We start from the raw sequence: 57,175 nt of genomic DNA, 5'->3' as shown, positions 1-57,175 counted from the left end.
TAGCTTGTCCGGGTAAAACTCCCATTCGCCGTCCAACGGAACGATGCCTTTGTCTGCAAACCGACATGCGGTCAAATCCAGCAGCCCGTTCTCCACCCTTGGCGTCTGCTTCCCGTCCGGCGAGAACCAAACGAGAAACATGCCGTATGTTGCGGCCAATATGACCAGCGTGACCAGTGCCGCTGCAATCGTTTTTCTCATCGTCCGCTCATCCCTGGTGTCTCATTTGTTGATACAATCTTACCGTCTCCTCTTCCATCGCGACACCCAACTCATCGCGAATGAACTGCTCCAACTGCCAATAAACACGCAGCGCCTCATTGCGGTTGCCCGCTTCCAGATGCAATTTGATGAGCTCGCGGCCATCCGTCTCCGACTCCGGTGCAATCGCCAAAATGCGCTGCAAGCTGCCCGCCGCGAGTACCGCATTGCCGCCCATTCAAAAGAGCCTGTACATGCGGCGAAGTGCACGGATGTATTGGCTACATTTCTGATTTCCTCGACACAAATGGTCCTACTCCTTGCTTTCGTCGGTTTCGCCTTCGTTCCCTGCAAATCGTTTCCGTCCCAACAATAGCGGTAAAATGGGGCACGTCTCCTGCTTGGTAACACCCTCGCGTCACCCCATTCTTGCCGAGTTGCTTACTCCGCAATCGCTTTCTTATGCCGCATGCACCAAGCCACGACCATCTCGCGTAATTTTTTTTGACGGTAGAGCAGCATTTCTACTACCATTTCTTTTTCGAGTTTTGGCAATACGTTTTCCGGTACTGTCTCCACAATGTCTCGTATCATGTGTTCAGGAATTTTCTCGATTTTATCCACATGCGGCAAAAGCTGGCGAAAGGTGCGGATATAGGCGCGCAAGCCTCTTGGATAGTGGAAATTGTATTTGCTTACATTCAGCCAGTAATCCGCGCTCCAATGGATTTTTCTCCACGTAACTCCCCCTAAAACCGCGCTGCCGTGGTCGATCAAATAAAAATCATAGTGCTTCCCTTTGGGGAAAACAATCAGATTTCCCCCGTGCCGATCAATGTTACAAATCCATATATCAAAAACAAATGTAAGTAACAGTTGTTCGGGATTGTGCAAATGTTTAACGGGCGAACCGCCTGTTTTTTTGGTTAGCTGGAACCAGTTGAAATGGGCGGCCATCGGCTTAGCAATGGAGACGATCCCTTGCTTTCCCTCAACAACCGTTAGTTCTACAGTCGCTACGTTTAGCTCCAGGAGCTTGGCTAGATGATAAGCAATCAGCTCGTTTGCAATCACATTGCCCCACTTCGCGTTTTTCTTGCAAGGAAATTTGAAGTATCCTCGTTGAATTTTGCCGTTCACAGATCGCCAGACGGACCAGACTGTGCCGAATCTGCGCGAAAATCTGCGGTGAGTCCTCCACTTGTTTGTGCTCATCCCTCCACCCCCTTGTACAATTTATGTAGGACAGGCAAGGCGAGGAACGGCATATATAATGACTGGCCGAACTCATTTATTTGTCAGTTTCTCGGTGTTTCGGATGAACTCTCATTTGTCGAGGAAGTCACGCTCCTGCTGCCTGTGCGCTAGTCTCCCCATCTGCTTCGCTCGTCATTTTAGGACAATCATTCATTATCCGTTTTCTCGTTATGGTATTTGTCACAATCCCAATTCCACAATCCTTGCCGTCCGTTCACCGGCACCGGAGCGATCGGCTTTACGTCAACCATCTGCCAGGCAAACCTCCCTCGTTCAAACCAACCGAAGCTGAGTTCATTGCCTTTTATCGGTATCGCCGCATCATCTGCGTCACGCCAGGCGGCAACTTCGCCTGTTCCGGGGGCGATACTGATTTGCAGGCAATCTTCAAGCTTTGCGGTCGCAACCACCGCGCCTGTCGGCAAATTATCTGCCGAGTAGCCATGTTTGGAAAGGACCGACCATATTGGCTCTCTGTAGCACGCCTCCTTGTCCACCTTTTTGGCCGCGTGAATCGCGAGAGGGCCGCGGTATTTCGTGGCCCACCCCCGGGTTTCAAAGCGTTTCTCGCCAAGAGCGATCAATGTTGCCCAAGGCTGGTGGATCGTGATTGTCTTCATGCCGTTTCCTCCTGTGAAATCCTCGAATCTTTCTACCGAAGTCCCTTCTTAATGTAAGGACAATTTGTCGCGACATTAAGGAGGAGATTATTCATGCTGAAAAAGGGTTATTGTTGCGTTCCATTCAAATTTATTTATCAGTATAAAACAAACAAACCGCCCTGTGGACGGTCTACATTATATGGCACTTTAGCAAATTGAAATTGGATAAATCGACTCACGAAGGATAACAGATCGCTCCAAAGATCGGAATCGAAAATGTGTTTACGCAGCAACGTAGTCTCGTTGAAGGTAAGGTGAATGGCTGTATCAACATACTAGCGATCTAGACTTGTTCGAATGAGATAAGATTAGCCCCCTTTTATGAAAAGAGGGCACTCATCCAGTCACACAAACCTATGCTCCATTCACTGCGACATTGAGATAACCAAGTCTAGCATCCTCTCCGTATCCATGCCGCTATCGTTTTACAAGCACCCAGACGATTTCGCAATCTTCGCTCCCGTCGTTGTATGCCCAGTGGGCCTCGCCAGCAGGAATAAGAGACGCATCATTTGCTGACATCCGATATTCACCTTCTTCCGTACCGGCAAGAATCGTTCCTTTTACGACGATTGAATACTCGTCCTGCGCATGACTCCCCGAACCGCTTAAAGGAATACGCGCACCAGGCGGAACGACGACGACACCGAAAGTAGCTTTTCCGCTCTCTACCTGGTCTTCGGTAAACAATATTTTCAGGGTTACACCTGGGCGATCTTCCGGCTGAATCGCATTGGCATTTACAATGAGCATTGCTGTTCCCCCTGTTCAAAAGACTGACGCAGCGGTGTCACCCCTTCTACACGATACGTTGCCTTGTCCAGCTCTACTCCGTACAAGTCTCTTGCTTGTTCTACGGAAATATAGCCATTTTTGGCATCCAGGACGACCTTCTCTACCGGACGTTCCAGCGGATTGCCGTATCCTCCGCCTGTTGCGGTAACAAGGCGCACGACATCTCCTTTATTAAGCGGAAAGCGTGCATATTTGCCAAATGGACCAACCACTTCGCCATTGGCTTTGACGATCTCAAATTCATTGCGGGAGCCGTCATGCCCCCCGTTAAAGCCCCATGGCAAATATTTGTGACGGCCAAAGGTTGCCGTGATCGTCTGACCATCAGACATCGCGCGGTACGAGCGGATAGCTCCTGAACCGCCGCGATATTTACCGGCACCAGCCCCATCCGTACGCAGGCTGTACTCCTCAACCATGATGCCATAACGTGTCTCGGCTACTTCGACCGGCACGTTGTACGTTTCCCCATCGCCGATGCAAAACTGTCCGGCCATCCCGTCCAGTCCGTCTCCTGCGCCCCATCCTCCGACTGAAGGCTCAACCACAAGGAACGGTTCGTTCGTATCCGGATGGATGCCGGATAGCACCACCCCGCACACCGAAAGCAGATGCCCCGCATTCAACCGATGGGGAACGACCGGTGCCAGTGCCTTCCAGACGAGATCCGCTCCATACATCATGGTTTCCCAGTAGGTTGATACGGCTGCCGGGCGTTCCGCTGAGAAAATGGAACGGTCATCGATAAGAATGTGGAGCGGGCGGAAAACGCCATCGTTTACATCCTGAGACGGGTTGGTCACCGCAAGGAAAATGACGCGAACGGCGGAAACCAAGGCGGTATAGGAGCAATTGACTGGACCCAGCACTTGCGGATGACTACCGCGGAAATCGCAAATAAACTCGTCATCGGTAATCGTGACCTTCACCTGTACCTTGAACGGACCGTTTCCAACTCCGTCATCATCAATAAAATCTACGGCTTCATACGTGCCCTTAGGCAGCTTGGCAATTTCTTTTACCGCCAACTGTTCGCCATGTCTTAACAAATGGTCAATGGCATCCTTCACTACCGCTTTTCCATGCTTATCGCACAATTCGCGAAAGCGCTTCTCCCCTGTTCGCAATGCTGCTACCTGCGCCCACATATCACCAAGCGAGAGATCGGGAAAGCGGACATTTGCTGCAATGATATCAACCAACGGCTGATTCAGCTTGCCTGCTTCAAATAGTTTGACGCAAGGAAATTGCAAACCTTCCTGAAAAATCTCCGTGGAGTCGGTCGTCCAGGAACCCGGGTCTTTTCCGCCTACTTCGGTCCAGTGGGCTTTGTTGGCCGAAAAGGCAATCAGCTCGCCCTCGTAAAAGATTGGCAGCACAAGACCTACATCAGACAAGTGGGAACCTCCTCCACCGTAAGGATCATTTATGATGATGATATCCCCCGGCTTTAGCTCCCCATGCTCGGAAAACTTTTTCAAAGTTTCCTTCACCATAAAGGTCAGCATCCCGATAAATCCGGTCACACCGTTGCCTTGCGTCAGAAGTTGACCTTTTGCATCTGTCAAGCCGCTGGCGAAGTCGAGCACCTCGTAAATAATCGGACTCATCGACGTGCGCGCCAATGTATGAAACATTTCTTCCCCAATGGCGATCAGGGAATCTTTCACAATCTCAAGCGTAAACTGGTCATGTTTCAACGTTGTCTCACTCATCTGACTACACCCCCGTAGTAATGATTAGATTGCCATATTCATCAACAATGAGATGCTGTCCAGGATAAATGACCGTTGAAGAAGAAGGTTCCTCGACAATTGCCGGACCCTTCACCGCGCTTCCGGCATTCAGCAGCTCGCGGTCGTAGACTGTCGTGTCAATCCATCCATACTCTTCGAACAGAACCGGACGCACTTCTTTGCGCGCTTCCTCGCTATTGTCCCCTTGTCTTCCCAGACTGGCTATCCGTGGTTTTTGCACCATGCCGAACGCCGTTAGATGGAGGTTTACAATCTCCGTCGGTGCATGCTCCAGTTTGAACGTGTAATGCTGCTCGTGCAGGTCATGGAAGCGATAAATCACTTCCTCAATCGCTTTTGCATCCATCAGTCCATTTGGCACGGGAACCTTGACAGCATGCTCCTGTCCGACGTAACGGATGTCCGCATAGCGCACGAACAGTACTTGATCCGCTGCAATTCCTTCGCGCTCGTATTGGTCGGTCGCTTCTTTTTCCAGTTGGCTCCATTCGCGATTCAGTTCTTCCTGATTCAGCCCGTTCATTCGGCGAATATACGTCTGGATGTAGTCGTGCCGCAAGTCAGTCATCAGCATGCCCCATGCGGAGAAGACCGAAGCCGCAATCGGGATGATGACTTTTTTCACACCCAATTCCTTGGCCAATGCCAGCGCATGCATCGGTCCTCCCCCTCCGAATGCAACCAGGGAAAACTCCCGCGGGTCGTAACCCTTGCGAATGGAAATGAGCTTCAGCGCATTCAGCATGTTGGAGTTGGCAATGCGGATAATTCCCAGTGCCGCCTCTTCCACGGAGATGCCGAAGTGCTTTGCGATCTTTTCGTCGATCGCTTGCTTGACCGCTTCCATATTTACCTCGTTTTGAAAATTGGCAGGCGATAACCGCCCTGTAACCAAATTGGCATCGGTTGTAGTCGGACTTTCACCGCCACGCCCATAGGCGACCGGCCCTGGCAGCGCCCCGGCCGACTGTGGCCCCACCTTTAATGAGCCGGCACCGTCGATCCAGGCAATAGAACCTCCGCCATTCCCGATCTCCACGATATCAACCACTGGTACTTTAATCGGATATCCGGCATTTCGTTCATCTTTCTCAATCCGGTATTCGGTCGTAACCTTTACTTCCCCTTTGTCAATCAGGGAGCATTTGGCCGTCGTCCCTCCGATATCAAAAGCAATGATGTTTTCTTCCCCAAGAATTTGCCCTAAGATGGCTGAGCCAAAAATCCCGGCTACTGGCCCCGACTCGACCATGTTGATCGGCGTTTCTTTTGACTGCTCAAAAGTAGTCGTGCCAGAGTTGGACTGCATGATATATTTGTTGCCGTCAAGCCCGATGTCGTGAAGATGGTTACTCAACTTGTCGATGTAGGACTTGGCAATCGGCTTGACATAAGAGTTCAGCACTGCCGTACTGGTCCGCTCGTACTCGCGCCATTCCTTGGTCACCTCATGCGAAGCCGTCACGGCTACCTCCGGCCAAATTTCCCTGATCGCTTCCACCGCCAGCTTTTCATGAATGGGGTTGGCGTAGGCATGCAGGAATGAGACCGCAATAGCCTCGACTCCCTCCGCTCGCAGTTGCTCGACAGTGGCCTTCACCTCTTCCACCGCCAATTCGGTCATGACTTCCCCCTTATAGTTGATCCGCTCGCTGACCTCCTTCCTCAGAAAGCGCGCAACAAACGGAGTCGGCTTCTGATAACGAACATTGAACAAATCGGGACGGTTGCCTCGGGCGATTTCCAACACATCGCGGAACCCTTTTGTCGTGATTAACCCGGTCTTTACTCCCTTGCGCTCCGTCAATGCGTTGATAATTACCGTCGTTCCGTGGATAAAGGTCGCGATTTCCAAAGGATCAATCCCAGCCTTTTGAATCACTTGGATAACCCCTTGCTCAAAATGGGGCGGTGTTGTATCGCTTTTAGCGGTACCGATTTTACCGTGCTCATCTAGGTACACCAGGTCAGTAAACGTTCCTCCAATATCTGTAGCTACACGCATAGGAACCACCCTTCTAGGAGTAATGGAATGTTACAGCATTAATGCAAAATCTCGCCTTCCGTTTCCTTCAGGAAAAGCGAAGCCACAAATGTAACGACAAGAAAAGCGGAGATAAAGGAAACCGTAGTCAAAAAGCTGCTGTTGATCGCCAGCATGGCTCCGATTACACTTGGTGCAATCGCGTTGGCTACACGCTGGCCGGTCATCCCTACAGAATAGCTGACACCGCGGACCTCTGTCGGATACAGCTCAGCCATCCATGTATCCCATACTCCCCACGCCCCCAAGCTGAAGAACGAAAGGGCAAAATTCCAGATGTACATTTCCTGCAAAGTATTTGCGTTGGCAAATCCAAACCCGCTGATCGCTGCAAAAAAGACGAACAGCGCCATTACTTTTTTGCGCCCATATTTGCCCGTCAAATACGAGGAAACCATGTAACCGGGAAACATGAAGAGGGCGGATATAGCCATAAAGCCCATTCCTTCCGGCGCACTCAATCCTTTTTTCGCCAAAAGTGCCGGCATCCAGGAGGACAGTCCCCAATATCCCCAGGAAAAACTAAAGTTGATGACGAGCTGCAAAATTGTCGAACGCCGGAATTGCCCGCTAAAAATCTCCAGGAAAGAACCTGTTTTCACATTCTCCACAGCAAGCTCGACGCTGTTGATCTCTTTTTGCATCGTGCCTTTGGAAAGTTTGTCAATAACCTCCTTCGCCTCCGAATGGCGCCCTTTTCCGGCCAACCAGTACGGCGACTCAGGTACAAACGCAGCGATTGCCAGAAACCACAAACCGGCAAGCGAACTGACGCCAATAATCCAGCGCCAGCCCAGCTCCATAAAGAGGTAGGTCGTGCCAATGGCAAGCAAATAGCCTACTGGCCATCCAGAAGCCAGATACACCGCAGCCTTCCCACGCACCTTCATGGGGAGCAGCTCCTCGAAGTAGGGGAACGTTGCCACCAAAACCCCAGAGAGCGCCACACCGGACAAGAAGCGGGTCCACCACAGCATTTCGTAGGTGAGTGAGAATGCACTAATAAGCGAAATGATTCCATAGAGGCCAAAACTGATAATCATTGATTGCTTGCGGCCGATTTTATCAACGAGCTTTCCCCATAGCAGGCATCCCGGGATCATCCCGAGATAAATGGAGCCGATAAGCGATCCGATTTGAGTGCCGTCCAGTTGAAACTCGCCGCCAATTGAAGCGCTTGCCAGAATGACAATCATCATTTCCCACGATTCAATCACAAAGGAGAAAAAAAGCACCAATCCCGCTTGCCAATGCTGACTGGTAACCGGCATGTTTTCAAACAGCGCCCCAACGGGTACTGATCGCTTTTGCAGTACCTCCACTCCGCTTTCTGCTCTCATAAATGGCCCCCCTTATCTCTTCTCACAGCCGCTAACTTTGTTTTTAAAACAGCTTCCAGCAGGCCACTTCATCGTCAGGCGGCGACTGGTAGCCATCCAGCTTGCTGTGGCTCCAACCGAATTTTTGGTTGAGCTCTATCAAAAATTCGGCGTATTTAAAAGGTGCAAGGCTTGCGTCAATAACCGGAACCCCCAGCTCCTCCTGAATTTCCCGATAAAAGCCAAATTCAATCGTGCATCCCAGCACAAGCACATTGGCTCCATCCTTCTCGACAGCCTCTCGCGCCGCCTCACGCATCCGCTGCATCGTCACCTGATGATCTTTCTGAAAATCGTGCACGCCCATATCGAGTGACTTAAAAGAAGCCAATTTGTCGGCAAAGCCATATTTATGGACGTTCTCTCTCATCTCGGGTATCCACTTGCGCCGCCCGACAATGATCGAGATACTCTCGCCCAATGTCGCCGCAATATGCAAGCTGGCTTCTGCCGGAGCCGTGACGACCATTTTTTTCGAAATCTCTCGGGCCGCCCTCAAGACAGGATCGTAGAAGCAGCCGATAATTGCCGCATCGTAGCCGTCTTCTTCGGCTTTTTTAATCACGCGGAGGATTTCCGGCATCAGCATCACTTCGTAGCAGTTGTACTCCAGATGAGTCGGTCCAGGACCCGGGGTCAAGGAAACCACATCCACAATCGTCCCCGCCTGCTTGATCCTGTCAAACTCGCTCTTGAAAATGGTGTTGAACAAATCAGTAGTGACCGGATTGATCCACAAAATTCTTTTCTCCATGCGAATGCCCCCTCATCGGTTTTGGTTTTTCCCAATCTTGTGTGTCCATCATGCAGCCCCCACAGCCCCCTCTCCTGCATAGCTTTCAATCATACTGCTTGTTTCTGTTCACATTATTTCACACAAAAATAATAATCTTAATATTTAAAACAAACAAAAAAACAGCCCGTATCTTTGTCTATCACAGACAAACCGAGCTGCTTCGCGCTTCTATTATGGCAATAGCTTCCTGGCCTTCAGCGCCAGATGGAAATTCAATCTTTCCTCAGGCTTTTTAAAAGGATCAAACCCGAGAATCTCCTTCACTTTTTCAATCCGGTATTTGACCGTATTGGGATGTACGAACAACCGCTTTGCGACATCTGTAAAGATTTCCTTTTCATCCAGATACGCTTCTACCGTCTTTACCAGATCCGTTTGATTTTTGGCATCATATTGATAGAGCTGATCGAGAAGCCCCGCTGTAAACTGGTCTAACAACTTGCCGGATATTTCCCCCAGAATCCCGAATACCCCCAGCTCATTCACTGCTGTAATACTGCCCGTCCCAAACATTTTGCAGCCGAGCTCAAGGGCTTGCAGCGCTTCCCTGTAGCTTTGGTCCAAGTTCAACGGCGACGGATAAAAACCGCCGATTCCGGCAGATACGCGGGCTTTGCCGCTTCCCGCTTCGATAGCCTCTTTTAACAGGACCGCAAGATTTTTCGCTTCCTGTTGCGAATGTTGCTTGTCAAATTGTCTGTCAAAATGAATGAAAATGACCAACATGTCCCCCTTTACCACAAAATTGCATTTGGGAGCATGCTGATTGATCGTTGACCGGACCGCCGCGTGAATGCGGCTTTCCAGTTTCCCCATCTCTTTTTCAAGCCCATCGCTGAAGTCAAAACGCATGACCAGCACCATATGTTTTTTCACCAGGTTAAGTCCGACCGCTCTCGCCCTCTCGTACAAATCCTCTTCTCTAACATATTTCCCTTCGAACATTTCCGTCAAAAAGTCACTTCGCATGCGTCTTTTCGCCTCGGTAATCGCCCGCTGCTTGGCAATCTCCAAGGCGACCGCAGTAGAAGCGTGCGAGATGGCAATAAAATCAAGCTCTTGTAAGAAAGCCCCCATCTCTAAGGTAAAAATGTACCCCAGAGGATCGCTTATCACTCCGGCAGGCATAACGATCAGCCGTACAGACCGCCCCTCTATCTCAAACAAGCTGGAGTGAAACACCATCTCCAGCGCAGAATCGTGGGTCCAGTTTCCAGCTTTATCAAACTGAATCCGCTCCGACATTTCTGTCATAAGCAAACACTTTTTTAAAAATAAATGTTCTTCCGCTTCTTTTGACCCTAAAGCCAAAATTTCGAACATATCGTCGGTAATCATGACTGGCTGCTTGATTAATCCGGTCAGCGTCTTGGCAATCGCATTCACATCGCCGCCATGCAGTATGACACGGGTCATCTCCCGGTTAATCTCTTCCGATTGTTTCAACAACTGTGATTGCCGATTCAGGATCGTCCCTAACACGGCAGAAAAAACCGTAGCATAAGGCATCGCAGGAGGCAACAAAATGACAGGAAGGCCGGAAATATTCGCTGCCTCCACGATCGCCTTCTGCATGATCTTGTCAGCAATCATCGGATGAATCCCCAGAGCTGCTGCCCCGTTTTCAGCAAGCTTTTTAATCGTATTCACTTGCGCCTCCAGATCATCTTTCAAGCTGTGAAAGGTGGTCAGCACAAGCTCGCCTCCCAAAACCAAATGCTCCACTTCGGTTATGGGCATTTCCAAAACATTTACCTGATTGATGATCCTGTCCAAACCATCGAAACCGGCGATAACACGTAAACTTTGCAGCGCGTCCAACCGCAGCATCTGCTGCACCGTAATCCCCATTTTCGATCCTCCTCTCGGCCTAACCTTCCTAGAAGTAGATAAGACACGTTTCCTGATTCGTTGATTAGACGAGCTTTACAAGATCATACTGGTTCGTAAGAGAGAGTTGCGGATATTATTGTTTTTTCTAGCTCGTTCATTTTTGTTTGGCTTCGTTCATGTATTTGTAAGTCTGGTCGGGAAAGTCTTAATTGCGAATAGTCGCATTTATTATACCATTTTGTATTTGGATTGACTTTTGGTAGTGGGAGTCCCTTGTGCAGTCTAGACATTTCGCTTGGGTTTCTGGATGATTTTTGGGCGTAAAAGATGCGCAGTTTGGTAGCTAGTAAGGGTGGGGGATGTTTTATAGAGAGGAGAAAGGAAAAAACGACTATTCCTTGATCATTAAGAGAATAGTCGCTCCTATTTATCGTTCCCTTACGGAGTTATCACCCGTCCAGTAATCGCATCAACAAATTGATCTCCCCGCCCCATCCTATCTTCGCCTACTCTCCCGACCGAACTGATTATTATGTTCATCAGGTAAAGAAGCACATTTTCTTAATTTGTCCAGTCACCGCCGTATTTTCGTAAATACGCTTCACTGTGGAGGTGACAACATGAGTTCGAAAAAGGATGAGAGAAGTAAAAAGTACGAAATCCAAGTTGTACATTCTACTCCGAACACAGGTTTACGCAAGGAAGAAATCGAGCAGTGCTACCAGGACTTGCAGGATTTGAACGACGCTGCTTCGGCGTTTTTTCGAATCCCTGTGTTCTTTAGCCATCAAAATTTGTTTACGCTCGGTCCTCCACAGCCGCCGTTTACTGTCCAACAACAATTCGTAATTCGCATGTTCAAAGAAATCAAGAAAGAACTCCTCTTCCCGCGCACTTTGCCCAACACAGAACAATATCCGAATACTACACTGGAAAACATCCGTACGATGATTAACTCGAGTTATGGAATGGCTTCTGTCCTTCTACGACCAACGAGGGCAACACAGCAGGGAGAACCGTACTCGCCTTTTTTGCAAATTGAACCTGCAATGGCTTATCAATACGGTTTACCATTGCTACTTGTGATTGAGGACGGGTTTCCGGCAGGCGGCATTTGGGGAGGGGCTGGTCAGCTCGCTCCATTTACTCCCATCGTTTGGTTGTTTCTGGTTCTGTATTGGTAGATGATTTTTTTAAAAGTCCCCAGTGGAAATCCGCTCTGAAAAACTGGGCCGGACAAGTTAGAAGCGGGTTCTTTATACAGACAGGACCCGCATTTCAGTATCGTCATGATGACTGAAAATTGAGTCAGTTCATGCATAGCGAGACTTCGCTGTCAACGCAAAAAAGCCACCTCTGTAGGTGGCTTTTTTTATGTAGGTGGAGGCGGGGGGATTCGAACCCCCGTCTCGAATTTTTTAACTTGTGTTAGACTACATTCACAAGTGTCAAGAAGCCTTATTTCATCGGGCTTTAAAGCTTTCCATTTTTTATCTTGTCCCATTCTGTTTTATGATTTTTTAGGTTAGATTAGAGCTTTTGGCTACAGTTGGCTACAAAAAACAGAGGGGATATTTGGGCAAAATACGCAAAAAATTATTTCGTTTTACCTACTCCCAAAATCCAATTAGCTTTTTAAAAGAGTAGGACAAAACCATGATTCTTCAAATGAATAGACGAAAGCATCTTAAAATGATACATTAAATATGCGATTGTGTGTTCGTGAGATCGAAAAACTTAATTGCCCGAAGTAAAAAAGCTACTTGCTCAGATATTGAAGTAACCAAGAATGTTTTCTCTTTTTTTCAATAAATCATTTTACGGATTAATAATATCTAATATCCTTCACCTTAATAGACACTGGTCTAATGGGATTTGAATAGAAAAAAACTGCACCAAGGAGGCTACCATGACTATAAAACTTCAAGAACGTGGAAGAGGAAAATTCAAGCCTGCACCAGACTATCACATCAATGATGTTCAAAAAATACTATTTGAAAAAATCGCAGAAGAAATGCAAACGATAGTAGATGAACCTGATACTTACTCAAATGAAGATCTATACTACGAAACCAACAAGTTTAATATCGTTTCCTTGTTTTGTGGTGCAGGAGGTTTAGATTTGGGTGTAGAGTTAGCAGGTATTGACTGTGTTTGTGGTCAAGAACAGACTAATGAAGCTCTTCAAGACAAAGAATCGTTCAATTCTATCAGAAAAAAAGGATTGTTTCATCATGTTTATTCAAATGACTTTTTTAAGGAAGCTTTAGAAACATACAAAAAAAACTTCCCTTCCAATGTGTTTACACATTACAGCGACATAAGACAAGTAAAACAATTTCCTAAAGCAGACGTGGTTCTTGGAGGATTCCCATGTCCAGGATTTTCAGAAGCAGGTCCAAGATTAGTAGATGATCCAAGAAACTTTTTATACATCCATTATATTCGTTGCCTAATGCAGGTTAAACCGATGTTCTTTATTGCCGAGAACGTAAAAGGAATGTTAACTCTTGGAAAAGGGGAGGTATTCCGTCAGATTAAACAAGATTTTGAAGCCGCAGGCTATCGAGTCTACCATAAACTTGTTAACGCAAGAGATTTTGGTGTTCCACAGCTTCGTGAAAGGGTATTTTTAGTAGGTGTTCGAGAGGATATTGAATTTGAATACCATTTTCCTGAACCTACTCATGGTGAGGGTCTCCTATTAAAACCTTATGTAACTTTAAAAGATGCAATTGGAGACCTGGAAAATGATCCTGGCGACTACTTTACGGGTTCCTATTCCACTATTTTTATGAGTCGAAATCGAAAAAAGAATTGGGATGAACAGAGCTTTACCATTCAAGCAAGTGGAAGGCAAGCACCTATTCATCCAGGTGGTTTACCAATGGAAAAAGTAGATACAAATAAGTGGATTTTCCCTGACGGAGAAGAAAATAATCGTAGATTATCCGTAAAAGAAATCGTTCGTATTCAAACTTTTCCTGATTGGTATGAATTTAGTGCAGGTGAAAATACCCGCATGTCAAAAAATGGTCTATTAGACAAAAAATATAAACAAATTGGAAATGCAGTGCCTGTAGAATTAGCAAGAGCCATCGCAAGACCAATTGCTGATTGGCTTAATCAAAACAAATAGAAAGGAGACCATCTAATGCAACAATTTCTACCTTCTACCAATGTGCTAATCGCACTAAAAAACATTTTACAACGCAATCAAAATACTCTTCCTACTGTTATCAATCACTCTAATCATAACAGAGTAAACAGTGCAGGTGATCTCTTAGAATACTATGTTAAAGATGCTTTTTGTGATGCAAGTGCAAATTTTCAAAATACCAATGACAAACTAAAACATTATCAACAAAAATTTAGCTATCTCGGAAATTCAAACAATCCTCCTGATTTTGTTGTCAAACATGGAGTAGCTGTTGAAGTTAAAAAAATTGAGGGTAAAAACCCTAATGGAATTGCCTTAAATAGCTCCTTCCCGAAAGACTATTTACATCATGACGATATTAGAATTAAAAAGGAATGTCGTGAATGTGAAGATGATTTTGGTGGTTGGATAAAAAAAGATATGATATATGCAGTTGGAAATGTCGAAGACGACCGACTTCACAGTCTATGGTTTGTTTATGGAGATTGTTACTGTGCTGATAAATCAACATACGATAGAATTGCTACGACAATAAAAGATGGAGTATCCTCTATTCCAGGAGTTGAATTTGGAGAGACTAAGGAATTAGGTCGTGTTAATCGTGTCGATCCGTTGGGCATCACTTACCTTAGAATAAGAGGAATGTGGGGTATCGAACACCCTTCAGCGGTATATAGATCCCTAATAAATCCTGTTGAATCTAAAACAAATATTTATGTTCTAATGAAAAAAGCAACACATGAAAAAATGAACAACAAACCCGATTTAAATTTGTTCATTAACAATGGAACTTTAAAAATTAAAGAAGTGCAGATACCAAATCCAAATAATCCAGCAAAAAACTTAGATGCCATTTTATATTCAGCGGTTTTATAAATGAGATTGTTTATTTTACATTGAGAAATACTATGAGGGTTTTCATAAACCCTCATAGTATTTCTGTTTTTGGTTGATTTAAATCATACATTATAGATCACTTGAAATCCATCTTTCGGAAGATCAAGAATACCTAATCTCAGCTATAATGCTTTAGATATTTGTATATTGCATATTCATATGGTTGGTTTGTGTTGCCCCTTCGCTTCGCCGATTTGTCTTTTGCTTTTCGGCTTCTTCGCTAAGTAGTTGCTTCTTTCTCTCAGTTTTTTTGCAACTTCTTTCGAGTTTTGCTGTTTGCTCACTTAAAGTTGCATTGGCGAAGCCTTAAACATTCTTTGGATCCCGTTGAACACGGCTCGCTCCCCCCCCTTGCGAAATTTTGGAAATATAATCCAATAACTTCACAAAGGGAGAGTTATATCTAACGGTTGGAAGAAGGTAACATTCCCCTTCACCCATGCTGTATCCGTGTCGAATTTAACCCCAAACCATTTCTGGTTTCGTTGCTTTAAGCCTCTCGACTTACTTGCCCAGGTCCTCGTATTACCAAGCTGATCACCACGATCAATCACAACGCCCCCCTATCTCTTTCGAGAACGGGGACAGGTCAACGCCGATAAGAAAGTTTGTCTTTCTATCTGGGAGATAAACGCCACCATCTAACGGCCAGTAACATTCGCTGGTTAGGCGAACAGGTTGTTTTTATGTGATCCTCCTCAACACAGATGTTTTTTCTTTTTTCGTCCGAAATCTCTTAAACGGACTATTGAATTTTGAAAGGCTATTAATGATGGCATATCTAAGCACATCCCTTTTACATTAAATTGAAAAAGAAAAGACAGATCACCGTTGAAGATGAAACTGTCTTTTTCCTTTGAAATTAGAGAATATTCTCATCCAGTAAAGTTGTACTAAACAGCACGCCTGTTTTATTGATACTTTCTTATATACACATCCATGCGTTGATATTCCAATGTTCGAAAAAATTATATGCTTTTTTTCAGTCTACCCGTCAAGGCGTTCATTTTAGCCTTGACGGGTAGGTTTTTCCCACACTATTTTATTGTTCTGCAATTCCTTTGCAGGACCTGCCCCACGGCGAGTGAAGGGGGCAGGGGGCTTGCTCCCTGCGTTTCCCCTTTGGGGACGGAAGGGGGCTTTTTTTGTAACTGCCTAAATCACTGCCTAAGCAAGTTTGCATGTTTTATACCATCAAGAAACTGATTATAAACATCATAATGCGTAAAATAAACTTCGATCTGTTCCTGCATTATTACATCGATACACCAATCATTAAGTGCTGTCGATAGACGAGTGCCTTTAATCTCTTTGGTTACAAAATCTCGAACAAACGCATTTGAGGCGTTTTTAACTCTAATCGATGCAACTTCATCCAAACAAACTACACCGATCTTCAATCTGAATTCGTTTTTCATATATCGATTCAGCATATGAAAAATACACGCAATATCAGCGGCAATACGGTGTGCATCTTGTTTATTGTGTATATCGAACATAAGGACAGTTATAACTGGTCGATTATGGATAATTTTGACCTGAGCAATGTGATAATGGCAATTTAGCATCGAATCAACTGAAAAGCATTCAATCCTTTTGTTTTTAGGAGAAACGAACAAATTATCATGCACCGAAACATTGTTATACGCTTTTATTGCCTCATTTAGCGATGATTCTAAGGAAGAGTGTATTTTCTTCCCCTTTCCTTTTCCATTGGTTGCATAGGACCCCTTTTTTAGTCCCTGACTACGTTTGTTTGCCACGATACGCATTTGTTCAATATCGTGTTCAATTCCAACAATATCAAGGTAAGGTTGTAGTCTATGATCACCAGTAAGTTCAGACAAATACCTGATTCCTTCATTTTTGTTCAGTAATAATGTACTGCAATCACGTTTTAACAAGTCGAAAATCTTATCTAAAGTGATTATTTTGCTTTCCTTGTAAATGCGAGGCAAAATCTTTGATAGAATGTAGCAATTTTTGAATACACTGACCAAAATGCGTTCATTCGAAGTTGCTCTTGGCACGGATGCTACGCTATAGCTATTTGGCTTGCCTTCTACATAGCGAATTCCGTACTTTCGTAACGTGATCATTTGTAGTTGCGATTTTCTTCCGTATGCGGAAAACGCCTCTCTGCGAATGATTTCATTTTGCTCAAGCTTAGCAATTTGCGAGTAAAAATCCGATAGATTACTCGCTAATCCTAATGCAAATGCATATTGTGATAGCTGTTTCAACAACATTACTTTGTTTCCAATGAAATAAATAATTCTCAGCAACTCCTGATTTCGTTCGCAAATTTCTTGTTTGTTTGCATTCGAAACGCTCATATATTATTCACCTCCCTACACTCTCATCGTTTCATACTGCATATTCATAAATTCTACGAATGCTTCTTTAGCACTAAGTTCTGCCTGACCGTAAGTATTCGTTATTATCTCGATTGCGGTTTCGTTATCGCCTTGGATGGTATACGAAGCATCTGGCATTGAGATCAGTCCTTTGGCAAGCATATCTTCATACATTTTGGCTTCTGTGACTTTGCCGAGATCATATAAGACGTTTATCCGCTCATGAAACCGATCTCTCAATTGGTTTTCAGTTTTCCAGGAATCACGCAATTCAGGTGTTAAACTGAAATATTTCTCTGCTAACGCTAAATCGTGACAGGGACTTTGAGCGTGATACGCTCGCTCCAGTCCCCATAGACTACTTGCTGTTTCACGTCCGTTTTTGGTAAGTTTGTAGCACTCTTCAATTTTCCCATCTCGTTTGAATGCAACCTTTTCAATATAACCATCTCGTAATAGATTTTTTATTCTACTATCCGCCAATCCGCAAGACCGTAATTGGTCATGAGCAACATGCCCGACTCGTGATAAAGCAGTAAAAGCAAGTCGGTCACGATTGAAAAATTGCGTAATGTATTTGCTTTTGCGTGCCATAGTAACACCTCCTATCTGATTATAGTGAACACTGGGAACAGGTTTTTGCGTCTCTATCGAATAGAGACGCTTGCCCAATATGGGCAACAGCCTTCCCCAATGGGGCGAGCACATTCGGCTACGTTTTGTAGAGAGTGCCAGCGGCCGAGCGGTCGCCAAAGGCGAACACAACGTAGCACGCAACTTCTTGGCGAACCAATTTTCCGCAGGAAAGAGGTGAGCATAGAAGATGCCGAAGGGGCGAAGCCCCTCTTCCCGTTTAATGTTGCATTATAGATTTTGAGAGTATGAAATATAACGTTTTTTGCAAAAGCACAAAAAGGCTCCATGCACAAGACATAGGAGCCTCTTCTCCCTGTAGCAGAGGGCAATAGGTAAAAATAGAAAAGCTATATACTTACGAATAGAGCTACATAAATCCACTGTAACAATACACAGTAATGGTAAATTAAATTGATGTATAACAAATAACGCATGGGTAAAACCATTTTTCGAACTCAAAGCCTTGCCATTTACTTATACTTGAATCATAAAGCAAGCCAATAAAAAATTAACAACTAACACAAAATAACAGGAGGAAAATTAATTATGGGAAGAAACTTCAACTTACTTACCGTCGATGAGGCAAGGAACATTTTAAAAGTCGGGAGAAACGTAATGTATGATCTTATCAAGCACCATGGAGTACCCCATATAAAAATTGGAAAACAAATCAGAATACCTGAAGATGAGCTTATTGAATGGATGAAACGACTAATAATGCAACAATCTTTAGTTTCTTAAAGCGAACCCTCCTGCAAGTAATTTGCAGGAGGGTCTTATTATTATTAATAAGTCCATTCTTCTTCAAGAGAATAAGAAAAGACCGCTTACTGTTGCGGTCTTTCGTCTTTAACCAACACATTCTCTTGCTTTCTTTAACGATGAACTGAAAGCACTCATTGTTTTCTTATGGGTGTCATCAAATCTGTGAGTGTAAATTTTGTCTGTCGTGCCTACATTGGAGTGGCCGAGAACTTCGGAGATAGATTTCAAGTCAACTCCTTGGTCATAGAGTACGCTTGCGAACGAATGTCGGCAGTCATGCAACCTAATTATTGGAAGATTGTTTTTTGTAAGAATTCTTTGAATTGATCAGTAATATAGTTGACTTTGTAGGGTTTTCCATTTGTTTTTGCATACACATATCCTGAATCGTGAAATTCACAACCCAGAAGTTTTTTGTATTTATCATAATTCGCTTTACACTTTAGTAAAACCTCATACAATTCATCCTCAATATACAATGCCCTCAGACTCTTATCAGTTTTAGGTTTTTTGGTTACGGTTATTTTCCCCGCACTTACCCTAACTTCTCTGACATAAATGATGCGTTCATTAAAGTCAATATTTTTCCATTTTAACCCGCAGATCTCTTCTCTTCGTAACCCCAGATAACTGGCAAGATATACAGGAACCTCTATTTTTGTATCTCTTACGTTTTTAAGTAAAGTAATTAATTGTTCCTGTGTATAGAATTTCGCTTCAAATTTTTGTCTCCGTGGCAATTCTACTGCAAGAGCTACGTTCCTATATACCAATTGTTGCTTTGTAGCATAGTCAAGAGCTTTACGAATGTTGGCATGGTGCTTGTGTACCGTATTCGGTGACAATCCCTTTTCTTCTAATAGATGCTTGTAATACTTCTGAATATGTGCTGGTTGAAGATCTTGCAAATCAACATTCCCCAAGTAAGGAATAACGTGGTTGTTAATGATGTTTTTATATCCATAAATCGTAGTTTCTTCGCAATTAAACTTCACATAATTATCCATCCAATAAACCAAGAATTCAGCAAAAGTCATCCTGCTTGGTGACACAAGCATATTCCTTTGCTTGTTGTAGTTGAATTCAATTAGGAACTTTTCTGCTTCTTCATATGTGTCAAAATGTTTAGTTGGCCGATTCCGTTTACCGTTAACTCTCTCCAACTCCATTGTAACTCTATACTTACCTGTCTCTTTTATTTTTATAATGCCTTTCATCATCTTCATTTTTGAAAACCCTCCTATGATAATCTGATCAGTTATTGGATAACACCAATGTAAAGAAAATAAAAGCTGTCGTATATACCAAAATGGTCGAATAACGTTTTATGCCGAGGGGAATTTTTGATTCTTCAAACAAGATAACACGAAGTAAAATTGATCAACAAGACAAAACCCAGTAGCCAAAGGGCTACTGGGTTTTGAAGAGTTTTGGATTTATTATTCGTTGGCTACTCAATGGCTACTATTCTTCATTCTAATATGCCATCAAGCCTGATAAATCAAGGTATGTATTGGTGGAGGCGGGGGGATTCGAACCCCCGTCCGAAAACAGCGATACATGAGCATCTCCGAGCGCAGTCACTCGTTTAGAGTTTCGGCGACGGATTCGCGGAGTGACGCGCTGACCCGTTACCTAGCCTGATTGATCTTCTTCCTTTGGCTCCAGGCGGAAGCCTCCGGCGTATCCCACTAAAGTTGAGCGCTAGTCATGCCACATGGGCGATGGAATGGTAGCGCCTCACTGGTTATTAAGCAGCGAGAGAAAGTTGTTTGTTGCCAGTTAATGGCGTTTGCGTTGGTGACGAGGTCCGCAACCCCCCGGCTCGCTTCTCATGCTCTACCATCCCCGTCGAATCCAGAACGCCCCCGAGGTATAAGGTGAGAAAAAGTCCAGATGACGAGCCATTATCGACATCCAGACTGTGTTTACAAGTCAGTCCATGCAAGCTTGTACCGCTTGCTGTTGTTCCACTACTATAGCACAAGCGATGGCGGAAACTCAACGTTGATTGCTGCCAGGCTTGCCATAGCCATCCATTATGCCTTTTGGCGGTCGCGCAAGGCGCGCTCGACTTCGCGGGCTGCGTCCTTTTTCTTGAGGTCTTCGCGCTTGTCGTAGTTCTTCTTCCCTTTGACGAGAGCAAGCTCGACTTTGGCCCAGCCGCCTTTCAAATAAATGCTCAGCGGAACCAGCGAGTAGCCTCTTTCGCGGATCAGACCGTTCAACTTGAGGATTTCCAGCCGTCTCATCAGCAGCTTGCGGGTGCGCTCCGGTTCATGGTTGAAACGGTTGCCCTGCTCGTAGGGGCTGATGTGCACGTTGTACAGCAGCAATTCGCCATTTTGCACGCGGGCAAAGCTGTCTTTGAGCTGGACGCGCGCTGCACGCACGGCCTTGATCTCCGTTCCGGTCAGGGCAATGCCTGCTTCGAATACTTGCTCGATGTGGTAATCGTGGCGTGCTTTTCGGTTTTGGGCGACTGTCTTGGTTCCGGTTTTATCTTTTGACATGGAGATCACCTCACTCGTACGTACTGCGTATCGTAACAGTTAGTCTAGCAAATTTTGCCGATGGTGGCAAGCGATTTTCCCGGAAGCTTCGGGGGCTTTCCTGGCCGATTGGCACTCAAATCAAGCCCCCTTGGCTCTTATACAATCGTTTAACGGCGCTTCCGTTTGACCTGGCTGGCTACATTCTTGCGGTTTTTCTTTTTGGAGCGGACAAAATCTTCCCAGAAGCCTTTCTGGTTCTGTGATTGATTTTCCTCTCCGCCCGTCCCGATTGGCAGTACCTCTTCCTTGGCACCTGCTGATCCGGAAGCTGGTGGACGAGAAGCTTTTGTTCCTTCGCTTCTGCGGCGATCCTTGTATTTTTGCCGGATTTCAGCCGGATGCTTTTTGTCCTTTTGGCGATCTGGACGTTCTGGACGACCTCCGCGGGAACGATCCTGCTTGCCGCGAGTCGGCTTGCGCTCTCCTCCGCGTCCGTCGATGACGCGCGGTGTACGTTCGCGGCTGCCGCGGAAACCTGCCGCTTTGGTCATGCCGACGATTTCAAAATCGATGGTGCGTTCATCCACGTTGACACTCGCCACGCGAACCTGCACAACATCCCCGATGCGGTACTGCTTGCCAGTTCGCTCCCCTACCAGCGCATACATCTTCTCATGGTAGTGATAGTAATCGTCGGTCAGGAAGCTGATGTGCACCAGCCCCTCGATCGTATTGGGCAGCTCCACGAAAATTCCGAACGAGGTAACACTGGAGATCACGCCTTCAAATTCTTCTCCGATGTGCTCTTTCATGAACTCCGCTTTTTTCAGGTCGTCCGTCTCACGCTCGGCATCCACAGCCAACCGCTCGCGCTGGGAAGCGTGCTCGGCGATAACCGGCATTTGCTCCGCCCAATACGCCAGGCGCTTCTCTGACAGGTTGTTGCCCTGCTCGATCCAATCCCGAATGCGGCGATGGACAATCAGGTCCGGGTAGCGACGAATCGGCGATGTAAAATGCGTGTAAAACTCGGTGGACAGCCCGTAGTGACCGAGGCTTTCCGCGTCGTAGCGCGCTTGCTTCATGGAGCGCAGCATGACCGTGCTGATGATGATTTCTTCCGGCGTGCCTTTGACTTCCTCCAAGAGCTGTTGCAGCGCACGAGGATGCACAGAGTTGCCTTTTCCCCGGATCGAATAGCCGAAGTTCGTGATAAACTCCATGAAAGACATGAGCTTCTCCGCGTTCGGGTCTTCGTGAATGCGGTACATGAACGGCTGCTTCATCCAGTGGAAATGCTCTGCCACTGTCTCGTTGGCTGCCAGCATAAATTCTTCAATAATCTGCTCGGCAATCGAGCGCGTGCGGAAGCCGATCTCTGTCGGTGCGCCTTCTTCGTTGACAAAAATTTTCGCTTCGCGGAAATCGAAGTCGATGGCTCCGCGCTGCATCCGCTTGGAACGCAGCTTCAGTGCCAGCTTCTTCATTTCCTCGAACATCGGGACAAGCTCGCTGTACTTCTCAAGCAAAGCTTCGTCCTTGTCTTCCAGGATGCTGCGCACATCGGCGTACGTCATGCGCTCGTTGGTACGGATAACGCTGAGGAAAATATCGTACTTCACCAGCTGCGCATTTTGGTCCATCTCCATATCGCAGGAGATCGTCAGCCGATCCACTTTTGGATTCAAGCTGCATATCCCGTTCGACAAGCGGTGCGGCAGCATCGGGATGACACGGTCGACCAAATAGACGCTCGTACCCCGGCGATACGCTTCATTGTCCAGCGCAGACTTTTCACGGACATAATAGCTGACGTCGGCAATATGCACGCCAAGCCTTACATTTCCGTTCGGCAACACTTCAAGCGACACGGCATCGTCCAAATCCTTCGCGTCCGCTCCGTCGATTGTGACCATCATCCGGTCGCGCAGATCGCGGCGTTCCTTGATTTCGTCTTCGGAAATTTCGTCCGGCGAAGCCTCTGCTTCCGCCAGCACCTCATCCGGGAACGCTTCCGGCAGATTGAACTTGCGGATAATCGACAGGATATCGACTCCCGGGTCGTTTTTGTGCCCCAGAATCTCGACGATTTCTCCTTCTGGATTCACCCGTCCTTCCGGGTAGCGGACGATATTGACGACTACTTTGTGGCCGTCTACCGCTCCGTTGTACGCCGTTTTCGGGATGAAAATGTCTTTGCCAATCCGCTTTTCATCCGGGATGACAAACGCGTAGTACGTCTCGTCCTTGAACGTCCCGACAACTTGGGTCATTCCCCGCTCGACGATGCGAACGATCCGTCCTTCCAGGCGATTGCCGCCCGCTTCCTTTTCCACACGAACCAGCACGGTATCACCGTGAATCGCTCCGTTCATGTCGTTGGCGTGTACGTATACATCTTCCATGTCAGGTGTTTCCGGGATGATAAACCCGAAGCCTTTTGGATGGCTTTGCAGACGTCCGCGCACCAAATTCATTTTTTCAGGTACACCATATCGATTCGCACGAGTGCGGATAATCTCTCCGCCGGCTTCCAGTGCGTTCAGCGTCTTCACCAGTTCCTTGAAGGAAGCTGAGTCCTTGATTTCAAACGCTTCCTCCAGTTCCTTCACTGTCATCGGGTGATAGGCCTGCTCGCGCATGAACGCGAGTATTTTTTCTTGATCTGTCATTCACAAACCTCCTTTTTTCGCGTGGCTCTACCGCGCTGTTCCATTTCTCCATTACTATGTAGTATTCACCGTTCATCCACATCGCAATCGGAATAGCGAAAAAGACAGCAAGTCGCACTCGCTGTCTTTCGGCTATTCGTCTATTACGCTCCTGTTTTCAAGAAATACCCGAGCAAAATCGCAAAAATCATGAAAGCAACCGCAAATACAACGGTCAGTTTCCCTAAAAGTGCGTCAATCCCACGGGCTTTTTGTTTGCCCATCAGTTGCTCTGCACCGCCACCAATCGCTCCCGAAAGGCCGGCACTCTTTCCAGATTGCAGCAACACGACGATAATTAAGCCAATACTTGCGATCACAAGTAAAATTTTCGCAGCCAATGCCATCTACATTCACCTCAAAACGGATTTCCAAGGCGGTAAAAAACCAATATAACCACTTTATCATACTTGTCTGGTTACAGCAACCCGCTATCCTTTCCATTATATGTGGAGCAATCATCCGCAAAATAATCTCCGACTTTTTAGGCACAATAGATAGAGATAGTGAAAGATTGTTTACACAAAATTGGCAAATTGTGTACTTTCTTTGTCTGTTTGGCAGTCGCCTTGCAACTGTCAAGATTTTGCCGTAAAATTGCAGTTGAACCTTTATTATTTGCATCGGGAGGTCTTTGTCAAATGGCTGGGTCCAACAAAAAAGACATGAATCAAAACGACGTAATTGATTCCGCGAAGGCCTTTTTCACTTCGTTTGGTATCTTGTTTCTAGTTTTTCTCATTGCACTCGTAGGATCGATTATTTTCCCGCCAAAACATGGGGAAGAAGCTCAAGGTGGCGGCGCACCTACTGCCAACATTGACGCTGCAGCTATTTTCAAACAAAACTGTGCTTCCTGTCACGGGCAAAACCTTGAAGGAATCGCAGGTCCAAACCTGACCAAAGTCGGGGCAACTCACAGCGCTGAAGACATCGCCAAAATTATCAAAGAAGGTAAAGGCGGCATGCCTCCAGGAATGCTGAAAAAGCAACCAGAAATTCAAGCGGTTGCACAATGGCTGTCGGAGCACAAATAAGTACATAGATAGCCGTAAGGAGAAACACCGAAGACTCGTCCTCTTCGGTGTTTTGCCGTTGATGGGGGGATTTGCATGAGCACCGTCATGGAGATTGAATCGTTGGGCAAAAAAGTTTTCGCTTCTGCCGATTCCTGGCTTTTTCGCGACTTGAACGCAACCATCTCAGAACCTGCTATTATTGGAATCCTCGGAAAATCCGGTCAGGGCAAAAGCACGCTGCTCCGCATTTTAGGCCGACTGTTGGCTCCCGATCACGGAACCGTCCGAATGGAGCAAAAAGCAATGGAGCAATGGCCGAGCGCCTTGTGGCGAATGAAAATGAGCTACGTCGCCCAGCAGGCGACCATGCTGCCCGGTACGGTAGAAGACAATTTGCGAACCGCAAGCATGCTGCACCAGCGCCCTTTTGACCAACAGCTCGCCCGCGCCCTGTTTGAACAGCTTCATCTGGAACAGGTCGAATGGACGAAGCCAGCGCAGCAACTGTCTGGCGGCGAAAAACAGCGTGTAGCCCTCGTGCGGACACTGCTCCTGCGTCCGGCTGTTCTGCTATTGGATGAAGTCACAGCCTCGCTGGATACGAGAAGCAAACTGGCGACAGAGCAATTGCTCGTCGATTTGCACAAACAAACAGGCACGACCATCCTCTGGGTCACGCACGATCTGGAAGAGGCGAAAAACAACTGCGAACGCATCTGGTTCATGGCAGATCATCAGCTGCAGGCAGACATGCCCAGCCACGCGTTTTTTCAGGCGCCGCCCACCGAACAGGCGCGGGACTTTTTGCAGACATCACTAGCACAAGCTCATCCAGACGCGAAAGAGGTACACCATATATGACGTATACATCGATCTGGATCGCATTTGCCTTCGTACTGATTGCCCTCCTCCTCTCCTTGTGGCAGCGGCTTGGGCTGGAAAAGGAAATTGCCGTCGGCACGATCCGCTCGACGCTGCAACTTTTGGCGATTGGCTACGTGTTGCATTTCGTCTTTCATTCGGACAGCATCTTGTTCATTTTGCTGCTCATCGCCATGATGATTGCCGTCGCCTCCTGGAACGCGGCGAGCAAAGCGAAAAAGCTGCGCGGTATTTTTGGACGCATCGCTCTTTCGCTTGCGCTCACGGAACTGGTCACCATGGGACTGTTGGTGACGCTCGGACTGGTTTCGCCGACACCTCAGTACCTGATTCCGATGAGCGGCATGATTATCGGCAGCTCCATGATCGTTTGCAGCCTGTTTCTTACCCATATGAACAGGGAAGTGGAAACCTCGCGCGGCGAGATCGAGGCGCTTTTGTGCCTGGGAGCGACTACCCGGCAAGCGGTGCAAATCGTCCTCAAGCGCGCCGTGAAAGCAAGCATGATCCCTACTTTTGATACGATGAAAACGATTGGGCTTGTCCAGTTGCCCGGCATGATGACGGGGATGATTATTGCTGGCGCCAGTCCCATCGAAGCTGTTCGTTACCAGATTCTCATCATGCTCAGCTTCAGCTCGTCTGCTGCTGTCTCCGCCGTTCTGATCAGCATGCTGAGCTATCGGCTCTGGTTTACACGCGATTCCATGCTGCACTCATAACGTTCTTTCCAAAAACTGTCGGTCATGTTTCCGGCAGTTTTTTTCGTCTTTTGTAATGAAAGCACGCCTTGGTCGTCAAATTACAAGTAGAAAGCATAAAAGGTGGTTCAGCTATGGACAAAAACAGCATCATCGAGCAATGGTTTCTGCGCTATAGCGACGACATCTACAAGTTCCTCGTCTACTACACCGGAAACAAGGACGTGGAGGATCTTGTCCAGGATGTGTTCCTCAAGGCGCTGCGGTCACTGGAGTCATTCGAAGGCCGATCGCAACCGAAAACATGGCTGCTCACCATCGCCAGACATACAGCGATCGACTTTGCCCGCAAAAATCGGCTGCGCAACTGGCTGCCGGACAAATGGCTTGCCGGGGTTCAATCGGAAGCAAAAACGCCGGAGGAAATTTTGCATCTGCACGCCGAACAGCAAGCCCTGTACCAAGCCGTCAGAAAAATGAAGCCCGCTTATCGCGAAGTATTGATCCTGCGCGGGATAAAGGGGTTATCTCCCAAAGAAACGGCCGAAATTCTCGACTGGTCGGAAAACAAAGTAAACGTGACCATGCACCGGGCCATGAAGGCGGTAAAAGAGCATTTGATGCAAGACAGAAAGGAGATGGTAGGCGATGCCATCTAAAACAGACGACCAGCTTCTAAACGACATGAAAGGACTACCTGACATGAAAATGAACCAGGATAAAAAACAGGAAATCATCTCCACGATCCGCTCGACTGACACTCATTCCTTGCCTAAACGAACAGCCGCTTCCCCCGGCCGCTTTTCTGCTCTGGGTAAAGGCTTGGCCGTATGCTCTGTTCTGGCGGCGACGATCTGGATGGGAGCGACCCTTATCAGCAACAACCAGCAAAGCACCATGCCGGAATCAATCACAAGCAACACGCCCGGCTCGACTTCTGCTTCCCCTGGCCCAGCGGCTGGAAAAGGAAATGCCGTAACCCCTGCGCCTGTTCAGCCGCAATCGGAGCAATTGCTGCCGCTCATCCGCAAAGACGCCGAAAAAGGCAAAGTGATTGAGGTTCCCTACAGCGTGGAGCAGACTGTTTTTGATCAAGTCGAAAAAGACTGGGGCAAGCCGGATCATACCGATCAGGCAAACGGCCTGACCTACTCCACCTATGCCAAACGCGGTGTCGTGTTCGGCTACAACAAAGGCATGCAGGTGGTCGATATCCGCACGAACGATCCCCGCTTGGCGAAACTCAATGCGGACATGGTGGAAAAGGCGATGGGAAAACCCGGCCGTATTTCCGAGTTCGCCGGTAAAACGATTTACACATACGACGTAACAGACAAATACCAAATCAAGTTTATCTTCCAAGGCAAGAAAACCGCCAGTGCCAAGGATCTCGTCCTGGTTCGCTACAACGTCTACTACCCGCAAGGCAACAAAAACCTGATGCTGTACGGAAGCAATGCCGATATTTTGCAAAGCATCCGCGATCTGGCCAAAAACGGGCAAACTTTCGGCAGCGAATATCGCGTCGAAAAAGACTTATTTGATGACATCGAAAAACAGATCGGCAAACCAGATATCGTCGCGACCTTCAATGGAATTACCTACAATACCTACATGGACAAAGGATTGGTCTTCGCCTTCAACAAAGGCATGCAAGTCGTGGATATTCGCTCCTACGATGCACGCCTGCAAGCAATCAGCCAAGCGGAAGTTCTGCAAACGTTGGGCAAGCCGAACAATGTCACGACCACAGCAGGTGAAACCATCTACACGTACAAAGTTACGCCTGACTACGAGTTGAAAATCATCTTTAGCGGAACGGGCGGCAAACCGGAGAAACTCTACATCGATCACGTCAACATTTACTATCCGCGCGGCACGATCAACAACATGGCAGGCTGATCAGCACCATTTTGTACGCAAAAAAAGACGAGGGCACCCGCCCCCGTCTTTTTGCTTTCCAGCTTATTTGCCGATGATGTAGCCTTCCAGCTCATCCAGCACTTTGTTAGCCGCGATTACGCCGCCGGAAGTGTTCCAGATCGTATCATCCACTTTGAACGCCTTGCCAGCTTTTACGACATTCAGGTTTTTCCAGAGCGGATCGTTCGTCCATTCTTGCTCCAGCTTGGAAGCTTCTCCTTTGCCTGGCTCATACGTGAAGTAGAACATGATGTCGCCGTCCATTTCCGGAATGCGCTCTTTGGTTACTTCTGCTGCGAACTCTTCTTTGTCCTGGGATGCTGGACGAGCCAGGCCCAAGTCTTTGAAAATGGAGCCAGTGAAAGTGTCTTTGTAGTAAATACGCACTTTACCAGGCATGAAGCGTACGACGGAAATTTGCGTTTTCAGCTTGTCGCCCGCTTTTTCCTTGAAGTCTGCTACGCGTTTGTTCCAGTCAGCGATGACTTTCTCGCCTTCCGCTTTTTTGTTTACCGCTTCTGCGTACAAGTTGAAGTTTGCTTTCCAGTCGCCGCGCGGTTCTTCTACGAATACAGTTGGTGCGATAGCGGACAGTTGTTGGTAAATTTTCTCATGACGGAACTTCATACCGAGAATCAAGTCTGGCTTCAGCGCAGCGATTGCTTCCAGGTTTGGCTGGCTTTCCGTACCAACCGACTTCGTTCCTTCGAGGAAAGATTTGGTAAAGTCGTAAAATTGAGTCGGGTCAATAGTCGAACCAACTGCACCTACCGGCTTTACGCCAAGCGCCATCAATGTTTCAGTACCTTGGTTGGTCAGCATAACGACGCGTTCCGGAGTACCTTTGATTGTGGTTTCGCCCATCGCGTGTTTTACTGTATAAGATTGGCCGGAACCGTTGGAGTTGCCTGTAGCTTGGTCAGCAGGCTTCTGTTCTGCCGGTTTTTGCTCTGTTGCTTGCGGTGTGCCACAACCTGTGACGATCAGCAACAGCGCCATCAAAACGGCGAAGAACGCTTTACCGCCTGCGGTCCGATATGTACGAGAAAACATGATGTGAGGACCCCCTTGATTTTTGTCTATGGAAAATGTGAGTCAAAGACATTGACTATCCTACCTTTATGCATGGCCACAGTCAAGCATAAAATGATAATGACTATCAGCATCATTGACACATATCCGAGCTGGCTCTAAACTTAGCATTGTGGCGGAATCGTTAACAAAACAGAACAACAAGAAATAGATAAGGATGTAGCCCTCATGAATTGTTTACTCGCAAGTAACATTCGGAAGATTCTGGGAGTGGTTGTCGCCATTCTGCTCTTGCTTTACCTTAGCTATGCCAGCCTCGTTTTTGGCGTAATTGACACCAGCTGGCAAAACGCAATCGACGCCTACACCCATTTCAACGGTTCGAACGAACATATTGTCATTAAAGAAGTTCGGGTTCCCCGCGTGCTGAACGCGCTGACGGTAGGCTTTTGTCTCGGCCTGGCCGGGACCCTGCTTCAATCGTTAACGAGAAACCCTGTTGCAGATGTCGAGTTATTCGGACTGAACGCAGGCGCTTCTCTCTTTGTCGTTTTTGCCGTTACCTTTGTCGGGATCAGTTCGCTGACGGAGTTTACCTGGATTGCCTTTCTGGGGGCGGCAGTCGCCGGATTTGTCGTCTACTTGCTCGGCTCGTTTGGCAGAGACGGCCTTACGCCTGTCAAGCTAGTGCTTGCGGGTGCGGCGATTACGGCTTTGGCCGCTTCGATTCGTCACGCCATGATGGTCTTGAATGAAAAAGCTGCCGACGAGGTGCTTTTCTGGTTGGCTGGCTCTGTCGGGGGAAGAAAGCTGGAGTATTTGGCAACCGTCTTTCCTTATATGGTCTTTGCCTGGATTGCCGCCTTCCTGTTGGCCCGTCCGATTCAGACGCTGCTCATGGGTGATGATGTGGCAAAAGGGCTTGGGCAGCGCACACTGCTAGTCAAGCTTTCGACAGGTGTGGTCATCGTTCTGCTTTCCGGCTGCGCCGTTGCGGTTGCAGGGCCGATCGGCTTTGTCGGGCTCGTCACGCCGCATCTGGCTCGCTATCTCGTTGGAATCGAAACACACTGGGTGCTTCTGTACAGCGGCCTGCTCGGCTCGATCCTGTTGCTACTCGCCGATATCGGCGCGCGCTTTATCGCCATGCCAGCCGAGGTTCCTATCGGTGTCATGACAGCCCTGATCGGTGTGCCGTTCTTCATCTATGTCGCACGAAAGGGGCTGGATAAGGAATGAAACCATACCTCTCTCTGCGGTTTGGCAAACGTCTGTCTTTTCAGCTGCATAAAAAAACCGTACTTTTTTCCGGCATCGCTTTGCTGGTTGCACTCGCTGTCACGGTGATCAGTCTCGGCATGGGCGAGATGAAAATTGCGCCACTCGATGTCGTCAAAGTCCTTCTCGGCATCGGTTCTGATGAAAATGCTCTGATCGTCCAGCAATTCCGCCTGCCCCGCATCCTGACTGCGATTCTGGTCGGTGCTGCCTTGGCTTCGGCCGGGGCGATCATGCAAGGAATTATCCGCAACCCGCTCGCTTCACCTGACGTTCTCGGCGTAGCCGGAGGGGCTTCTGTTGCGGCTGTGGCCTTTTTGCTCGTCTTCGATACTGTCAGCATCAAATGGCTGCCGCCTACCGCTTTTCTCGGCGCCTTGCTGACCACGTTTCTTTTATACGCGTTGTCTTGGAAAAAAGGCGTCACGCCGATGCGCCTCGTCATGATCGGTGTCGGAATCAAGATTGCTGCGGGCGCGTTCGTCACGATCCTGATCATGTTCAGTCCGTTTTTGCTGCAAAACAAAGCCTTGCTCTGGTTGACCGGAAGCATCTACGGGGTAGACTGGAACGATGTGTTCATGATCCTGCCATGGGTCGTCATCCTGATCGTCGTTGCGGCTGTTTTGGCACGACGGGTCAATATCCAGCAGCTCGGGGATGACGTGGCGACAAGCCTGGGAAGCTCGCTCCAATGGGATCGGTTCCTGCTGCTCATGATTTGTGCAGCTTTGACCGGAACAGCCGTTTCTGTAGGCGGAGACATCAGCTTCGTCGCTTTGCTCGCGCCGCATATCGCCAAGCAGCTAATCGGGCCGTCCTTTGGCGGTGCCCTGCCTCTGTCGGCATTCCTGGGCGCTGTGATTGTGCTGATTGCCGATCTGATCGCCCGCATGGCTTTTTCTCCAATCGAAGTGCCTGTCGGGGTTTTCACTTCTGCGATTGGCGCTCCGTTCTTCATCTATTTGCTGTACAAAAATCGAAATCGTTAGCGAAAGGAGTCTTGCCCTCATGCAAGCTTTGGAAACCCGCAAACTGACCTTGTCCTACGGGGAACGCAACATCATCGAAGCGCTCGACTTGAATATTCCGCGTGGAAAAATTACGGTTTTCATCGGCAGCAACGGCAGCGGCAAATCGACACTGCTGCGCTCCCTCGCTCGCCTGCTAAAGCCAAAAGAAGGAGCCATTCTGCTTGAGGGCGAATCCATCGCCAAACGCTCTACAAAAGAAGTAGCAAAGCGCCTGGCTATTCTCCCGCAAGGACCTTCGGCACCGGAAGGCTTGAGTATTCACCAGTTGGTCAAGCAGGGGCGTTACCCTTATCAAAACTGGCTTCAGCAATGGTCGGAAGAAGATGAGCAAATGGTGAAGAAAGCGCTGGAAGCAACTCAACTGACGGAAATGGCCAGCCGATCCGTAGACAGCCTCTCCGGCGGTCAGCGCCAACGAGCCTGGATCGCCATGACGCTGGCTCAAGGCACCGATACGATTTTGCTCGATGAACCGACAACGTACCTCGACATGTCGCATCAGATTGAAATTCTCGATCTGTTGTATGAACTGAACGAGACTGAGCAGCGGACGATTGTGATGGTTCTTCACGATTTGAATCTGGCTTGCCGTTACGCCCACCATATTGTCGCCGTGCACAATCAGACGGTTGTGGCCGAAGGGGCGCCGGAAGACATTTTGACGACCGATCTCGTCCGCACCGTGTTCGATATGGATTGCCAGATCACACTCGATCCGTTGTACGGCACTCCCATGTGCATCCCTTACAGCAAATGCCGCATCGGTGGCAACACCGCGAAAGCAAAAGAAGCAGTGATGTCGTAAGCGACCGTTACTCTGAAAAGACTGCCCCTGCCTGTTATCCAGGAGCAGTCTTTTTTTCATGCGAAAAAGCAAAACATCCGCTGATGCCCATTGCCTGCTTCGCTCATAAGATGCAATAGCAAGGGCTAACTGGAATTGACTTTGGGAAAGGAAAGAAAGGAGGGAGCCAAAATGCCACACCAGATGCGCGAAGAGTGCGTTCGTCTGCCAAAAATATACGATTGGGTGCTAACGACCAGCTATTCCCGCTCGCGGCTGCCGGTTCCTGAGCCTTTTTTCACTCAGTTGAAAAACTGTCTGCAAAGCGGCATGGCGATCTCCGTGAGCTGCCTGCCCCCAGACGACCCTTGCACTTGTGCCCCTATCCGCTGCCACCTCCACGCCCCTTTGCACCGGACTTTTCACATCGTTGGCGGCCAGCGTGTGCCGATTGCTGTTGCCCGATTTATCGTCGAAGCAACTGTTTCTGTTCTCTTTTTTGCAGACGGCGACTTGCTTTTTGAGCTTCCTGTCCCGCTCGCTTTGGAAGAGCAGGCAGCGATCAGCCTGCCGCCCCCCTTGGACCTGGAAAACATCTCCTGCCGGATCGCAGCGGCTGAATGTCGCGCTGATTCGGCACTGTTGTCACAGATGGGGTTTATCGAAATCGATGCTTTTGCCTGCCTGGAAATGGTGGTCGAAGCCCAGGCCGTTTTGCAGGTGATGGGACGTCACTGCACTCCGCGGTCCGATTCGATTCCCGTTCCTCCCCGCAAGCTCCCGCTAAGCTGTACCCCCTTTCGCCTGCCTCCGAACTGCCCCAGGCTGACTGCTCCTTGAACAAAAAGAAGCGATGCCTGCGCATCGTCTGCACAAGCATCGCTTCGTTGTATTTCGTTATTTTTTCAGGTTGTAGAAAGCTTTGCGTCCGCCAAAACGAGCGGTATCAGCCAGCTCATCCTCAATGCGCAGCAATTGGTTGTACTTCGCTACGCGGTCAGTACGGGAAGGCGCACCTGTCTTGATTTGTCCCGCATTGGTAGCTACTGCGATATCCGAGATGGTGGAGTCTTCGGTTTCGCCGGAACGGTGGGAAATAACAGCTGTGTAGCCTGCCAGCTTCGCCATTTCAATCGCTTCAAACGTCTCTGTCAGCGTACCGATCTGGTTTACTTTTACCAGAATGGAGTTGCCTGTAGATGTTTCGATACCGCGCGCCAGACGCTCTGTGTTGGTTACGAACAAGTCGTCACCTACGAGCTGCACTTTGCTGCCCAGCTTGTCAGTCAGAGCTTTCCAGCCATCCCAGTCGTCTTCGGACAGGCCGTCTTCGATGGAGATGATTGGATATTTGCTTACCAGATCTTCGTAGAACGCGATCATTTCTTCGGTTGTTTTCACAACGCCTTCGCCTTCGAAGTGGTATTTGCCGTCTTTGAACATTTCGGTAGCTGCTACGTCCAGAGCGAGGAACACGTCTTTGCCTGGCTCATAGCCAGCTGCCTTGATCGCATCCAGGATAGTCGTAATCGCTTCTTCGTTGGATTTCAGGTTTGGAGCGAAGCCGCCCTCATCGCCTACTGCCGTGCTCAGACCTTTGTCATGCAGCACTTTTTTCAGGGAGTGGAAAATTTCCGCCCCCATGCGCAGCGCTTCCTTGAAGGACTCTGCACCTACTGGCATAACCATAAATTCCTGAATGTCTACAGTGTTGTCGGCATGCTTTCCGCCGTTCAGGATGTTCATCATTGGAACTGGCAGCGTTCTTGCGTTGAATCCGCCCAGGTAGTTGTAAAGCGGCACTCCCAAAGAGTCAGCAGCTGCGCGAGCTACTGCCATGGAGACGCCGAGGATCGCATTTGCGCCCAGCTTGCCTTTGTTGTCTGTACCGTCGAGCTGGATCATCGCCATATCGATGCCTACTTGATCCAGAGCGTCCATGCCGATCAGCTCAGGCGCAATGATTTCGTTGACGTTTTCTACTGCTTTCAGAACGCCTTTGCCCAGGTAACGGGACTTGTCGCCGTCACGCAGCTCAACTGCTTCATAAGCACCTGTGGATGCTCCGGATGGTACTGCTGCGCGGCCCATGGAGCCATCTTCGAGGTACACTTCCACTTCCACAGTCGGGTTGCCGCGGGAGTCCATAATTTCGCGTGCGTAAATGTCAGTAATCATTGCCATTTCTCGTCCATCTCCTTTTAAAATGCGAGTCGCCCCACAAGTATTTGGTATGGCTATCCAGACATCTATCAGTGTGTCTTAGAGACGCCTATTTTGCAAGTAACGATTTCCCTGTCATTTCAACAGGCTGTTCTGCTCCCAAAAGGTCGAGCAAGGTTGGCGACAGATCGGCCAAAACTCCGTCTTCTCTGAGCGTAGCGCCTGCTTTGGTCACAATGACTGGCACAGGGTACGTGCTGTGCGAAGTGATCGGACGCCCATCTGCATCCAGCATCAAATCCGCATTGCCGTGGTCTGCCGTGACGATCGCCGCCCCGCCTTTGGCCAAAATCGCATCGACGACCCGACCGAGGCAAGCGTCGACTGTCTCCACCGCTTTGATCGTCGGCTCCATTTTACCGGAGTGACCCACCATGTCGCAGTTGGCGAAGTTGAGAATGATCGCATCGAAATGATCGGCTTCAATCTCCGCCACGACCGCGTCTGTCAGTTCAGGCGCACTCATTTCCGGCTGGAGGTCGTACGTCGCCACTTTCGGCGAAGGAATCAGGATGCGCTTCTCGCCTGGAAACTCCTGCTCGCGGCCGCCGCTGAAAAAGAAGGTCACGTGCGGATATTTTTCCGTCTCCGCGATGCGCAGCTGCTTCAAGCCTTGCTGCGCCAGTACCTCGCCCAACGTGTTGTCCAAGTTGGAAGGCTTGTAAGCGACATACCCGTTCACCGTCTCGGAAAAATGCGTCAGGCAGACGAAGTGCAGATCGCGCGGGTGGTTCTCTCCGCGATCAAAGCCGCGGAAATCATCGTTCGTAAAAGCTTGCGAGATTTGGATGGCACGATCCGGGCGGAAGTTGTAAAAGATGATGGAATCTCCGTTCTCGATCGTCGCTACAGGCTTGTCGTCAGCGCCAAGGATAACCGTCGGCATGACAAATTCGTCCATGATCGACTTTTCATAGGATTCCTTGACCGCCTGAATCGGGTCGTGATAGGCAGGAGCATCCGCATACACCATGGCGCGGTAAGCTTTCTCTACCCGCTCCCAACGCTTGTCGCGGTCCATCGCGTAGTAGCGACCTTGCACCGTTGCGATCTGACCAACGCCGATTTCCGCAATCTTCGCTTGCAGCTGCGCAATGTATCCGACGGCACTGTCCGGGGATACGTCTCGCCCGTCGAGGAAGCCGTGAATATAAACGCGGTCAAAGCTTTGCTTTTTGGCCAGCTCCAAAATCGCGTACAAATGCTCGATATGACTGTGCACGCCTCCGTCAGACAAAAGCCCGAACAGATGCAGCTTCTTGCCGTTTTGCTTCGCGTGCTCGATGGCAGCAATCAACGTCTCGTTTTCAAAAAAGGCGCCTTCCCGAATCGACTTGGTGATGCGAGTCAAATCTTGATAAACAACGCGGCCCGCACCGATGTTCAGGTGCCCTACCTCGGAGTTCCCCATCTGCCCTTCCGGCAAGCCGACAGCCAGTCCACTCGCTTCAAGCGTTGCATGAGGGTACTCGTTCCAGAGGCGGTCAAAGTTCGGTTTATTGGCTTGCGCTACTGCATTGCCATACGTTTCGCTCCGCAAAGCAAAACCATCCAAAATCAACAGCGCTACCGGTTTCGGTCTTTGTGCCATTTGTTTCTCCTCCTCCTATTGCTGCTGTGCACCTGCCACAAGCTGCAAATAGCTGTCTGCTGCCAGGCTCGCTCCCCCTACCAGCGCGCCGTCGATATCAGGCTGCGCCATATAGCTTGCGATGTTCTCCGGCTTGACGCTGCCGCCGTACTGAATCCGCACGGCTTCCGCTGTCTCTTGGCCGAATCGCTCTGCTACGACACTGCGAATAATCGCAATCGTCTCGTTAGCGTCTTCAGCCGTAGAAGATTTGCCTGTGCCAATCGCCCAAATCGGTTCGTAAGCAATAATCGCTTTTGCCACCTGCTCGGCTGTCAATCCGGCAAAAGCTCCTTCTGTCTGCGTGCGCACGACGTTAGCTGTCTCGCCTGCTTCCCGCTGCTCCAGGCTTTCTCCGACACACACAATCGGCACCAGGTCTGCTGCCAGCGCAGCGACCACTTTTTGATTCACCGTCTCATCTGTTTCATTGAAGTATTGACGACGCTCGGAATGGCCCAGAATCACGTATTCGACGCCGATCTCTTTCAGCATGGACGCGCTGACTTCCCCTGTGTATGCCCCTTGCTCGGCAAAATGCATGTTTTGCGCGCCAACGGCAATATCCGTTCCTGCCAATGCCTCTGTCAAAGCAGCCAAAGCTGTAAATGGTGCGCAAATGACTTTTTGTACGCCGGAAGTGTTGTTCCCTGCTTTGGCTTCTGCTGCAAAAGCTTTCGCCTCGGCAATCGTCTTGAACATCTTCCAGTTCCCCGCGATAATTGGTGTCCGCATGCAAACTCCCCCGCTTCGCTCTTATTCGTGATCTGCCAGTACAGCAACGCCCGGCAGTTCTTTGCCTTCCATAAACTCCAGAGACGCTCCGCCACCTGTAGAAATGTGGGTCATCTGCTCGGCTACGCCTGCTTTTTCCACCGCAGCTACCGAATCGCCGCCGCCGATGATCGTCGTTCCTGTGCACGCAGCCATCGCTTTGGCTACGCCAATCGTGCCAGCTGCAAAAGCGTCCATTTCAAATACGCCCATAGGACCGTTCCAGACAACCGTTTTGGACTCTACGATTACACTGTGGTATTGCTCCACCGTTTTTGGCCCGATGTCGAGCGCCATCCAGCCTTCCGGAATCGCGTCGAGCGCCACAACCTTTTTCTCGGCATCTGCCGCAAAACGGTCTGCGACAACGACGTCGACTGGCATCAGCAACTGGACGCCGCGCTCTTTTGCCTGCTCCATCAAGCTGCGCGCCAGATCGAGCTTGTCATCCTCACACAGCGAAGCACCGATGCCGTAGCCCTGTGCTTTGAGGAATGTATTCGCCATGCCGCCGCCGATGATCAAGTGATCCACTTTGGTCAGCAGATTTTCGATGACAGCAATTTTATCTTTGACCTTTGCTCCGCCGACGATCGCCGTAAATGGACGCTCCGGCTTGGACAAGGCTCCGCCCATGAAGCGGATTTCCTTTTCCATCAAAAGCCCCGCAACAGCCGGTATGTACTGGGCAATTCCTGCTGTAGAAGCATGTGCCCGGTGTGCGGCTCCAAAAGCGTCATTGACAAACAGATCGGCCAGCGCCGCAAAGCTTTTTGCCAGTTCTGGATCGTTCTTTTCTTCTCCCGCATGGAAGCGTACGTTTTCCAGCAAGATCACGTCGCCGTTTTCCATGCTTCCTACTACCGCTTCGACATCTGCCCCTGTGGAATCGTCAAGCTTACGGACTTCCTTGTCCAGGAGCGCAGACAGATGGGACGCGACAGGAGTAAGGCGCATCTCTTCGACTACTTGCCCCTTTGGACGGCCAAAATGGCTCGCCAGGATTACTTTCGCTCCTTTTTCCATCAGGAAACGGATGGTTGGCACAGCGGCACGGATGCGAGTATCATCTGTGATGGTCCCGTCCTGCATCGGCACATTAAAGTCGACACGGCAAAATACGCGCTTGCCTGCCAGCTCAACATCGCGGATAGATTTCTTGTTCATGAACGATCCTCCCAAATCAATGGCTTTTTATTCGGAAAAAACATATGGGAAAAGGGAGATTGCTCTCCCTTTTTTCACAACAGTTCTATTTTACGTGTTAGAAGCCGCGCTGTGCAACAAAATGACACAAGTCTACGACACGATTGGAATAACCCCACTCGTTGTCGTACCAGGAAACTACTTTCACCATGTTTCCTTCCAGTACCATAGTGGACAGAGCATCGATTGTGGAGGACGCCGGGTTTCCGTTGTAGTCGGACGATACAAGCGGGTCTTCGGAGTAGCCCAGAATGTTTTTCATCGGACCTTCAGCTGCTTCTTTCAGCGCGCTGTTCACTTCATCTACCGTTACGTCAGCTTTCAGCTCAACGACCAGGTCGACAACCGACACGTTTGGAGTTGGCACGCGCATAGCGAAGCCGTTCAGCTTTCCTTTCAGCTCAGGCAGTACGAGCGCTACTGCTTTCGCTGCTCCAGTGGAGGTAGGAATGATGTTTTCCGCAGCGGCACGGGCACGACGCAAGTCTTTGTGCGGCAGGTCGAGAATTTGTTGGTCGTTGGTGTAGGAGTGAACGGTAGTCATCAAGCCGCGAACGATGCCGAATTTATCGTTGAGCACTTTGGCAAACGGAGCCAGGCAGTTCGTTGTGCAGGATGCATTGGAGATGACGGTGTGCTTCGCAGCATCGTATTTGTCTTCGTTTACACCCATAACGACCGTGATGTCTTCATTGGTAGCAGGGGCGGAAATGATGACTTTTTTCGCTCCGCCTTCCAGGTGCTTCGCTGCGTCTTCACGCTTCGTGAATCGGCCAGTAGACTCCACGACGATTTCCACGCCGTAGTCTGCCCATTTCAGTTGAGCAGGATCACGCTCTGCGAGAACCTTGATTTCTTTTCCGCCTACGATCAGCGTGTTTTCTCCCGCTTCTACGGAGAGATCCAGAACGCCGTGCACGGAATCGTATTTCAGCAGGTGAGCGAGCGTTTTCGCGTCAGTCAGATCGTTTACTGCGACGATTTCCACGTTCGGATTGCCAAGTGCTGCGCGGAATACGTTGCGACCAATTCGTCCAAATCCGTTAATCCCTACTTTTACCATGAGAAAAACCTCCTGATCGTTAACTAGCTTTATTCTTTATGGCTATCATCCCACCTTCCGGAAGAAACCATCGGGTGGAGAGAATGGTGACAATCGGCAACAAAATGCTGAAAAATACAAAGGGCAACGTCTGTACGGTGGGAACTCCCAGCGTCAGAGCCATCATCATCGACAATCCGTTCCACGGAATCAGCACAGGCATGACTACCGTAGAATCGAGCATGGTTTTCCCCAGCAACTCGCGCCCTTTGCTCCATTGGGAGAATCGGTCCAAAAGCGTCGTTCCCAGCACCAGAATCGGAATGGTCTGGTTACAGCTGATGATGATGACCAGGAGCGACAAAGCAGTTGCTTTCGCTACCAGCAGCGTCGGATTTTTCGTCTCGCCCATCCATTTATCGACAATCGGGGCAAGAATTTGGGCCTGGTTCAATATGCCGTTCAAAAACCCTGCCAAAACAATCAGCAGCAGGACGTTCAAAATGGCAACCATCCCCCCGCCGTGTACAAGCTGATCCAGCCTTGTACCTGAGTGCAGCTCGTAGCCGTTCAGCATGGCGGAAAAAAACGTGCTGACATCAAGCTGTCCGTGAACGAGCACCATCACCGCACTGACGACAATGCCGAGCAAAAGAGCCGTTACGGCCTTGATCCTCAGGGCAAAAGACCCGATGAGGACAAGCAGCGGCAGCATGAGCAGCCAGTTAATCGAAAAGTGGCTCGTCAAAAGCTCCTGATACATTTGAATCATTTCGCCTGAACCTGCCTGTGACCGGAACAGGTCGAGAGCGAGAAACAAAACGGCGCATATGCCTGTGGCAAGCATGGCAGGACGTCTCGTTTTTCCATCTTGCGCTTCTGTCATCCCTACATTGGAGAGGACAAGCAGACGACTGCTGGATATCGGTGAAAATCGTTCCCCCACCATCGCTCCCGAGATCAAGGCTCCGCCCGTAATCGCTGGCGATATCCCTGCTGCGTGGGCAATCCCCATCAAGGAAAGTCCGATGGTGCTAAGCGTGCCGACAGACGTTCCAAGCAGGTAACTGACTGCTCCTGTCAGCAAAAAGGAGAGAACGAACAAATAGTCGACGTTGACGATGGACAACCCGTAATAAATGATCGCGGGTATCGTTCCTCCCATCATCAAAAGCGGAATCAGCACGCCCACCAAAAACAGGATCATGAGAACCGGCTTCGTCTTCTTGACACCTTCCCAGCCAAAGCCGAATTGCTGCCTGATGGAAAAGCCCAGCTTTCTTACACTTACCAGTGTGACCAGGATCGCAAAAACAATCCCCCATGCGATCGGCAAACCGAGCGACAAACTGAGCACGATTCCCGCAATCATCGCCAGGATCGGCGTAACTTGCGCCGTAGACATACGATCAGCTTCCTTCCCCGTTACAATCGTGTGGACAAGAGTGCTCTTGCCGCTCCCTCATCCGTAATGAGTACATTCTGACACGATTGTTTGGCAAAGGAAAGAATCGCTTTTGCCTTGCTTTCGCCCCCTGCTATGGAAAGCACGGTTTCAGCCTTGTGCACTTCTTCCAACTGAAGTCCGATAGTCGGCATCCGGTGGACCGTTTCGCCTGCTTCATTAAAGTAGTAGCCAAACGCTTCGGATACCGCTCCCGCTTCTGCCAGATCAGCCAGCTCTTCTTCGGAGTAATTGCGCCGACGAGCCATGGCGATCGCGTCGCCAATCCCGTGCAGCACGATCCGCGTATTTTGCAAAAGCGCGAGAACGTCTTGCACCTGAGGCTCTTTGAGCAATGTTTGCAGCGCTTCCGGGTGCAACCGATCCGGCACGTGCAGCAGCCGATAAGTAGCCCCTGTCTTGGCAGCCATCGCGGCAGCGAGCGTGTTGGCTTGCAGCTCCACTCTCTCGCCCAGCCCGCCGCGAGCAGGTACGAACTGTACATGCTTGAACGAAGCAGAAGGCGTCAGGTGATTGGCTACGCTGGCAATCGAAGTGCCGCCAGTCACAGCGACAATATCGCCCTCTTGGATCGCTTGCTTCAAAACTCTCGCGCCTACGCGTCCAAGCTCGGCTTTGACCCAGGGAGACTGGTCAGCATCGCCCTGCACCACGATCACTTCCGGGATGCCGAGCTTCTTTTGCAGCCCTTCTGCCAAGTCCCGGAGGCCAAACAGCTCGCCGACAAGCGGCTCCATGTCGTCCAACACTTGCTGTCCTTCGCCGCTCAACTGCATTCCCGCAGCGGTAACCGTCAGAAGCCCTGTCTCCTTCAACAGCTCTACCTCGGAACGCAAAATGCGCTCGGTAGTGTTCATCGCCTGAGCAAGCCCTCTGCGCCCAATCGGCTGCAAGTGATAGATCGATCGGAGCAACATGTACCTTTCACGCAAGACCCTGGTCAGGTCAGGCAGCAACTTCTGTTGCAGTTCCAGTAAACGTCGCATGTGCTTACATCCTTGGCTGTAAAATTGATCGGGACGTTTTTTGTCCCTGTATATACATTTTTTGTCCCGATTCGTACAAAAAAAAGATCACTTGCTACAACTTGAATGTAGCATATCGCAGGCAAACATGCAAGCTCCCCCTGACCTAAATATTGGCACAGGGGGAGCTTTTTTCAGTCAATTCTGGCGCCTGGCAAATTCCGCTCGCAGCTCTTCCATGGTCACGACATGAGTGATCGAGCGAAATACGACCTCTCCATCAATCGCGACTACCGGAATCACCAGCATCATCTCTTCGTGCAACGTTTCATCGCTTTCGATATCCACGACGCTTAGCTGTAAAGGAAACTCCTCTGCCAAAGCGCGGATGATCAGTTCCACATCTTCGCACAGATGGCATTTTTTTCGTCCGTACAAGACAATTTCAAGCTGCCTGTTGTTCATTGGCTTTTAAAACCTCTTTCGTTTGGCCGAGGATGGAATCAGCATTTCCTCCCGATACTTGGCGACCGTGCGGCGAGAAATCTCGATTCCTTCTGCAAGCAGCATTTCCCCCAGCTTCTGGTCGGAGAGTGGCGCCTTGCGATCCTCCTGCTCAATCAGCGCCTTGATTCTGCGTTTTACGCTCTCGGAGGACGTTGCAGACCCGCTGGAAGTGGTGAGTGCCGAAGTGAAAAAGTATTTCAGCTCGAAAATTCCCCGCGGCGTTTGCACGTATTTGTTGCTGGTTGCCCGGCTGATCGTCGATTCATGCAAGCTGACGCGCTCGGCGATTTCCTTTTGCGTCATCGGCTTCAAATAATGGATGCCCCGGTCAAAAAAGTCGCGTTGCATGTCCACGATCGCCTGCGTTACGCGCATGAGAGTCAGACGGCGCTGTTCCAGGCTCTTCGCCAGCCACATGGCGGCGTTGAGCTTGTCGTGGATAAACTGCTTCGCTTCTTCCTGGCTTTTTTGCTGACTGAGCATTTTTTCATAAAAGCTGTTGATTTTCAAGCGCGGAGCCGCCACATCGTTGACTAGCACCACGTACTCGCTGCCGACTTTTTCCACGGTCACGTCCGGGATGACGTATCTTGTCTCGGATTGAGAGAACTGAGCACCCGGCCTGGGATTCAGCGTCCGAACGAGATCCGCCATCGTCTGCACTTCCTGCGGCGTGCAGCCTACTTTGTCGGCAATGCGCTGGTAACGGTTGTCTGCGAGGTCTTGCAGGTGGTTGCGGACGACCATGACGATCTTCTCGTCATCGAGCGCCAGGTGCTCCAACTGCAACAGCAAACATTCCTCCAGACTGCGCGCCGCTACTCCTACCGGGTCAAAGTGCTGCAAGACCGACAGTACATCCTCAATCTCCAGCATCTCTACTCCGAGATTGCGGCTCGCTTCCTCCAGCGTTATTTCCAGGTAACCTTTTTCGTCCAGGTTTCCGATCAAAAACAGTGCGATTTGCCTTTGCAAAGGGGAGAAGCCCTTCACGTAGCCAAGCTGCCGCTCCAGATGCTCATACAAGTTTTCGCTGCCTTGCTGAACATAATCCAACGGGTTGTAAGTGCTTTCATTTTTTGCCGGAGAGTACTCACCCGTCGCGCGGTTGCCAACGATTTCCTTCCAGTCAATCTCTGGCGTCGGCTTTTCGGCTTTCGCCGAGGCCACTTCTCCCGCTACTTCCAGGTCGAATACAGGATTTTCGTTGGCCTGATCCTGCAAATAGGAAATCAGGTCAACAGCTGAGTATTGCAATATGGTAATGGCTTGACGCAATTCCGGCGTCATCACTAATTTCAGCGTCTGTTCTTGATACAACCCCAGTCCCATGTTCATGAAGTTCGCCCCCTTCCCACTGCTTCTTGCGAGATGTCTCTTTAATTTTCATTATATTCGTTCTCTCTTGCAATTTTCCTGCCAATTTTTGAAGATGATCTGCAAAAATTAATGCTCCGCTTCTGTTCACACTCATGAAAAAAAATCACACAAAATCTCGTTTTTCGTTTGCATTTTCCTGTGGTAATCCCTTATAATTGATTAGTGTCACCCATTCACATCATACGCCTGTAGCTCAGTGGATAGAGCAATGGTCTCCGGAACCATGTGCGGGGGTTCGATTCCCTTCAGGCGTACCATATGAAAAAAGACTGGACTCGCTCCAGTCTTTTTTGTTTTTTCGCGGTCTGACCTTGTCTTTCTACCTGAAAGCCTGCGACAGCACATCCCCATCGCAGGCTCACAGGCAAACCATTCATTCGTTCTGCGCTACTGATCCAGCTCTTTCTGCGCCAGTTCTTTCCCCGGAAGCGGATCTACCTGCTCCGGTTTGCGGGCATAAGCTTTGTTTGTAATCAATATCGTGAGTCCGATGATGAGGACAAAGACAATCACCAACGCAACAATAAACCCCGTACTCATGCAAGACACCTCCGCCTGTTTTCCTTCTTTCATTATAGCCTATTTTTTCGTCCAGTTTGAACCGTCCTCCGTTTGCCAATTTTTCGTTTTCCATATTGTCCCTTTCTATTCTGAATTTGGTGATAGGAAAATAACCCCAATAGCTCGAATACTATGACTATCTTGACACGAATCTGCAAATCCAAATAATTGAATGCCAAGGCAGGATAGCTATGACAGATAAGCTCACGCCCACATACAAGTGGAAAAAAAGGCGCTCCCACCCCGACGCGGCGAGACTCTTCTTCCCGGATCAGATTTTGAAAGCATTTTTTCACTTTACGACAGACGCCATCTCGATCAGTGACATGAACAACCAGATCGTTTTGGTCAATCAGGCATTTGAACAGTATTACGGCTGGTCGCTTGCGGAAATCAACGCCTCCCCGTACTGCTTTATCCCGGACGAGCTTGTCAACGAGACGAGACAGTTGTTTGATGCCGTCCGAAACATGGGCGTGCATTTGACCAACTACGAAACGATCCGCAGGCGAAAAGACGGCACGCAGGTGGAGGTTACGTTGTCCGCCGCCCCCATACGCGACGCAAACGGAAGCATCATCGCCGCTTCGTGCCTCACGCGAGACATTTCCGAGCGCAAACGGGTCGAAAAAGCGTTGCTTCAAACAGAAACCAAGTATCGACTGTTGATAGACCATACCCAAGATATCGTCACGATTTTCGACGAGTCGCTGAAGCGTGTCTACGTTTCCCCCTCTGTCGAGCAGCAATTGGGCTATTTGCCTTCCGAACTCGTCTCCCCCGGCAGCCTGGAGATTACACATCCAGACGATTTCCCCCTGCTTTTGACCAAGAAGCAAGAAATTTTCGAAAAGAATCAGCCGGTTTTCCTGGAATTTCGCTCCCGGCACAAAAATGGAACATGGATTTCTTTTGAGACACGCGGGATTCCCGTTGCTTCCGAGGATGGCACGGTGAAAAACGTCATGTTTGTCTCCCGCAATGTCATGGAGCGCAAAGTATCTGAAGCGGCCTTGTCCAAAATCAGAAAAGAAAGCCAACTTATCGCGGAACACACGGACGATTTGATTTTGATTACCGACAAGCACGGAGACATCGTCCACCTCTCTCCCTCATACGAGCGAGTCACGGGAACGATGAGGCATGCCGGCAAGCTGTCCTTCAAAAACATTCACCCGGATGATCTGGAGCGCGTCGACCTGCAATTTCAAGATTTAATGGAAACGCTGGAGCCGCGAACGTGTGAATTTCGCTATCGCACGGTGAGCGGCGACTGGCTCGTGCTGGAGGCAAAAGGAACCCCGATCCTGGCCGACAACGGCGAATGCGACGGCTTCATTATCGTTTCCCGCGATATTACCGAGCGGAGAAACAACGAAATGCTGCTGCGCAATGCCGAGAAACTCTCTGTCATCGGCGAGCTGGCAGCGGGCATCGCTCACGAAATCCGCAATCCGCTCACTTCGCTGCGCGGCTTTATTCAGCTGTTGAAGCCGACGCTGGTTGATCATCAAATGTACGCAGACATCATGCTTTCCGAGCTGGATCGAATCAATTTCATCGTCAGTGAGTTGCTCGTGCTCGCGAAGCCGCACAACGTCAAGATCAAATCTCTCCCGCTGGTCTTCTTGCTGAAAAATGTGCTGACCTTGCTGGCGTCAGAAGCAAACTTGAAGAACATCCGCTTCCACACCGCTTTTGGCTGCGATCCTCTCATCTCCGGGGAAGAAAACCAGCTCAAGCAAGTGTTTATCAACGTCATCAAAAATGCAATCGAGGCCATGAGCGGGCATGGAGATGTCACCCTGACCACTTCGGCAAAAGCCGCTGGCCAAGTGGTCATCACGATTACCGACAATGGCTGCGGCATACCGGAAGAGCTGCTTCCCAAGCTGGGCGAGCCTTTTTTCACGACCAAAGACAATGGAACCGGATTAGGGCTGATGATCAGCCGCAAAATCATCAAAGACCACGACGGCCATCTGGAAGTGAGCAGCAAGCCTGGGGAAGGAACTACGGTAAAAATCACGTTGCCGATTGTCGCCGCTGAAAAAGGGCTATCCTAAAGAAAGGCGTCAAGCCAAACCGCATGGAGGTGCCCGATGGATTTTACCAAGCTGAGTACGAGTGAGTTCGTCGCCAAAATTCATGAATCACAAGCCAAAAATCTCAGAAGCCGCAAGCATCAAGGCTACGGCCATCCGGAAAAACGCCTGCCGAGCAAGCAAGGAATCTGGTAAACACAAAAACCCACCCAGGAGCTTATCGCTCGCTTGGGTGGGCTTTTGCTTATTGCGGGTCTTGCTTATTCAGGTTGCGATCTCGCTCGGACTTTTGCTTTTGCGTGCCCTGCGTCTTGCTGCTGTGTCCCTGATTGCCGCCGTTTTTCGTATTGCGATTGTTTGACATGCGAATCCCTCCTCATGTTAGCTGGTCTTCGTGCCAAACGTAGTATGTCCGAAACGGCCTGATCATACTGAGCGATTATTTCGCTTCCCCGATGTATACTTTTTGACCGTTCTCGTATTTGTACACGTATACGGACGCGAACTCGTTGTCGCCTTTTTCGTTGAACGTTACGTTAACGAATTTGCCTTTGTAGTCTTTTGTTTTGTGTACAGCTTCCAGCACTTGCTCACGGGTTGGCTTTTTGCCGCCGTTCGCTTTGATCGCCTCTTCCAAACCGCTGAGCATTACACCCATGGAGTCATAGCCAAAGGATGTGAAGATACCCACTTTGTTGCCAGTCGATTTTTCAAAGTCTTCGATCCATTTCTTGCCTTCAGGTGTAGCCCCTACATCGCCGACAGTAGAAGTGAACACTACGTTGTTCGCGTTTTCGGCACCAGCGATTTTCACCAGGTCAGCAGAGTCGTAGCCGTCTCCACCCATGAAGATGCCTTTGTAGCCTTTTTCGCGCGCTTGCTTCACGATAATGCCCGCATCGGAGTAGTAACCGCCGAAGTAGATCATTTCCGGATTTTTGGATACGATCTGGTTGATGACGGCACTGTAATCTTTCTCTCCAGCTGTTACCCCTTCAAAGCCGACAATTTCCACGCCGTCTTTTTCAAATTGCTTTTTCACTTCTTCAGCAAGCCCTTGACCGTAAGCAGCCTTGTCGTGCATGACGAACGCTGTTTTTACGCCCAGTTGGTTTTTCGCATAGATCGCTGCCTTGGAGCCTTGCTGATCGTCACGCGCACAGATGCGGTGTACGATCTTTTTGCCTTGCTCCGTCAGGTCAGAGCCTGTCGCAGATGGCGATACCATGACGAGCTTCTCTTGATCGTATTGAGCAGCAGCAGTGATGGAGGCACCCGTTGTTGCGTGGCCTACAACCCCTACTACATCAGGATTGGAAATCAACATTTGTGCGACCGCTACCCCTTGTTTCGGGTCAGCCTGGTCGTCTTGTGCGGAAAGCTGTACTTCAAAGCCGAGTGCTTTGAACGCCTCTTGTTTTTCTTTCAGGGCATATTCAGCACCTGCTTTGGCCGTGCTTCCGTAATCGGAATATTGACCGGACATCGGACCGACTACAGCGATGACCAGTTTTTCCCCAGCCCCTCCGCCTCCGGTGCTTCCGCCGCCGTTTGCATTCGATTGTGGTGCGCTGGACTGGCCGCCCCCGCAGCCTGCAAGCAATGTCCCCAGTGCTACGGTAGCAGCCAGGATCGACAGTGATTTTTGTTTCTTCATAGCGAAACATCCCCCTCTTTATTTACGTGCAAACTATGAATCACTCTTTTATTGTAGGATATTTTAGAAAATTTGCAATAGAAATGATAATATTTTGGTTGTTTTATTGTGGAAGTTTATATTCCTCTATGATATATTTTCTGAAAATTAAATAAAATAGCCACACCCGTGAAAGGTGCGGCTTCTTTTTTGGTAAATATTTGTTACTCTTTGTATTTTTGGGAATACGCTTTGCACATAACGTATATAGCCACTACCACAAAGCCAACCAGCAACGCTACACTGGCAAACGTGGTTCCTTGCATTTTTGTAAGTCCCCTCTCGATTGCGCCTGCTTTTTCTCTATTATACGAGAAGCCACAGGGCAATCACAACGGAGGAATCATCCAAAGCGTTACTTGTTGATCTCAGTAGTCAGTTTGTATGTCCATGTTTTTGCATCGTAGGACACTTTTGCACCAAGCTCTTCCGCGATGAACACCAGCGGTACCAATACGCCACCAGTCACTGGACGCGGCGGGTTTGCTACACGGGTTTCTTTTCCGTTTTTGTATGCAAACGTGTTGTTTTCATACATGCGCAGGCCGTACTTGTTGTCTTTGGAAACCAGCAGCGATTTGGTTGTGGAATCCCAAGCAGCTGCACCGCCCAGTGCGACTGCCAAAGTGCTTGCATTGACATAAGCTACCCCGTTCTCGGTCACGATGTCCTGAGGAAATGGCAGCTCTTTGCCGTTAAGTTGAACCGTGATTTTGATTTGTTGTTTGGCAGGTGCCGTTTGAGCAAAAGCCGCTGTTGCAGCTACGCTTCCGGTCAGCAAAGCAGCTGTCAGCATCAATGTGGAAAACTTGCGAAGCATAATAAACACCCCTTGATTGTTATGAAATGAATTCCAATTTTGTGTTTTTCGACACAAATCTTCATATTCCTCCTTTTTTGTTCCATACTTTTCCTATGTAAAGGATTAGCCAATTATGCCAAAACTATGGGAATCAACGCATGCTATCCCGCGAACAAATGTTTTTGTGCACAACCTGTGGATAAAACTGTGGATAATTATAAAGATGGGAGGGTGCCTTCATGGCAGGCGAGCGATTTTTTCTGATATACCAGGAAGCCAGTGACGAAGAATGCCTGTTGACGATCCAGCCGTACAAAAATCAGCAGGAGCTGGCAGAAGCCATCAATCACTTATCGGCCTTGCAAATAGACGAGTATACGATCATCAAAGGGAAAAAAATGAAGGCGACGCTCAAGCTTGCCGTTGATCTGGCGGAAGCGGAGGACACAGAGGAAGAATGAAATCATTCGTTCCGCCATAGGTTTAGAGAGAGACAATTTGGCAACCATGGTAGGGAGGGCGTGCACTTATGTGTTTGACCTTCATTGACCTTTTGTGTATGATAATCTTACAAAGAGAGGAGGAAGACTAGATGCACATGAATTTGATTCCAACCGTCATTGAACAGACAAACCGCGGTGAACGTGCTTACGATATTTATTCGCGCCTGCTCAAAGACCGCATCATCTTTCTGGGAACTCCCATCAACGACACGGTAGCCAACATTGTGGTGGCCCAGCTGTTGTTCCTTCAGGCGGAAGATCCGGAGAAAGACATTCATCTGTACATAAATAGCCCGGGCGGTTCCATCACTGCCGGCATGGCGATTTACGATACGATGCACTTCATCAAACCTGACGTTTCCACCATTTGTATCGGAATGGCTGCTTCCATGGGAGCTTTCCTGTTGGCTGCCGGAACAAAAGGCAAGCGCTATGCCCTGCCGAACAGTGAAGTCATGATTCACCAGCCTCTGGGCGGTGCACAAGGTCAAGCAAGCGATATCGAAATCGCGGCAAAACGCATTTTGAAAATGCGCGACCACTTGAACACCATCCTGGCTGAACGGACAGGACAGCCACTGGATCGCATCCAAAAAGATACGGATCGCGACAACTTCCTCTCCGCTGCGGAAGCAGTAGAGTACGGACTGATCGACAAAGTGATTACTTCCGAGCCATCTGCGAAAAAGTAACGACTTTCGTCACAAAAACACTCGTGCCAACGACTGGCCGAGTGTTTTTTGCATCTACTTCACAATTCCTCCAACTGGCTGACATACACAGTCAAGCTGTTGCCCGGATTTCTTTCCTGATGAATACGCGCTGTGGACGTCTTCTCATCGACAGAGTCGATCCATACCGATTCACCCTGGTATTCTACCTTTATTTTCTCAGGAGAATAAAGGATTGCCTGCGCTCTTGTCAGATCCATGGCTTCGTCCCTCTTATCGCTCGTTTTCTAAGGCTTGCTGCGCGGAGCTTGCCCCTGTCATCGTATCCACGCTGGTTTCTTCGATCAGACCGTTCTGATCAGAAACGATTCCGCCGCCAAGCCCTTCATTGATCATCCGGTCGATGTCCATGTCATAAGAATCCCGGCCTTCGTTGCAGCTATCCTGACACGTGTCACGATTGCTCATGAGTCATTCCTCCTTTTTGCGCTCTACATTGTTTAGCAATACCCTCCGTTCACGAAATTGATGCATGGGCATCTGTACAAAAAAAGACACTCCCCTTTCGGGACAGTGTCTTCATCCATCTGTCTACTCTTCCTTGCTTACCAACGTCGAGAGGCTCGATACTGCCTGGGAGGCATCCGGCCCTTCCGCCAAAATGGTAATCTCCGTTCCGGAGCTGATCGCGAGGCTCATGATACCCATGATGCTTTTCGCGTTAACTTTTTTGTTGCCTTTTTCTACGAATACTTCCGATACAAAGCGGTTGGCCTCCTGCACGAAAAAGGCAGCCGGACGAGCCTGCAAACCGGTCTTCAACTGAACCACAACCTGCTGTTGAACCATGAATGGACCTCCTTACTTGTAGACTATTATCCTTTAGTATAGCATGCAATTACATCGAAAGATTTTGTTTTTCTCGTATTTTGTCAGCGATTTCATTAATTTTTCGCAAGCGGTGATTAATTCCCGATTTGCTGACAACTCCACTCGGGACCATTTCCCCCAACTCTTTCAAATTGATATCGGGGTGAGCCACGCGAAGCTCCGCCACTTCCCGCAGACGTCTGGGCAAATTCTCCAGCCCCATTTCCTGATCGATGAGCTGAATGTTTTCCATCTGTCTTGTGGCAGCGTTTACCGTTTTGTTGATGTTGGCAATCTCGCAATTATGCAGCCGGTTTACAGAGTTTCGCATGTCCTTGACGATCCGGACATCTTCGAAGTACAAGAGAGCCTGATGCGCACCGATAAGACTTAAAAACTCGGTAATTCTCTCGCCCTCTTTTATATAGAGGACGTACCCTTTTTTCCGCTCGATGCACTTGGCATTTAGTTTATACCGATTGGCGATCTTGGTCAATGCTTCGCAGAAATCCTGGTAGGAAGTGAATATTTCCAGATGGTAGCTGGACGCTTCCGGGTGATTGACCGATCCGCCCGCCAGAAAAGCTCCACGCAGGTAGGCGGCCCGGCAACACGACTTTTTCACGATTTCAGGAGCGATCCCCGGTACGAACGAGAGACTGCTGTCCATGATCGCCAGGTTTTGCAAGATCTCATTGGCCTGGTTGGGTATACGCACGATGTAGACGTTATTCTTTTTCAGACGCATTTTTTTGCGGACGAGCAGCTCACAGTGCGTCTGAAACAGCTTTTTGATCAAGGTGTAAATCCTTCTGGCAATCGCCGCGTTTTCCGTCGTCACATCCAGCACCAGGCGTCCTGCCCCGAACTGCAAGCTCCCATTCATGCGGATCAAGGCAGACAATTCGGCCTTGTTGCAGCAATCGGCGCCCTCCATCATGGTCAGTTCTTTCTTGGTATGTGCGGCGAATGACATCGAACTTCACTACTCCTTCTCTATCTTCAGCACCTTTCGTCTGCGCTTGACGAGTGAAACGACTTGCTTGCTTACTGCATGCGCATCATGACGCAGGTAACCGTCCTCGAATGTGACCAGCGGCTTTGCAACAATATGCAAGCCGAGCTGACGCAGCTTTTTCAGATCGCACGGGACGGGAGCAGCTCCTTTTTCCGCGTATTTCTCCAATACGTGGTTCGGCAGCTCTGCTGAGTTGACAATGATCGTATCTAAAAATGATTCGTTAACATGTTCGTACATAACCTGCACATGCTTGGAGGCGGAAAAACCGTCCGTCTCTCCTGGCTGTGTCATTACATTGCAAATGTAAATCTTTGGGGCCGTAGAGCGTCTGAGCGCAGCAAACAAGCCTCGCACCAGCAAATTGGGCAGTATGCTCGTATACAAGCTGCCCGGGCCAATTAAAATGGCATCCGCCTCGGCGATGGCCAAAAGAGCTTCGCTCAGCGGCACAGCATCCACAGGATCAAGGAAAACCCGTTTGATTTCCTTGCCCGTCAGCGGTATTTGGGATTCGCCCACCACGATGGAGCCATCCGTCATCTCCGCTTTCAGACGAATGGATTGCGTAGATGCAGGCAGTACATCTCCTCGCACTGCCAAAACTCCGCTTAACGTTTTCACTGCGGTCACAAAATCTCCCGTGATTTCGTTCATCGCCGCAAGTAGTAGATTTCCCAAATTATGCCCTGCTAATCCCGTGCCTGAGGAAAAACGGTACTGCATGACTTTTTCCATCAACGGCTCCGTATCGGCCAAAGCAGTCAACACATTGCGAATGTCTCCCGGTGGCAGCATATCCATTTCCTCGCGCAGACGTCCCGAGCTTCCCCCATCGTCTGCTACGGTTACGATCGCTGTGATATGCACCGGCTCATGCTTCAGACCGCGCAAAAGGACGGACAGACCCGTTCCTCCGCCAATGACGACAATTCGTAATGGCCTTGACTGTAGCCTCCCCATTCCCTTAGTAGGCATATGTCACCTCATTATTTCTGATACAAATAAACAGGTGGCTATCTCATGTGCATCGTCTTGCTTTTTCTTCCTGCCATCCTATGCTCACTTGTTCTTTTCCATGTCTCGATGACTGACACGGATGGTAAAATCTTTTCCGAACGTCTCCCCCAAATGCTCGGCGATGGCGACTGAACGGTGTTTTCCTCCCGTGCATCCGATGCCGATCACCAACTGGCTTTTCCCTTCCCGCTGGTAATGCGGCAACGTATACGCCAAAAAGTCCGTCAGCTTCTCGATGAACTCTTTTGTTTCCTTGTGTTTCATCACGTAATCAGCCACTTCTGGATCACATCCGGTCTTGGGCCGCAATTCGTCCACGTAGTGAGGGTTTGGCAAAAACCGGACATCAAACATCAAGTCCGCGTCAATCGGCGTACCGTATTTAAAGCCAAACGACAATACATTGATCGTAAGGGGTGATCCTTGTTGTGCGTATTGGTTGATGATTTTTTCACGAAGCTGTGCCGGCTTCATTTGACTCGTATCGATAATCTGATGCGCCCAGCCCTTCATTTCCTGCAACAAGCGGCGCTCAGCATGTATTCCTTCCAGAGGGGAACCGTTCGGTGAAAGCGGATGTCTGCGACGGGTTTCCTTGTAACGGGAAACCAGCGTTTGATCGTTCGCATCGAGATAGAGGATGTGGTACGACAATCCCTCCATCTGCTCCAGACTCTCGATCGTTACGGACAGACTTTCGAAAAACTCCCGTCCCCGCAAATCGATAACCAAAGCGACACGCTCAATACTCCCGCCAGACTGTTTGACCAACTCGGCAAATTTGGGAATCAGTACAGGGGGCAGGTTGTCGACGCAAAAATAACCCAAATCCTCCAAGCTTTGTACAGCAACTGTTTTTCCCGCACCTGACATTCCGGTAATGATCAGGAGATTAATGGCCTTGTCGTTTCCCAATTCCGTCACGCAACTCGCCTCCTACGATTCTGACAATAGCATACCATAATCACTGCCCTATTCGCACCTTTTTGGGCGCTTCCCCACTTTTCCCATCTGTTTTTCCAAAGCGTACAAGCTGTTTTTGGACAAAAAAAGATGCGCGACTGCATTCTCAGCCACGCAACAATGTTTATATAGATAAGGGGGTCAATTCATTGTCTTTATCTTACCCTTGAATTATTTCACCCATGTTACAAGCACGTTAAGAGATTGTGACATTTTGTTCCTTTATCTTTTCGTTCAGCTCTTCCACGTAATGTTGCGCGGATTGAGCAGCGATCGAACCGTCTCCGGTCGCGGTTACGACTTGACGCAGCATTTTTTCACGAACGTCGCCGGCTGCGAACACGCCTTTTACTTTCGTGTACATTTTTTCATCAGTCACAATGTAGCCAGCGTCATTGGTGATGCCCAGCGAACGGACGCTTTCTGTCAGTGGGTCCATACCTACGTAGATGAACACGCCATCTGTCGCAAACTCGCTTTGCTCACCTGTTTTGGTGTTTTCCAAAAGAACGGATTGAACTTTTCCTTCACCGCGAATTTCTTTGACGGCGGAATCCCAGATCACTTCGATCTTTTCGTTTTCAAAAGCGCGTTTTTGCAAGATTTTTTGGGCGCGGAACTGATCACGACGGTGTACGATCGTTACTTTGGAAGCAAAGCGGGTCAAGAATACGGCTTCCTCAACCGCAGAGTCTCCGCCGCCTACTACAACCAGCTCTTTGTTGCGGAAGAAAGCTCCGTCACATACCGCGCAATACGAAACGCCGCGGCCGGACAGTTCTTTTTCTCCCGGCACTCCGAGCAGACGGTGCTCTGCTCCGGTAGCAACGATCACAGATTTCGCCAAGTATTCCTTGTCGCCTGCGATGACGCGTTTGTACGGCTCTTCATCGCGGATTTCCTTGATCTCGCCATAAGCGTACTCAGCGCCGAATGACTGCGCATGTTCAAACATTTTGGTAGACAGGTCAGGTCCGAGAATGGAGCTGAATCCTGGATAGTTCTCGATTTCCTCGGTGTTGGCCATCTGACCGCCCGGGATGCCTCTCTCCAGCATCAAAGTGCTCATATTGGCGCGGGAAGTGTATACAGCAGCCGTCATACCAGCAGGGCCGGCTCCGGCGATGATCACATCATAAACTTTTTGATCGCTCATATATGTTGCCTCCTCGTCTGACACGCTTCTTTATTTATAGTTATTATAAAGTAATAATCTATTTAAAATCAAGCGTCGACAATACTTTGACACACTTCGAGACGGTTGCAGCCGAAACTCCGTACTTTTGAGCCAGGTGCGCTTGCGACTTCTTGCTGTTTACCACAGTTCCGTATACATATTCTAATGCAGCGATCCATGCAACTGCTTTCCGCACTTGTACTTGGCTGAGCATATATTCATGATGCACGTTCCACACCTGAAGGCACCACTCTCCTGCCTCCTGCTGGCCCTCTGCGATCAAGTAGCGGTGAATGCCCTCTTCCACACTCATCTCACCTTGTACGATCCCCGTGTGGCTGGCGTGCTTTGCCGAGTCCGGCGCATCCTCAGGCATCGCCGCCCCCATGTCAGCCAAAGCGAGCAACGCCAGCTTTTGCAGTTGAGGGTTGTCCGTCTGGTAGTAAAACTGGCGAACGGCATGTTCAGCCTCGTCATCGCCGATCAACGACAAAGTTTGCAAAACGGCGAATTTGACTTCGTCCCGCCCATGCTGCAAAGCCCACAAAAGCGAAGCACGAATCATCGGATCGTTTTTGAAATCCTCTACTCCCGTAAAAGGCGCTTTTTCCCACGAAACATCGCGTTGCGGAGGATTGTATTGATAAGGGATCGGCTTTATAGTTTCCCCTTCTTGCTCGCTTTTTACCATGTGAATGTACTGGTCAGCAATTCCGGATTCCGGGTCCATCTGCTTTGCTTTTTGCCACCAGCGCAGTGCCTGCTCTTTTCGTCCGCTCAAATACGCCGAGATCGCCGCGTAGTGGTACGTGCAAGCCTCGTGCGGACGGCCAGCGCGCAGCATTCGCTGATAGTGGAAGAAAGCTTCGTCATGCTGTCCCAGGACTCCCATGGTCGTCGCCAGCTTGTAGGTGTTCTCCGGATGGAACGGCACGACTTTTTTGAGCATGTCCATCAAAGCCAGCAGCTCAACAGTATGGTTGTGATGGGAGAGCAAAACAGCCAGATTGCACAAGGCATGCAAATTGCCATGCTCTTTTTCCAGCGTCTTCTCGATCGTCTCCATCGCTTGCTGGAAGTCGCCCACGTAATAATAGGCGAGGGACAAATTGTTCCAGGCTGGCAAAAAGTCAGGGTCGGCTTCCACGATTTCTTTCAAAATGTCCAAAGCCTCCAGGAAGCGACCTTCTTCCAAGCTGCGACGTGCCCGCTCATGTTTGCTGTACACATCTTCATTTTCGCTCGGGAGAAAATGACGCGGCGGCAAGTCCAGCTCGAAGTAAATGTAATCGAGCAGTTCTTCCGCTTCCTCCCGATAATGTCCGTTGCCGGCTTCCTGCAAATAGCGCACAGCCATTTCTTCAGCCATCTGGTAATCTTCGAGATTGGCGTAGTTGTTCGCCATGTAGAAATACACTTCTACCATGGACGGGTCCCATTTTTCTATAACCTCATAGAGGACTTCATTCGATGCTTCAAACTGCCCCGTCTCAGCGAGGGCACTAGCCAAATGACAGTGGCACTCAGCGTTGGCTGGTTCCATCTCGACAGCCCGCCGAAACGATCGCAGTGCTTTCTCATAGTCGTACCGATTCAAAAAGCGCATACCACGGTCAACAAAAAAAGTGGCATCTTGTTTGAAGTCAACGACAGTCGTTTTTTTCAAAATACTTTTGGTATGTTTCATAAAACCTCCAACATCGTAGGAGCAGCACTTCAAGTATCGTACCAGAAGCGGTGCCAGCCTACAAGCTGACTCGTCTTTTAAAGTGTTCATTTCACAGGTAAAAGCAGGAAAACACCACTGGCGCATAGCAAGTGGTGTTTACGAACGGAAATGGAGCGGACGACGGGTCTCGAACCCGCGACCTTCGCCTTGGCAAGGCGACGCTCTACCAATTGAGCTACGTCCGCATAGTTTATCGTGTTTTCTTTTTCTATGTTTTGTAAAAACTGGTGAGCCATGAAGGACTCGAACCTTCGACCCTCTGATTAAAAGTCAGATGCTCTACCAACTGAGCTAATGGCTCTCACATGGTGGCTCGGGACGGAATCGAACCGCCGACACGAGGATTTTCAGTCCTCTGCTCTACCGACTGAGCTACCGAGCCACATACTTTTTCGCCATTTCTTCTCTAGAAACAAGAAATGGCGGAGCTGACGGGACTCGAACCCGCGACCTCCGGTGTGACAGACCGGCGTGAACTCCAACTTCACCACAGCTCCATTATGGAAGGTTTTGTTCCTTCAAAACTGAAT

53 protein-coding genes, 5 tRNA genes, 1 other RNA gene and 1 pseudogene (1 of these 60 cut by a window edge) are annotated in these 57,175 nt (G+C 49.1%); 18 read left to right on the top strand and 42 right to left on the bottom strand.

The annotated features are described in order from the left end of the window. The 10 genes from EDM60_RS09160 to EDM60_RS09115 form a co-directional block, all read right to left on the bottom strand. Nucleotides 1-201 carry the 5' portion of a hypothetical protein gene (locus tag EDM60_RS09160; RefSeq protein ID WP_122963703.1) on the bottom strand. 180 nt of this gene lie to the left of the window's left edge, so the window shows 201 of its 381 coding nt (coding positions 1-201); the start codon lies at nt 199-201; the stop codon falls past the left edge of the window. Between the two features lie 7 nt (nt 202-208). Beyond that, nucleotides 209-439, bottom strand: coding sequence for a bacterial transcriptional activator domain-containing protein (locus EDM60_RS09155; RefSeq protein ID WP_122963702.1), 231 nt, complete (start codon nt 437-439; stop codon nt 209-211). A gap of 203 nt (nt 440-642) precedes the next feature. Then, nucleotides 643-1,416 (bottom strand): HipA family kinase, encoded by a 774-nt coding sequence (locus tag EDM60_RS09150; protein WP_122963701.1) that lies wholly within the window; start codon nt 1,414-1,416, stop codon nt 643-645. A gap of 188 nt (nt 1,417-1,604) precedes the next feature. Continuing rightward, nucleotides 1,605-2,078 (bottom strand): ASCH domain-containing protein, encoded by a 474-nt coding sequence (locus EDM60_RS09145; protein WP_122963700.1) that lies wholly within the window; start codon nt 2,076-2,078, stop codon nt 1,605-1,607. Nucleotides 2,079-2,537: 459 nt separating this feature from the next. Next, on the bottom strand, nt 2,538-2,873 hold the full coding sequence (locus tag EDM60_RS09140; protein ID WP_122963699.1) for a cupin domain-containing protein: 336 nt from the start codon (nt 2,871-2,873) through the stop codon (nt 2,538-2,540). After that, on the bottom strand, nt 2,861-4,630 hold the full coding sequence (locus tag EDM60_RS09135) for a hydantoinase B/oxoprolinase family protein (RefSeq protein WP_122963698.1): 1,770 nt from the start codon (nt 4,628-4,630) through the stop codon (nt 2,861-2,863). The genes EDM60_RS09140 and EDM60_RS09135 overlap by 13 nt, the downstream gene beginning before the upstream one ends. 4 nt (nt 4,631-4,634) lie before the next feature. After that, nucleotides 4,635-6,677, bottom strand: coding sequence for a hydantoinase/oxoprolinase family protein (locus tag EDM60_RS09130; protein ID WP_122963697.1), 2,043 nt, complete (start codon nt 6,675-6,677; stop codon nt 4,635-4,637). 38 nt (nt 6,678-6,715) lie between these two features. Then, complete coding sequence (locus EDM60_RS09125; protein ID WP_122963696.1) at nt 6,716-8,056, bottom strand: MFS transporter; 1,341 nt, start codon at nt 8,054-8,056, stop codon at nt 6,716-6,718. A 43-nt stretch (nt 8,057-8,099) separates the two neighbouring features. Further along, nucleotides 8,100-8,849 (bottom strand): aspartate/glutamate racemase family protein, encoded by a 750-nt coding sequence (locus tag EDM60_RS09120; RefSeq protein WP_122963695.1) that lies wholly within the window; start codon nt 8,847-8,849, stop codon nt 8,100-8,102. A 213-nt stretch (nt 8,850-9,062) separates the two neighbouring features. Continuing rightward, nucleotides 9,063-10,742, bottom strand: a complete 1,680-nt coding sequence (locus tag EDM60_RS09115; protein ID WP_122963694.1) for a PucR family transcriptional regulator — start codon at nt 10,740-10,742, stop codon at nt 9,063-9,065. 602 nt (nt 10,743-11,344) lie between these two features. On the opposite strand from EDM60_RS09115, the gene EDM60_RS09110 reads away from it, so the two are divergent. The 3 genes from EDM60_RS09110 (at nt 11,345) to EDM60_RS09100 (ending at nt 14,760) form a co-directional block, all read left to right on the top strand. Next, a complete protein-coding gene (locus tag EDM60_RS09110) occupies nt 11,345-11,908 on the top strand; it encodes a hypothetical protein (protein ID WP_233454114.1) in 564 nt (187 codons plus the stop codon). A 725-nt stretch (nt 11,909-12,633) separates the two neighbouring features. Continuing rightward, a complete protein-coding gene (locus EDM60_RS09105; RefSeq protein WP_122963693.1) occupies nt 12,634-13,863 on the top strand; it encodes a DNA cytosine methyltransferase in 1,230 nt (409 codons plus the stop codon). Nucleotides 13,864-13,878: 15 nt separating this feature from the next. Continuing rightward, nucleotides 13,879-14,760, top strand: a complete 882-nt coding sequence (locus tag EDM60_RS09100) for an NgoPII family restriction endonuclease (protein WP_122963692.1) — start codon at nt 13,879-13,881, stop codon at nt 14,758-14,760. Between the two features lie 1,181 nt (nt 14,761-15,941). Here EDM60_RS09100 and EDM60_RS09095 read toward each other — a convergent pair. Continuing rightward, nucleotides 15,942-17,117: a hypothetical protein gene (locus EDM60_RS09095; protein WP_122963691.1), complete on the bottom strand. Its 1,176-nt coding sequence runs from the start codon at nt 17,115-17,117 to the stop codon at nt 15,942-15,944. A gap of 15 nt (nt 17,118-17,132) precedes the next feature. Beyond that, complete coding sequence (locus EDM60_RS09090) at nt 17,133-17,732, bottom strand: hypothetical protein (RefSeq protein ID WP_122963690.1); 600 nt, start codon at nt 17,730-17,732, stop codon at nt 17,133-17,135. A 588-nt stretch (nt 17,733-18,320) separates the two neighbouring features. Between EDM60_RS09090 and EDM60_RS29555 the strand changes: the two genes are divergently transcribed. After that, nucleotides 18,321-18,515, top strand: a complete 195-nt coding sequence (locus EDM60_RS29555; RefSeq protein WP_122963689.1) for a helix-turn-helix domain-containing protein — start codon at nt 18,321-18,323, stop codon at nt 18,513-18,515. 108 nt (nt 18,516-18,623) lie between these two features. Here EDM60_RS29555 and EDM60_RS09080 read toward each other — a convergent pair. The 5 genes and pseudogenes from EDM60_RS09080 to secG all read right to left on the bottom strand — a co-directional run bounded on the left by EDM60_RS09080 (nt 18,624) and on the right by secG (nt 24,092). Then, nucleotides 18,624-19,546: pseudogene (locus EDM60_RS09080) on the bottom strand (site-specific integrase). Nucleotides 19,547-20,053: 507 nt separating this feature from the next. Beyond that, nucleotides 20,054-20,409, bottom strand: a transfer-messenger RNA (tmRNA) gene (ssrA, locus tag EDM60_RS09075). Nucleotides 20,410-20,578: 169 nt separating this feature from the next. Further along, on the bottom strand, nt 20,579-21,052 hold the full coding sequence (smpB, locus tag EDM60_RS09070; protein WP_122963688.1) for an SsrA-binding protein SmpB: 474 nt from the start codon (nt 21,050-21,052) through the stop codon (nt 20,579-20,581). A gap of 149 nt (nt 21,053-21,201) precedes the next feature. Further along, a complete protein-coding gene (gene rnr / locus EDM60_RS09065; RefSeq protein ID WP_122963687.1) occupies nt 21,202-23,706 on the bottom strand; it encodes a ribonuclease R in 2,505 nt (834 codons plus the stop codon). A gap of 143 nt (nt 23,707-23,849) precedes the next feature. Beyond that, nucleotides 23,850-24,092, bottom strand: a complete 243-nt coding sequence (gene secG, locus EDM60_RS09060; protein WP_003843341.1) for a preprotein translocase subunit SecG — start codon at nt 24,090-24,092, stop codon at nt 23,850-23,852. 294 nt (nt 24,093-24,386) lie between these two features. On the opposite strand from secG, the gene EDM60_RS09055 reads away from it, so the two are divergent. The 5 genes from EDM60_RS09055 (at nt 24,387) to EDM60_RS09035 (ending at nt 28,249) form a co-directional block, all read left to right on the top strand. Further along, nucleotides 24,387-24,782, top strand: coding sequence for a YqzM family protein (locus EDM60_RS09055; RefSeq protein ID WP_122963686.1), 396 nt, complete (start codon nt 24,387-24,389; stop codon nt 24,780-24,782). Between the two features lie 75 nt (nt 24,783-24,857). Continuing rightward, nucleotides 24,858-25,625 (top strand): ABC transporter ATP-binding protein, encoded by a 768-nt coding sequence (locus EDM60_RS09050; protein WP_122963685.1) that lies wholly within the window; start codon nt 24,858-24,860, stop codon nt 25,623-25,625. Then, nucleotides 25,622-26,368: an ABC transporter permease gene (locus EDM60_RS09045; protein WP_122963684.1), complete on the top strand. Its 747-nt coding sequence runs from the start codon at nt 25,622-25,624 to the stop codon at nt 26,366-26,368. Before EDM60_RS09050 ends, EDM60_RS09045 begins: the two co-directional genes overlap by 4 nt. A 113-nt stretch (nt 26,369-26,481) precedes the next feature. Then, nucleotides 26,482-27,006 carry an RNA polymerase sigma factor gene (locus EDM60_RS09040; RefSeq protein ID WP_122963683.1) on the top strand — a complete coding sequence of 175 codons (525 nt, stop codon included), beginning with the start codon at nt 26,482-26,484 and terminating at the stop codon, nt 27,004-27,006. Further along, nucleotides 26,996-28,249, top strand: coding sequence for a YjgB family protein (locus EDM60_RS09035; protein WP_122963682.1), 1,254 nt, complete (start codon nt 26,996-26,998; stop codon nt 28,247-28,249). Before EDM60_RS09040 ends, EDM60_RS09035 begins: the two co-directional genes overlap by 11 nt. Nucleotides 28,250-28,312: 63 nt before the next feature. Here EDM60_RS09035 and EDM60_RS09030 read toward each other — a convergent pair whose 3' ends face one another. Continuing rightward, on the bottom strand, nt 28,313-29,323 hold the full coding sequence (locus EDM60_RS09030; protein WP_122963681.1) for an ABC transporter substrate-binding protein: 1,011 nt from the start codon (nt 29,321-29,323) through the stop codon (nt 28,313-28,315). Between the two features lie 207 nt (nt 29,324-29,530). Here EDM60_RS09030 and EDM60_RS09025 point away from each other — a divergent pair, with 207 nt between their 5' ends. The 4 genes from EDM60_RS09025 to EDM60_RS09010 all read left to right on the top strand — a co-directional run bounded on the left by EDM60_RS09025 (nt 29,531) and on the right by EDM60_RS09010 (nt 33,238). After that, nucleotides 29,531-30,541: a FecCD family ABC transporter permease gene (locus EDM60_RS09025; RefSeq protein ID WP_122963680.1), complete on the top strand. Its 1,011-nt coding sequence runs from the start codon at nt 29,531-29,533 to the stop codon at nt 30,539-30,541. Next, on the top strand, nt 30,538-31,572 hold the full coding sequence (locus tag EDM60_RS09020) for a FecCD family ABC transporter permease (RefSeq protein WP_122963679.1): 1,035 nt from the start codon (nt 30,538-30,540) through the stop codon (nt 31,570-31,572). Before EDM60_RS09025 ends, EDM60_RS09020 begins: the two co-directional genes overlap by 4 nt. A 19-nt stretch (nt 31,573-31,591) precedes the next feature. Then, nucleotides 31,592-32,419 (top strand): ABC transporter ATP-binding protein, encoded by an 828-nt coding sequence (locus EDM60_RS09015; protein ID WP_122963678.1) that lies wholly within the window; start codon nt 31,592-31,594, stop codon nt 32,417-32,419. A gap of 171 nt (nt 32,420-32,590) precedes the next feature. Then, a complete protein-coding gene (locus tag EDM60_RS09010; protein ID WP_122963677.1) occupies nt 32,591-33,238 on the top strand; it encodes a hypothetical protein in 648 nt (215 codons plus the stop codon). A gap of 57 nt (nt 33,239-33,295) precedes the next feature. On the opposite strand, the gene eno is transcribed toward EDM60_RS09010, so the two are convergent. The 9 genes from eno to rpoN form a co-directional block, all read right to left on the bottom strand. After that, nucleotides 33,296-34,582 (bottom strand): phosphopyruvate hydratase, encoded by a 1,287-nt coding sequence (gene eno, locus EDM60_RS09005; protein WP_063230975.1) that lies wholly within the window; start codon nt 34,580-34,582, stop codon nt 33,296-33,298. 88 nt (nt 34,583-34,670) lie between these two features. After that, a complete protein-coding gene (gene gpmI, locus EDM60_RS09000) occupies nt 34,671-36,212 on the bottom strand; it encodes a 2,3-bisphosphoglycerate-independent phosphoglycerate mutase (RefSeq protein WP_122963676.1) in 1,542 nt (513 codons plus the stop codon). Between the two features lie 15 nt (nt 36,213-36,227). Beyond that, nucleotides 36,228-36,986: a triose-phosphate isomerase gene (gene tpiA / locus EDM60_RS08995; RefSeq protein WP_122963675.1), complete on the bottom strand. Its 759-nt coding sequence runs from the start codon at nt 36,984-36,986 to the stop codon at nt 36,228-36,230. Between the two features lie 21 nt (nt 36,987-37,007). Continuing rightward, nucleotides 37,008-38,192, bottom strand: a complete 1,185-nt coding sequence (locus EDM60_RS08990; RefSeq protein ID WP_122963674.1) for a phosphoglycerate kinase — start codon at nt 38,190-38,192, stop codon at nt 37,008-37,010. 97 nt (nt 38,193-38,289) lie between these two features. Beyond that, complete coding sequence (gene gap, locus EDM60_RS08985) at nt 38,290-39,294, bottom strand: type I glyceraldehyde-3-phosphate dehydrogenase (protein WP_063230979.1); 1,005 nt, start codon at nt 39,292-39,294, stop codon at nt 38,290-38,292. Nucleotides 39,295-39,313: 19 nt separating this feature from the next. Further along, the gene (locus tag EDM60_RS08980) at nt 39,314-40,678 is read right to left on the bottom strand and encodes a Na+/H+ antiporter NhaC family protein (protein WP_122963673.1); all 1,365 of its coding nucleotides are present in this window, start codon (nt 40,676-40,678) and stop codon (nt 39,314-39,316) included. Nucleotides 40,679-40,698: 20 nt separating this feature from the next. Next, complete coding sequence (locus tag EDM60_RS08975; protein ID WP_122963672.1) at nt 40,699-41,724, bottom strand: sugar-binding transcriptional regulator; 1,026 nt, start codon at nt 41,722-41,724, stop codon at nt 40,699-40,701. Between the two features lie 177 nt (nt 41,725-41,901). Then, nucleotides 41,902-42,168 carry a glutaredoxin family protein gene (locus tag EDM60_RS08970; RefSeq protein ID WP_122963671.1) on the bottom strand — a complete coding sequence of 89 codons (267 nt, stop codon included), beginning with the start codon at nt 42,166-42,168 and terminating at the stop codon, nt 41,902-41,904. Nucleotides 42,169-42,174: 6 nt separating this feature from the next. Continuing rightward, a complete protein-coding gene (gene rpoN, locus EDM60_RS08965; protein WP_122963670.1) occupies nt 42,175-43,548 on the bottom strand; it encodes an RNA polymerase factor sigma-54 in 1,374 nt (457 codons plus the stop codon). A gap of 224 nt (nt 43,549-43,772) precedes the next feature. Between rpoN and EDM60_RS08960 the strand changes: the two genes are divergently transcribed. Continuing rightward, nucleotides 43,773-43,847 (top strand) — tRNA-Arg (locus EDM60_RS08960). Between the two features lie 130 nt (nt 43,848-43,977). Here the strand turns inward: EDM60_RS08960 and EDM60_RS28495 are convergent. Next, nucleotides 43,978-44,130: a hypothetical protein gene (locus tag EDM60_RS28495; protein ID WP_167470261.1), complete on the bottom strand. Its 153-nt coding sequence runs from the start codon at nt 44,128-44,130 to the stop codon at nt 43,978-43,980. 212 nt (nt 44,131-44,342) lie between these two features. Between EDM60_RS28495 and EDM60_RS08950 the strand changes: the two genes are divergently transcribed. Continuing rightward, complete coding sequence (locus EDM60_RS08950; protein ID WP_122963668.1) at nt 44,343-46,217, top strand: PAS domain-containing sensor histidine kinase; 1,875 nt, start codon at nt 44,343-44,345, stop codon at nt 46,215-46,217. A gap of 36 nt (nt 46,218-46,253) precedes the next feature. Then, the gene (locus EDM60_RS08945; protein ID WP_122963667.1) at nt 46,254-46,391 is read left to right on the top strand and encodes a DUF4023 domain-containing protein; all 138 of its coding nucleotides are present in this window, start codon (nt 46,254-46,256) and stop codon (nt 46,389-46,391) included. A gap of 244 nt (nt 46,392-46,635) precedes the next feature. Here the strand turns inward: EDM60_RS08945 and EDM60_RS08940 are convergent, their stop codons facing one another. Beyond that, nucleotides 46,636-47,853 carry a branched-chain amino acid ABC transporter substrate-binding protein gene (locus EDM60_RS08940; protein WP_122963666.1) on the bottom strand — a complete coding sequence of 406 codons (1,218 nt, stop codon included), beginning with the start codon at nt 47,851-47,853 and terminating at the stop codon, nt 46,636-46,638. Nucleotides 47,854-48,247: 394 nt separating this feature from the next. Next, nucleotides 48,248-48,712, bottom strand: a complete 465-nt coding sequence (locus EDM60_RS08935) for a copper amine oxidase N-terminal domain-containing protein (RefSeq protein WP_122963665.1) — start codon at nt 48,710-48,712, stop codon at nt 48,248-48,250. 221 nt (nt 48,713-48,933) lie between these two features. Between EDM60_RS08935 and EDM60_RS08930 the strand changes: the two genes are divergently transcribed. Together EDM60_RS08930 and clpP are read left to right on the top strand one after the other, a co-directional pair. Next, on the top strand, nt 48,934-49,155 hold the full coding sequence (locus EDM60_RS08930; protein ID WP_063230986.1) for a hypothetical protein: 222 nt from the start codon (nt 48,934-48,936) through the stop codon (nt 49,153-49,155). A gap of 131 nt (nt 49,156-49,286) precedes the next feature. Next, nucleotides 49,287-49,889, top strand: coding sequence for an ATP-dependent Clp endopeptidase proteolytic subunit ClpP (gene clpP, locus EDM60_RS08925; protein WP_122963664.1), 603 nt, complete (start codon nt 49,287-49,289; stop codon nt 49,887-49,889). Nucleotides 49,890-49,948: 59 nt separating this feature from the next. On the opposite strand, the gene EDM60_RS08920 is transcribed toward clpP, so the two are convergent. The 12 genes from EDM60_RS08920 to EDM60_RS08865 form a co-directional block, all read right to left on the bottom strand. Beyond that, nucleotides 49,949-50,128 (bottom strand): H-type small acid-soluble spore protein, encoded by a 180-nt coding sequence (locus EDM60_RS08920; RefSeq protein ID WP_122963663.1) that lies wholly within the window; start codon nt 50,126-50,128, stop codon nt 49,949-49,951. 13 nt (nt 50,129-50,141) lie between these two features. Continuing rightward, nucleotides 50,142-50,336: a hypothetical protein gene (locus tag EDM60_RS08915; RefSeq protein WP_063230989.1), complete on the bottom strand. Its 195-nt coding sequence runs from the start codon at nt 50,334-50,336 to the stop codon at nt 50,142-50,144. 123 nt (nt 50,337-50,459) lie between these two features. Then, nucleotides 50,460-50,717: an HPr family phosphocarrier protein gene (locus EDM60_RS08910; protein WP_063230990.1), complete on the bottom strand. Its 258-nt coding sequence runs from the start codon at nt 50,715-50,717 to the stop codon at nt 50,460-50,462. A gap of 49 nt (nt 50,718-50,766) precedes the next feature. Then, entirely contained in the window at nt 50,767-51,714 is a 948-nt protein-coding gene (gene whiA / locus EDM60_RS08905; RefSeq protein ID WP_122963662.1) for a DNA-binding protein WhiA, read from the bottom strand. Between the two features lie 9 nt (nt 51,715-51,723). Continuing rightward, nucleotides 51,724-52,734, bottom strand: a complete 1,011-nt coding sequence (locus tag EDM60_RS08900; RefSeq protein ID WP_122963661.1) for a gluconeogenesis factor YvcK family protein — start codon at nt 52,732-52,734, stop codon at nt 51,724-51,726. A gap of 84 nt (nt 52,735-52,818) precedes the next feature. Beyond that, nucleotides 52,819-53,700: an RNase adapter RapZ gene (gene rapZ / locus EDM60_RS08895; RefSeq protein WP_122963660.1), complete on the bottom strand. Its 882-nt coding sequence runs from the start codon at nt 53,698-53,700 to the stop codon at nt 52,819-52,821. A 235-nt stretch (nt 53,701-53,935) separates the two neighbouring features. Further along, the gene (gene trxB, locus EDM60_RS08890; protein WP_122963659.1) at nt 53,936-54,895 is read right to left on the bottom strand and encodes a thioredoxin-disulfide reductase; all 960 of its coding nucleotides are present in this window, start codon (nt 54,893-54,895) and stop codon (nt 53,936-53,938) included. Nucleotides 54,896-54,953: 58 nt separating this feature from the next. After that, complete coding sequence (locus tag EDM60_RS08885; RefSeq protein WP_122963658.1) at nt 54,954-56,603, bottom strand: tetratricopeptide repeat protein; 1,650 nt, start codon at nt 56,601-56,603, stop codon at nt 54,954-54,956. A gap of 151 nt (nt 56,604-56,754) precedes the next feature. Continuing rightward, nucleotides 56,755-56,830: transfer RNA gene (locus tag EDM60_RS08880), tRNA-Gly, on the bottom strand. 40 nt (nt 56,831-56,870) lie between these two features. Next, a tRNA-Lys gene (locus EDM60_RS08875) sits at nt 56,871-56,946 on the bottom strand. A gap of 5 nt (nt 56,947-56,951) precedes the next feature. Continuing rightward, a tRNA-Phe gene (locus tag EDM60_RS08870) sits at nt 56,952-57,027 on the bottom strand. A gap of 38 nt (nt 57,028-57,065) precedes the next feature. After that, nucleotides 57,066-57,142 (bottom strand) — tRNA-Asp (locus EDM60_RS08865). Nucleotides 57,143-57,175: the final 33 nt, after the last annotated feature.

It is taken from the genome of Brevibacillus parabrevis (assembly GCF_003710905.1).
Lineage (GTDB): Bacteria > Bacillota > Bacilli > Brevibacillales > Brevibacillaceae > Brevibacillus > Brevibacillus parabrevis.
This window is presented reverse-complemented; position numbering and strand designations above follow the sequence as displayed.

Excerpts from the sequence above, each read along its gene's own strand:
- EDM60_RS08900 (WP_122963661.1), bottom strand. The coding sequence starts at position 52,734 with ATGCCTACTAAGGGAATGGGGAGGCTACAGTCAAGGCCATTACGAATT.
- EDM60_RS09155 (WP_122963702.1), bottom strand. The coding sequence starts at position 439 with ATGGGCGGCAATGCGGTACTCGCGGCGGGCAGCTTGCAGCGCATTTTG.
- EDM60_RS08935 (WP_122963665.1), bottom strand. The coding sequence starts at position 48,712 with ATGCTTCGCAAGTTTTCCACATTGATGCTGACAGCTGCTTTGCTGACC.
- EDM60_RS08915 (WP_063230989.1), bottom strand. The coding sequence starts at position 50,336 with ATGAGCAATCGTGACACGTGTCAGGATAGCTGCAACGAAGGCCGGGAT.
- EDM60_RS09055 (WP_122963686.1), top strand. The coding sequence starts at position 24,387 with ATGGCTGGGTCCAACAAAAAAGACATGAATCAAAACGACGTAATTGAT.
- EDM60_RS29555 (WP_122963689.1), top strand. The coding sequence starts at position 18,321 with ATGGGAAGAAACTTCAACTTACTTACCGTCGATGAGGCAAGGAACATT.
- EDM60_RS08980 (WP_122963673.1), bottom strand. The coding sequence starts at position 40,678 with ATGTCTACGGCGCAAGTTACGCCGATCCTGGCGATGATTGCGGGAATC.
- gpmI (WP_122963676.1), bottom strand. The coding sequence starts at position 36,212 with ATGGCACAAAGACCGAAACCGGTAGCGCTGTTGATTTTGGATGGTTTT.
- EDM60_RS09095 (WP_122963691.1), bottom strand. The coding sequence starts at position 17,117 with ATGAGCGTTTCGAATGCAAACAAACAAGAAATTTGCGAACGAAATCAG.
- EDM60_RS08945 (WP_122963667.1), top strand. The coding sequence starts at position 46,254 with ATGGATTTTACCAAGCTGAGTACGAGTGAGTTCGTCGCCAAAATTCAT.
- clpP (WP_122963664.1), top strand. The coding sequence starts at position 49,287 with ATGCACATGAATTTGATTCCAACCGTCATTGAACAGACAAACCGCGGT.
- EDM60_RS09010 (WP_122963677.1), top strand. The coding sequence starts at position 32,591 with ATGCCACACCAGATGCGCGAAGAGTGCGTTCGTCTGCCAAAAATATAC.
- EDM60_RS08950 (WP_122963668.1), top strand. The coding sequence starts at position 44,343 with ATGACAGATAAGCTCACGCCCACATACAAGTGGAAAAAAAGGCGCTCC.
- EDM60_RS09115 (WP_122963694.1), bottom strand. The coding sequence starts at position 10,742 with ATGGGGATTACGGTGCAGCAGATGCTGCGGTTGGACGCGCTGCAAAGT.
- EDM60_RS09045 (WP_122963684.1), top strand. The coding sequence starts at position 25,622 with ATGACGTATACATCGATCTGGATCGCATTTGCCTTCGTACTGATTGCC.
- EDM60_RS09135 (WP_122963698.1), bottom strand. The coding sequence starts at position 4,630 with ATGAGTGAGACAACGTTGAAACATGACCAGTTTACGCTTGAGATTGTG.
- EDM60_RS09015 (WP_122963678.1), top strand. The coding sequence starts at position 31,592 with ATGCAAGCTTTGGAAACCCGCAAACTGACCTTGTCCTACGGGGAACGC.
- EDM60_RS09035 (WP_122963682.1), top strand. The coding sequence starts at position 26,996 with ATGCCATCTAAAACAGACGACCAGCTTCTAAACGACATGAAAGGACTA.
- EDM60_RS09020 (WP_122963679.1), top strand. The coding sequence starts at position 30,538 with ATGAAACCATACCTCTCTCTGCGGTTTGGCAAACGTCTGTCTTTTCAG.
- EDM60_RS08975 (WP_122963672.1), bottom strand. The coding sequence starts at position 41,724 with ATGCGACGTTTACTGGAACTGCAACAGAAGTTGCTGCCTGACCTGACC.
- gap (WP_063230979.1), bottom strand. The coding sequence starts at position 39,294 with ATGGTAAAAGTAGGGATTAACGGATTTGGACGAATTGGTCGCAACGTA.
- rpoN (WP_122963670.1), bottom strand. The coding sequence starts at position 43,548 with ATGAACATGGGACTGGGGTTGTATCAAGAACAGACGCTGAAATTAGTG.
- trxB (WP_122963659.1), bottom strand. The coding sequence starts at position 54,895 with ATGAGCGATCAAAAAGTTTATGATGTGATCATCGCCGGAGCCGGCCCT.
- EDM60_RS09140 (WP_122963699.1), bottom strand. The coding sequence starts at position 2,873 with ATGCTCATTGTAAATGCCAATGCGATTCAGCCGGAAGATCGCCCAGGT.
- whiA (WP_122963662.1), bottom strand. The coding sequence starts at position 51,714 with ATGTCATTCGCCGCACATACCAAGAAAGAACTGACCATGATGGAGGGC.
- rnr (WP_122963687.1), bottom strand. The coding sequence starts at position 23,706 with ATGACAGATCAAGAAAAAATACTCGCGTTCATGCGCGAGCAGGCCTAT.
- EDM60_RS09110 (WP_233454114.1), top strand. The coding sequence starts at position 11,345 with ATGAGTTCGAAAAAGGATGAGAGAAGTAAAAAGTACGAAATCCAAGTT.
- EDM60_RS08910 (WP_063230990.1), bottom strand. The coding sequence starts at position 50,717 with ATGGTTCAACAGCAGGTTGTGGTTCAGTTGAAGACCGGTTTGCAGGCT.
- EDM60_RS09040 (WP_122963683.1), top strand. The coding sequence starts at position 26,482 with ATGGACAAAAACAGCATCATCGAGCAATGGTTTCTGCGCTATAGCGAC.
- EDM60_RS09120 (WP_122963695.1), bottom strand. The coding sequence starts at position 8,849 with ATGGAGAAAAGAATTTTGTGGATCAATCCGGTCACTACTGATTTGTTC.
- EDM60_RS09050 (WP_122963685.1), top strand. The coding sequence starts at position 24,858 with ATGAGCACCGTCATGGAGATTGAATCGTTGGGCAAAAAAGTTTTCGCT.
- EDM60_RS08920 (WP_122963663.1), bottom strand. The coding sequence starts at position 50,128 with ATGGATCTGACAAGAGCGCAGGCAATCCTTTATTCTCCTGAGAAAATA.
- EDM60_RS09130 (WP_122963697.1), bottom strand. The coding sequence starts at position 6,677 with ATGCGTGTAGCTACAGATATTGGAGGAACGTTTACTGACCTGGTGTAC.
- tpiA (WP_122963675.1), bottom strand. The coding sequence starts at position 36,986 with ATGCGGACACCAATTATCGCGGGGAACTGGAAGATGTTCAAGACGATT.
- EDM60_RS28495 (WP_167470261.1), bottom strand. The coding sequence starts at position 44,130 with ATGAGTACGGGGTTTATTGTTGCGTTGGTGATTGTCTTTGTCCTCATC.
- EDM60_RS09030 (WP_122963681.1), bottom strand. The coding sequence starts at position 29,323 with ATGTTTTCTCGTACATATCGGACCGCAGGCGGTAAAGCGTTCTTCGCC.
- EDM60_RS08930 (WP_063230986.1), top strand. The coding sequence starts at position 48,934 with ATGGCAGGCGAGCGATTTTTTCTGATATACCAGGAAGCCAGTGACGAA.
- eno (WP_063230975.1), bottom strand. The coding sequence starts at position 34,582 with ATGGCAATGATTACTGACATTTACGCACGCGAAATTATGGACTCCCGC.
- EDM60_RS09150 (WP_122963701.1), bottom strand. The coding sequence starts at position 1,416 with ATGAGCACAAACAAGTGGAGGACTCACCGCAGATTTTCGCGCAGATTC.
- EDM60_RS09025 (WP_122963680.1), top strand. The coding sequence starts at position 29,531 with ATGAATTGTTTACTCGCAAGTAACATTCGGAAGATTCTGGGAGTGGTT.
- EDM60_RS09100 (WP_122963692.1), top strand. The coding sequence starts at position 13,879 with ATGCAACAATTTCTACCTTCTACCAATGTGCTAATCGCACTAAAAAAC.
- EDM60_RS08990 (WP_122963674.1), bottom strand. The coding sequence starts at position 38,192 with ATGAACAAGAAATCTATCCGCGATGTTGAGCTGGCAGGCAAGCGCGTA.
- EDM60_RS08970 (WP_122963671.1), bottom strand. The coding sequence starts at position 42,168 with ATGAACAACAGGCAGCTTGAAATTGTCTTGTACGGACGAAAAAAATGC.
- EDM60_RS09090 (WP_122963690.1), bottom strand. The coding sequence starts at position 17,732 with ATGGCACGCAAAAGCAAATACATTACGCAATTTTTCAATCGTGACCGA.
- EDM60_RS09105 (WP_122963693.1), top strand. The coding sequence starts at position 12,634 with ATGACTATAAAACTTCAAGAACGTGGAAGAGGAAAATTCAAGCCTGCA.
- smpB (WP_122963688.1), bottom strand. The coding sequence starts at position 21,052 with ATGTCAAAAGATAAAACCGGAACCAAGACAGTCGCCCAAAACCGAAAA.
- EDM60_RS08940 (WP_122963666.1), bottom strand. The coding sequence starts at position 47,853 with ATGAAGAAACAAAAATCACTGTCGATCCTGGCTGCTACCGTAGCACTG.
- secG (WP_003843341.1), bottom strand. The coding sequence starts at position 24,092 with ATGGCATTGGCTGCGAAAATTTTACTTGTGATCGCAAGTATTGGCTTA.
- EDM60_RS09145 (WP_122963700.1), bottom strand. The coding sequence starts at position 2,078 with ATGAAGACAATCACGATCCACCAGCCTTGGGCAACATTGATCGCTCTT.
- EDM60_RS09125 (WP_122963696.1), bottom strand. The coding sequence starts at position 8,056 with ATGAGAGCAGAAAGCGGAGTGGAGGTACTGCAAAAGCGATCAGTACCC.
- EDM60_RS08885 (WP_122963658.1), bottom strand. The coding sequence starts at position 56,603 with ATGAAACATACCAAAAGTATTTTGAAAAAAACGACTGTCGTTGACTTC.